Genomic DNA, 57,671 nt, shown 5'->3' with positions numbered 1-57,671 from the left:
AGGTTCACCATGGCGCTCGCGGCGAGATCGGTGGCGGTCTGGCGGGCGGCCTCGGCGCTGACCGTGGGCGAGCGCAGCACCCCGAGCAGGGATTCGAGAGTGGTCGAATGGGCATCCGTGAGATCGGCGATGAGCTTGGCACGCTCGGCCGACGCGGGCCGCGAGTCGAGCAGGTGGGCGGGACTGGGCGCGGCCACCTGTTGGCGGATGCTCGTGGCCACGAGCTGCCACAACCGGCCGACGAGCGCGAGGGTCGCCTCGGGGTCGGCCGCGCCGGCCGGCGTGAGTTCGGGGTCGGCGAGCACCAGCAGGGCGCCGGTGGAAGCAGTCCAGGCCGTGATCGGGCGATCGGTGCCACCGAGCACGGCACGTCGGCCCCACGGGTCGGACGGTTCGCTGGTGAGCGAGCGGCGCACGGCGTCGAGCTCGACGAGGGTGACGTCGTCGATGATCGACGCCTCGCCGGCCGTCTTCCGCGGTCGGCCGGTGCAGTCGTCTGTGCAGTCGTCGGTGAGAATCAGCAGCGCGCTGTGCCCGATGAACGGCTCGAGAAGGGCCGAGAAGCCGCCGGCGACGTCGGGCGGGGAGCTCTGCACGACGCCGTGCAGGGCGTCGAGCAGTTCCATTGAGCGGGGGTTGGCGAGCGACTTCACCGCGTCAGCCTACCCGGATCTGGCCGTCCGGCCTGACTGCCCCTACCCATCCGGGTGGGCTCGTCATCTCCGCCCGGCCACGGATGCCCCCGCCGCGACGTGCGCCGAATCGCCGCTTCGCCGCCCGCAGAGGGACCATTTGCGGCAAGTCAGCAACCCGCGCGGTCACGACGTGCCGAAAAGTGCCCCATCACCATGCGTGAAGGGGCACTGTGCGGCAACTCGGCGCCGCGGGAAGGCGACGGGTCAGCCGAGGAGGAGCTTGCCGAGCTGGTCGGTGGAGTGCACCACGGCGGTGGCCAGGGCGGCCTCCGCGGGGGAGCCGTAGCCCCACTCGACGAGGATGGTGGGAACGCCGTTCGCGTTGGCGCCCTCGGCGTCATAGATGCGGTCGCCGACCATGACGACGGCGGAGGTGTCGACACCGACGGCGGCGAAGCGCACCAGGGCCTCTTCGACGATGTCGGCCTTGTTGCTGCGGGTCTCGTTCTCGGTGGCGCCCACCATGACGGTGAAGTACTGGGCCAGCTCGAAGTGCGTAAGGATCGCGATCGCGGTGTGCTCGGGCTTGCTGGTGGCCAAGCCGAGCGGGATGCCGGACTCGTGGATGCGCTCGAGCAGGCCGGCGACGCCCGGGTACACGGCGGTGTCCAGCGACGCGGGGCCCTGGTAGTCGGCGCGGTACACGGCAAGGGCCTCCTGGGCCTCGTCGGGCGTCATGCCGGCGTACTCGCCGAACGCCGCCAGCAGCGGCGGGCCGACGTACTTCATCAGCTCGGTGTCGGAGGGAACCGGGCGGCCGAGCAGAGCGAAGGTGCGCGCCAACGAGTTCGTGATTGCCGGGGCGGAATCCGTGATGGTTCCGTCGAGGTCGAAGAGGATGGCGCTCCAGGTGCGCGTCAGAGTGGGGTTCACTCGCAATATCCTAGGGCCGGAGGGGGCAAACCCTTGCATGCGAGGTGGATACAAGGTATGCGCGCGACCCCGCGGTCGGCCGCATCGCTGCCGGCGAACGGATGCCGCCGGGTCGTGCCTCTCTCCGAGAACCCGGCCAACTGTGTCCGCAAGGGGAACAGTTGCGGCGGCGGGGCCGGTCAGGCCGAGGGGATGACCGTGGCGTCGAGGCCGGAGACCCGCAATGTGGCGCGCGGCGCTGACCGCTCGATGAGCACGGCGTTGGCTCCGTCGACGTTCTCGGCCCAGTCCCGGGCGGCCCCGGGGCTGCGTCCGTGCCGCTGGTGCCGCGCCACCAGGCGCTGCAGACGCTCGGCGCCCGGGGTCTCGCAGAACCACACCTCAGCGGCCAGACCGGGCACCAGGTTCCAGGGTTCCCGGTCCACGAGCAGGTAGTTGCCCTCGACGATCACGATGCGGGTGCCCGGCTCCACAACCAGGGCGCCCGCCACCCCCTCGTCGACCGCACGGTCGAAGCTCGGGGCGTAGACCGGGTGGTCGGTCTCGGCCCTGAGCCGTCGCAGCAGCGCCACGAAGCCCCAGCCGTCGAAGGTGTCGATGGCGCCCTTGCGGTCGTGCCGGCCGAGCCTGTCGAGGGTGGCATTGGCCAGGTGGAAGCCGTCCATCGGCAGGTGCACGGCCCAGGGAACGGCGGCAGTCGCCCCGGTCGCCGGGCCGGCCGCCGCAGCCGACCCGGCCGCATCCGCATCCACCCCGGCAAGCTCGGTGAGGCGCCGCGCCAGCCGCTCGGCCAGGGTGGTCTTGCCCGCGCCGGGGCTGCCGGCGATGCCCACAACGATGCGGCCATCGATGGGCAGTAGGCCGAGCACCCGCCGGGCGAGCAGGTCGAGCGGCGCGGTGTCGCCGGCCGCCTCGGAGGACAAGGCAGCGGACCGGTCAGGCACGGGAGCCTAGAAGAGCTTGGACGCGGTGTCGTCGAGCCCGCGCATGGCGTCGTAGTCGAGCACCAGGCAGCGGATGCCGCGGTCCTCGGCCAGCGTGCGCGCCTGCGGCTTGATCTGCTGCGCGGCGAACACGCCCACCACGGGCGCCAGGTGCGGGTCGCGGTTCATCAGCTCGAGGTAGCGGGTGAGCTGCTCGACGCCGTCGATGTCGCCGCGGCGCTTGAGTTCCACGGCCACAGAGGCGCCCTGGGCGTCCCTGGCCAGGATGTCGACGGGGCCGATCGCCGTCATGTACTCGCGGCGCACGAGGGTGTGGCCGTCGCCGAGCAGGTGGATGTGCTCGGCGAGGAGCTTCTGCAGGTGCGCTTCGACGCCGTCCTTGATGAGGCCCGGGTCGATGCCGAGTTCGTGGGCGGAGTCGTGCTCAACGTCGTAGAGGCTCACGATGAGCTGGTCGGCGGTCTTGGCGTGCGTCACGGTCCACAGCTCGGTGATCCCGGCCTCGGCCTGCAGCTCGTCGGGCGCCGAGACGGCCAGGCTGCACGGCGGGCTCATCCAGTTGAGCGGCTTGTACGAGCCGCCGTCCGAGTGCACGAGCAGGCTGCCGTCGGACTTGAGCATGAGCAGGCGGGTGGCCAGCGGCAAATGCGCGCTGAGCCGTCCGGCGTAGTCAACTGAACATCTTGCTATTACGAGGCGCACTGAACGAGCTTAACCGGCGGCGGCGGTCTGCGCGCGCTCGCGGGCCGCCGGGGCGGCCAGCCCGGCGAGGGCCATGAGCACGACGATCACGAACAGGGCGTTCAGGATGCCCCACTGCTCGCCGATCAGGCCCAACACCGGTGGCCCGACCAGAAATGCGAAATAGCCGATCATGGCTACGGCGCTCACCCGGGCGGCCGCGTTTGCGGTGTCATCCGCGGCGGCCGACATGCCCACCGGGAAGCCGAGCGAGGCGCCGAGGCCCCACAGCACGGTGCCGACGATGAGCAGCCAGATGGCCGGCGCCAGGATCACCAGCAACAGGCCGGCCACGCCGAGAACCGAGCAGGCCCGCAGCACCGGAACCCGGCCGAACCTGTCCAGCACCGGGCCGCCGAGCACCCGGCCCACCGTCATCGCCGAGACGAACACCCCGAAGACCAGCGCCCCGGTGGCGTCGCTCTGGCCGTGCCCGTCGACCACGGCCAGGGCCAGCCAGTCGCTGGCCGATCCCTCGGCGAAGGTCATGCCCAGCACGATCACCCCGATCAGCAGGATGTTCGGGTCGCGCCACACCGCGAGGCTGGTGCGCATCCGTTCGACCCAGTTCGGCCGCACGACGGTGTGCGCGGCGGACTGGTCTGCGGGGTCGCCGAGGGCCGGGCGGAGCGGCACGAACCGGACCGCGATCGCGGCGGCGGCCAGCGCGAGGGCGGCGACGAGGCTGAGGTGCCAGACCACCGACACGGCGAGGGCGGCGGCCCCGGCGCCGAGCAGCGCCCCGGCCACGGTGCCCAGGCTGAAGCAGGCGTGCAGCAACGGCATCAGGGTGATGCCGAGTTCGCGTTCGACCGCTGCCCCCTCGACGTTCATCATGACGTCGGTCGAACCCATGCCGAAGCCCACCAGGGCCAGGGCGGTGAACGCGATCGGCGACGACCCCCACACCGTGGCCGCGGTGCCCACCAGGACCAGACCTGCCGAGGAGGTGGCGATGCTGATCACCAGGGCCCGGCGGGCGCCGAACGCCGACAGCAGCCAGACGGCCGCGACGAGTCCGAGAATGGATCCGGCGGAGAGCCCGAAGATCAGCAGGCCCACCTGGTCGGTGCGGAGCGCCAGGTCGTCGCGCACGGTGGGGATCCGGGACACCCACGACGCCAGCCCGAGCCCGCTCACAAAAAACAGCATGAAGATGGCGTTCCGCCAGCGGGTGAGTTCGCGCCGTCCGCGAGTCTTCGTCATTCCACCCACGCTACCGCCCCCGCGAACTGTGAGCTGAGCCCCGGAAATCGAGAGATCCCGGGGCTTTTCTCACAGTTCGCGGACCGGTCAGGCGCCCAGGCGCACCCAGCGGGCGCCTCGGGCGCGCACGGACAGGGTCACCGCTCTGGCGCCGAGGAAACCGAAGACGAACGCGGCCATCAGCCAAGCCAGCCCCGCGGCACCGGCGGGAGCGAAGAGCAGCACCAGGCCGGCCAGCGGGACGAAGGCGGCCAGGTTGACCAGGCCGGTGATCGCGAGATAGCGGGCGTCGCCGGCACCGATCAGCACCCCGTCGAGCACAAAGACCAGGCCGCCCAGCGGCACGGACAGGCCGAGCACCACGAGGGTCGGCGGCAGCAGCGCGGTGACCTCAGCGGCGTTGGTGAATACCCCGCCGAGCACCCCGCTGGCGGCCACCACGACCAGGCCGAGCAGCATGCCGCCGCCGATGCCCCACTCCAGGCAGCGCCGCAGCACCTGGCGCACCTGCTGCAGGTCGCCGGCACCGAGACCCCGGCCCACCAGGGCCTGCGCGGCAATGGCGAGGGCGTCGAGGGCGAAGGCCAGCGTGGCGAACAGGGTCATCGCGATCTGGAATGCCGCGAGCTCGGGGGAGCCGAGGCTGGTGGCCACAAACACCGCCAACAGCATGGCGGCGCGGAGGCTCGCGGTGCGCAGGAACAACCAGCCGCCGCTGGTGGCCCCGCGGAGCAGCCCCGCACGGTGCGGTCGGAGCGGCGCACGCTCGCGGCGGGCGTGCCGCACGACGATGACCAGATACACGGCCACCATGCCCCACTGGGCGAGCACCGTGCCCAGCGCCGACCCGATCAGGCCCAAGCCCAGCCCGTAGATGAACCACAGATTGAGCAGGATGTTGGTCAGGAAGCCGAGCCCGGCGACCCAGAGCGGGGTGCGGGTGTCCTGCAGGCCGCGCAGCAGTCCGGTCGCGGCGAAGACCAGCAGCATCGCGGGCACACCCAGCATCGACAGGGCCAGATAGTCGGCGGCGGCGCGGGTCACCTCGGGGTCGGCACCGAACGCGGCCACCAGCGCGGGGGCCGCGAACCAGCCGGCCACGGCGAGCACGGCGCCGAGGCCGAGCGCAAGCCACAGGCCATCCAGCCCCACCGACACCGCACGGCGCCGGTCGCCGACACCGAGCCAGCGGGCCACGGCGGGGGTGGTGCTGTACGCGAGGAACACCATCAGCCCGATGATGGTCTGCAGCACCGCGCTGGCCAGGCCGAGACCGGCCAGTGGCACCGCGCCGAGGTGGCCGACCATGGCCGAGTCGGACAGCAGGAACAGGGGCTCGGCGATGAGGGCGCCGAGGGCAGGCAGGGCCAGCCGGCGGATCTCACGGTCGATGGGTTGCGGGCGTAGAAGTTCGATGCTTCGACTCTAGTTATCCGCACCGACGGGGGAGGACGCCGACCAAGGTTCGGGCGTAGTCTCACGGCTATGAGCCCCGTTGTTCAGACGCGTGACCTCACCAAGCGGTTCGGCCGGGTGCAGGCCCTCGCCGGCCTCGACCTGTCGGTGGCCGAGGGGGAGGTGCACGGTTTCGTCGGCCCGAACGGCGCGGGCAAATCCACCACCATCCGCATCCTGCTCGGCCTGATGCGCGCCGGCGGCGGCTCGGCCAGCGTGCTCGGCGGTGATCCCTGGGCGGATGCCTCCGCGCTGCATCGCCGCATCGCCTACGTCCCCGGCGACGTGAGCCTGTGGCCCAACCTCTCCGGCGGCGAGGCCATCGACCTGCTCGCCCGGCTGCGCGGGGCCCGCACCGCCGATCCGGCCTACCAGGCGCGGCGCCGGCAGTTGCTGGAGCGCTTCCAGCTCGACCCGACCAAAAAGGGCCGCACCTACTCGACGGGCAACCGGCAGAAGGTGGCCCTCGTCGCGGCGCTCGCCGTGCCCGCCGACCTGCTCATCCTCGACGAACCCACCTCGGGCCTTGACCCGCTGATGGATGCCGTTTTCAGGGCCGAGATCGTCGCCGCGGCCGCCGACGGTGCCACGGTGTTGCTCTCCAGCCACATCCTCAGCGAGGTCGAGCGCCTCTGCGACCGGGTGAGCATCATCCGCTCCGGCCGGATCATCGAGACCGGTACCCTGGCCGAGCTGCGCCACCTCACCCGCACCGAGGTGGCCTTCGCCGCCGCCGGGCTCACGGATGCCCAACTGGCCGGCCTCGCCGCACGGCTGCCGGGCGCGCGTGACCTCTCGGTCGGTGACGACAGGGTGAGCTTCACAGTCGACGCCCAGGCGCTGCCCGGGATGCTGCCGGTACTCGCCGAGCTGCGGGTGCAGGCGCTCACCGTTGCGCCGCCCACCCTGGAGAGCCTGTTCCTGCGCCACTACGATGACGCGTCGGCGGCCCCGAACGGGCCGGAGAACGTCGATTCAGACCCGGCCGGCGCTCACTCTCCGCAGCACCGGCACCGGCGATGACGGCCCCGGCAGCCCCGGCACGCCAGGCCGCCCCGACGTACGTGCGAGCAGCGGTGCCCACCCTGTGGCCGATGCTGCGGCTGCGGCTGCGACGGGACCGCGTGCAACTGCCGATCTGGCTCCTCTCGCTTGCGGCTGTCGCGTTGCTCGCCGGTATCGCCGTGCCCGCCAGTTTCGGCACCCTCGCCGACCGGGAAGCTCTCGTGCAGATCGCCGTGGGTACGCCGAGCATCCTGATGCTCCGCGGCGAACCGAGGGGCCCCACCACCGACGCGTTGCTGTTCTTCAGCATGTTCGCCAACCTCGCCGCCGCCGTGGCGTTCATGAGCACGTTCCTCGCGGTGCGGCACAGCCGCGCGGAGGAGGAGGCCGGCCGCAGCGAGCTGATCGGCGCCACCGTCGCCGGACGGGTGGTGCCGCTGTTGGCCACGGTGCTGTTCGGCGTCGTCGCGAGCCTGGCCGCGGGAGCCGCGGTGGCGCTGGCCCTGGTCATCGCCGGGCTCGACCCGCTCGGCTCGCTCGTCACGGGCGCCGCTCTGGCCGCTACCGGCGTCGCGTTTCTCGGTGTGGGGGTGGTGGCCGCGCAACTGATGCGCACCTCCCGGGGTGCGAACGGACTGGCGGCCGCCGTGGTCGGTCTGGCCTATGTGCTGCGCGCCGCCGGCGACGCGGGCGGCACCCCGTCCGCCGACGGGCTGAGCCTGACGAGCGCCTGGCCGAGCTGGCTGTCCCCGATCGGCTGGGGCCAGCGCGCTCGTGCGTTCACCGAGAACAACCCGGCACCGCTGCTGCTGTCGGTCGCCCTCGCCGGCCTGCTCGTGGCCGTTGCCGTACTGCTGCAGTCCCGCCGCGACACCGGCTCGAGCGTCTTCGCCGAGCGGGCCGGCCGACCGGCGGCCGGCTGGCTGCTGCACGGCTCGCTGGGACTGGCCTGGCGGCTGCACTGGCCCGCGATTCTCGGCTGGGCCATCACCGGGCTGCTGTTCGGGCTTCTGGCGGGCAGTCTCGGCGAGACCGTGGTCGAGCTGATGGAGGGGAACCCGGTCTTCCAGAATGTGCTGGTGGGCCTGGCCGGTGGCCGGGGCGCGATCATCGACCTGTTCACCGCGACCCTGTTCAGCCTGGTCGGGGTGCTGGCCACGGTCGCCGGGATCCAGGCGATGCTCCGGGCGCGTCAGGAGGAGGCCGCCGGGGTGGCCGAGGCCATGCTCAGCACGAGCCTTGGCCGCATCCGCTGGCTGTTCGACTACCTCATCGTCGGCCTGGCCGGGATCGTGCTGGTGCTCGCGGCCGCCGTGGCCGGTGCGGCGGCCGGGCTCCTCCGTTCCGCGAACGCCGGCGACCGCATCGACAGCGTGCTGGCGGCCGGTGCCGCCCAGCTACCGGCGGCGCTGCTGCTGCTCAGCGTCGCCGCGGTGCTCGTGGCGCTGCTGCCGCGCCTGAGTATCGGCCTGAGCTGGGGTCTGTTGCTCGCCGCGGTGGTCGTGGGTCAGTTCGGCGACCTGCTCGACCTGCCCCAGTGGCTGCGCGACCTCTCACCGTTCAGCCACACGCCGATCGTGGCGGCCGCGGAGGTGGACTGGAGCGGGGCCTGGTGGATGCCGGCGCTGGCCGTGCTGCTGGCGGCCGTGGCGGCCGTGGGCATCCGCCGCCGCGACCTCGCGCTCTAGCTGGCCCTCAGTGTTGCCCATGCGGACACCTGCGCCCGGCGTACCGGCCACAGTTGTCCGCACGGGCAACAGTTACGTCTTACGGCAGGATGACGAGCTTGCCGCGCGCGCCGGACTCGAAGTCGTCGAATGCCTCGGCAACGTCGGCGAGGGCGTAGCTGCCCTGAACGGTCACGGAGGTGCGGCCGGCGGCGAGGCTCTCGGCCAGGCGGGTCAGCACCTCGGGGGTGGGGTCGGCGAGGATCGGGACCACGGTGACGGTGTCGGTGCCGAGCTGGTCGGGCGAGCCGATCAGGGTGGAGACCAGGCGACCGCCGGCTCGCAGCGCCGGCAGCACGGTGGCCGCGTCGCCGGCGAAGTGCAGCACCACGTCGACACCGTCGGGGTGGGCGGCGAGCACGGCCTCGCTGAGGTTCTGGGTGTGGTCAACGACCTCGCTGGCGCCGAGCAGGCGCACCTGGGCGATGCCGAGGGCGGTGCGGGCGGTGGCGATCACGGTGGCGCCGGCCGCGGCGGCGAGCTGCAGCGCCTGGTTGCCGACACCGCCGGTGGCGCCGACGACCAGTACGGTGCTGCCGGCGCTGAGCTCGGCGGCATCCACGGCGGCCTGCGCTGCCGTACCGGCCAGCCCGAGGGCGGCGCCGCGGGCGAAGTCGACCTGCTCGGGCAGCTTCGCCAGGCCCGTCGCGACGGGGACAACCACGAACTCGCCGAACGAACCGTCACCCAGGTGGGCCTTGGTGACGACGCCGAAGACCCGGTCACCCACGGCGTATGCGGTGACGTCGTCGCCGACGGCATCCACGATCCCCGCGAAGTCCTTGCCCAGCACCACCGGGAACCGGTGCTCCATCAGGCCATTGAGGTAGCCGGCGGCCACGGCCAGGTCGAACCCGTTGACGGATGCCGCGTGCACGCGCACGCGGACCTCTCCCGCAGACGGCTGAGGGGTGTCGATCTCGGTCAGTTCGAGGGCGGAGCCGAACTCGGGCAGGGTGATGACGCGCATGGGGATCTCCTGGGTCGAGGGCGACCCGTGTGGAGCGCCGTTGTCCTTATGCTCCCATGCCGCCGCATCGCCCACCACGGCCCATGGTCCCACGCCCGCTACATCCCCCACCATTTCACGGTGAGGTTTAGGCTGGTGCGATGACTGATCAGGCGACGGCATCCGGAATCGACACCGACGAACTCGACCCGGGCGTGCGCCCGCAGGACGACCTCTTCCGCCACGTGAACGGCAAGTGGATCGCCCGCACCGAGATCCCGAACGACAAGGCCCGCTGGGGTTCGTTCTACCTGCTCGCCGAGGAGGCCGAGAAGGCCGTGCGGGCCATCATCCTCGAGGCGCAGACCGCCGCCGAGGGCACAGAGGAGCGCAAGTTCGGTGACCTCTATGCCAGCTTCATGGACGAGGAACGCATCGAGCAGCTCGGCGCCACCCCGCTCGCGGCCGACCTGGCCACCGTGGACGGCATCAGCAGCGTGCCGGTGTTCCTCGCCACCCTCGGCCGCCTCGAGCGGTCCGGCGTCGCGGGCACCTTCCAGCTCTTCGTCGACAACGACCCGGGCAACCCCGAGCGCTACCTGGTCTTCGTCGAGCAGGCCGGCCTGGGCCTGCCCGACGAGTCCTACTACCGTGACGAGAAGTTCGCCGGCGTGCGCGAGGCCTACCTTGCCTTCGTCGAACGGATGCTCACCCTCGCCGGCGTCGACGACGCCGCGGAGCGCGCCGGTCGCATCTTCGCCCTCGAAACCGAGCTCGCCAGCCACCACTGGGACAACGTGCGCACCCGCGACAGCGAGAAGACCTACAACCTCAAGACCTGGGACCAGCTGTCCGCGCTCGCCGCGGGCGCCGACCTCGACCTGTGGCTGGAGGGCCTGGACGCCCCGGCCGTGTCCTTCGCCGAGGTCGTCGTGCGCCAGCCGAGCTTCGTGGTCGGCCTGGCCGAGATGCTCACCGAAGACCGGCTCGACGCCTGGCGGGACTGGCTGCGCTGGCAGGTCATCCGCTCGAGCGCGTCGTACCTGTCGAACGACTTCGTCGAGGCGAACTTCGACTTCTACGGCCGCACCCTCACCGGCACCCCGCAGATCCGTGCCCGCTGGAAGCGCGGCGTCTCGCTCGTGGAGGGCGCCCTCGGCGAGGCCGTCGGCCGCATCTACGTTGACCGGCACTTCTCGCCCGACGCCAAGACGAGCATGGACGTTCTCGTCGGCTACCTCGTCGAGGCCTACCGGGCCAGCATCTCGGGTCTGGACTGGATGACTGAGGAGACCCGGGTTCGCGCCCTGGAGAAGCTGGACAAGTTCACCCCCAAGATCGGTTACCCGGTGAAATGGCGTGACTACTCCAGCCTGGCCATCGAGCCCGGCGACCTGATCAAGAACGTGCGCGCCACCGGCGAGTTCGAGTTCCACCGTGAGCTGGGCAAGATCGGCAACCCGCTGGACCGCGACGAGTGGTTCATGACCCCGCAGACCATCAACGCCTATTACAACCCGGGCTTCAACGAGATCGTCTTCCCCGCGGCCATCCTGCAGGTGCCGTTCTTCGACGTGAACCGGGATGCCGCAGCGAACTACGGTGCGATCGGCGCGGTCATCGGCCACGAGATCGGCCACGGCTTCGACGACCAGGGCTCCAAGTACGACGGCGACGGCCGGCTCACCGACTGGTGGACCGAGGCCGACAAGGCCGCGTTCGAGCAGCGCACGGCGTCGCTGATCGAGCAGTACGACGCGCTCCACCCGGCGCAGGTGCCCGACCACCACGTGAACGGTGCCCTCACCATCGGTGAGAACATCGGCGACCTCGGCGGCCTTTCCATCGCCTGGGAGGCGTACCTGCTGTCGCTCGAGGGCGCCGAGCCGCCCGTCATCGACGGGTTCACCGGGGCCCAGCGGTTCTTCCTCTCCTGGGCGCAGGCGTGGCAGATGAAGATGCGCGACGAGGAGGCCATCCGGCTGCTCGCGATCGACCCGCACTCGCCGAACGAGTTCCGGTGCAACCAGATTGTGCGCAACATCGACGAGTACTACACGGCGTTCGGCGTGACCGAGACGGATGCCGCGTGGCTCGCTCCCGAGAAGCGCGTCACGATCTGGTAGCGGTCTCCTCCGGCCCCGCGACCCGTGGGTTAGGGTGTTCGCGGGGATGTCGCAGTACCGATAGTCAGAGGACAACGCAGTAGTGGTCGCGCCAGCACAGGAATCCGAACGCCGGTCCAGGCACGCGATCGAACGCGGCGGCAGACACCGGGAATCCTCGGTGCCGTCCAGTTTCGAGCGTGGCTTCCACTCGCTCGGCGAGCTCGCCATGGGCGGTGCGCAGGTGTCGGCTCGGGCGACCGACCTGGCCACCGGCCGGGTGCTGTTCTCCGTCGATGACCACGTCGTCATGCCCACCGCCGGCGTCGGCACGGTGTTGCTGCTCATCGAGGTGGCCTCGCGGCTGCGCGACGCCGATTTCGGCGCGTACACGATCCTCGACCGCACGGTGCGCGACTCGGTCGACGGCTCCGGACTCTGGCAGCACCTGCAGGCGCCGTCGCTGCCCGTCGCCGACCTCGCCGCACTGGTGGGAGCCACCAACGACAACCTGGCCACCAACGTGCTGTTGCGCGCGGTGGGCCTGGAGGCCGTGCGCCGTCGCACCGAGGAACTCGGCCTGAGCGGCACCGGCCTGCTCGACCTCGTCCGCGACGCCCGTGGCCCCGACGACGCCCCCAACCTGTCGGTGGGCAGCGCCCGCGAACTCACCTGGCTGTTCACGGCCCTGGCGCGCGGGGAGATCCTCGACGACGAGGGCAGCGAACGGGTTCTCGGCTGGCTGTCGCTGAACTCCGACCTGTCCATGGTGGCCAGCGCGTTCGGCTTCGAGCCGCACGCCCACCGGTCGGCGTCGCACGGCGTGCTGCTGGTGAACTCCACAGGCTCCGACAACGGGGTGCGCAGCGAGGTGGGCGTGTTGCGCGGACCGCGCGCCGGCGTCGCCTACGCCGTGTCGATTTTCTTCGATGACCACAACCTGTCCTCACGCCTCTCGGTGCTGGACGGCATGCGCTCGGTCGGCCTCGACCTGCTCGAATACGTGCACTGACCCCCCCAAAGAACTGCGAGTTAAGCCCCGGAATCATCGGGTGTGGGGCCTTTTTCACAGTTCGCGGCGCTGGGCCGGGGGGACCCACTGGTGGGCGCGCTCGTTGCGCGCGGCCGCCTCGGCCGTCTCCCGGATGCGGGCGGCGCGGGTGGCCGGCCGCTTGGCCTGCACGATCCACTCCAGGATGCCGCGGCGGGGCGAGCGGGGAAAGGCATCCCAGTTCGCCCGGGCACCGTCGAGAGCGGCGAGGGCCACGGCCAGGTCGGGCGGCACGATCAGGTCCTCGACCTCGTCGAGCCGGGTCCAGGAGCCGTCGGCCTCGGCGGAGCGCACCGCAGCCTCCCCGGCGTCCCGCATCAGTCCCTCGGCGCGGAGCCGTTCGATGCGCTGCTTATTGGGCCTGGACCACGCGCTGCCGCGGCGGCGCGGCGCGAAGTAGAGCATGGTGCGCCGCTCGTCGACCTTGCCGCCCTTGCTGTCGACCCAGCCCACCGCGAGGGCCTCGAGCACGGCCTCCTCGTAGCCGAGCACCGGCATCCCGGAGCCTTGCCGCCAGGTGACCAGCCACACGCCGGTCTTCGTCGTGTGGTTCTTCGCCAGCCAGGCCCGCCACGCGGCCCGGTCGTCCGGGTGCACCCGTTCGGCGTCGTCACTCACGGCGCCACCATAGCCCGCGAACGGTGCGCTGAACCCCGCGCGCCGGGCGCACGCGGCTAGAGCGTCGCATCGTAGGCGTGCTTCAGCCAGGCGGCCACCTCGGAGTCGACCTGGCTGGCCGAGGTGAGCGGGATCCGGGCGGGGAAGTCGGCGCCGAGCTCGGTGGCCGGCCGCAGCCGGGTGCTCGGTGCCACGTCAGGCATCGGTATGCGCAGACCCAGGTCCACACGGTGCCGGGTGGTCGGCTGCACCACGGCGAAGGTGCGCTGCGGTCCGGACAACGCGACGTGCGTGGTGCGCGTCTGGATGCCCACCTCGTCGAGGTCGCCGGCGTACAGCAGCACGGCGTCCAGAATCGGCCGCAGCAACGGGCGGTCGGCATACTGGGCGTCGATCAGTTCGTCGGCGGCCCGCACCGTGGAGTCCGGGTAGCCGAACGTCTCGTGCACGAGAAGCGCGCGCGGGTAGCCGCTGAGCCCCTCGGTTCCCAACCACTCGCGCAGGGCGTGTTCGTCGGGTGGGTCCAACTCCTGGATGCGGGCCAGCCAGTGCTCGAGGCCGCTGCCGGTGGACTGCTGCAACATGCCGATCTCCCAGAGCCGGATCGCGGCCCAGGGCAGTGGCTGCTCGTCGGTCATGCAGGCAGGGTACGCCCGCGGCGCCGCCCGCGCACCGACTGTGCGCCGGCCGCGCCGTGGGTTTCGGCTCGTCGCCTAGATGACGCCCAGCGCGAGCATCGCGTCGGCGACCCGCGTGAAGCCGGCGATGTTCGCCCCGGCCACGTAACTTCCCGGTGTCCCGTACTCGTCAGCGGTCTCCAGGCACCGATCGTGGATGCCGCGCATGATCTCGGCGAGACGGTCCTCGGTGTGCTCGAAGGTCCACGAGTCGCGCGACGCGTTCTGCTGCATCTCCAGCGCGCTGGTGGCCACCCCGCCCGCGTTGACGGCCTTCGCGGGAGCGAACAACACGTTGGCCTCCGCCAACAACCGGGCGGCGTTCGGGGTGGTCGGCATGTTCGCGCCCTCGGCGACGATCTGGCAGCCGTTGCGGATCAGCGCCGCGGCGCCGTCGGCGTCGAGTTCGTTCTGGGTCGCGCACGGCAGCGCGATGTCGCACGGAACATCCCAAATCGACCCGCCGGCGACGTGCGTGACGCTTCCCGGGCGCAGGGTCGCGTACTCGGCGATCCGTCCCCGGCGCTCACCCTTGACCTCCTTGAGCAGGGCGAGGTCGATCCCGGACGGGTCGACGACGTAACCGCCGGAGTCCGAGCAGGCGATCACGGTGCCGCCGAGCTGGTGCACCTTCTCGATCGCGTAGATCGCGACGTTGCCCGAGCCGGACACGACGACGCGCTTGCCGTCGAAGCCCTGGCCGGCGGCTTTGAGCATCTCGTCGACGAAGAACACGGTGCCGTAGCCGGTCGCTTCGGTGCGCACCTGGGAGCCGCCCCAGCTCAGTCCCTTGCCGGTCATCGTGCCTGACTCGTAGCGGTTGGTGATGCGCTTGTACTGGCCGAACATGTAGCCGATCTCACGCCCGCCGACGCCGATGTCACCGGCCGGGACATCCGTGTACTCGCCCAGGTGCCGATACAGCTCGGTCATGAACGACTGGCAGAAACGCATCACTTCGGCGTCCGAGCGGCCCTTCGGATCAAAGTCTGACCCGCCTTTTCCGCCGCCGATGGGCAGCCCGGTGAGGGAGTTCTTGAAGATCTGCTCGAAGCCCAGGAATTTCACGATCCCGAGGTTGACGCTCGGGTGGAAGCGCAGGCCGCCCTTGTACGGCCCGAGGGCGGAGTTGAACTCCACCCGGAACCCGCGATTCACCTCGATCTTGCCCGAATCCGTCACCCACGGCACCCGGAAGATGATCTGTCGTTCGGGTTCGCACAGGCGTCGGATCACGGCCGAGTCGGCGTACTGCGGATGCTTGGTCACCACCGGTCCGAGACTCTCCAGAACCTCCCGCACCGCCTGGTGGAATTCGGCTTCGCCCGGGTTCCGGTCGAGGACCTCCTCGAAAATTGGAACCAACTGCCTGTCGAGCACCGACATAGATCTCCTTAGTGCGTGGGGGAGCCGAAGGCAGCTCGGCAGCTGCGTGATGGGTTCGGCCTTTCCACCGTACCGGCTCCACCTGGCAGGGGCATTCGGGGGTGCCCGCCGCCCGCGCAGCGCGACGCTCAGTCGATCAGGTCGGCGGCGTGCAGACGGCGCAGCACCTCGACACCGGCCGGCGGGCACCGCTGGTGGTCGGCCGAGGTGGCCCAGTGCACGGCGCTGACCTCGGCGCTGGCCGCGGGTTCATCGGTGGTCTGAGCCCCGAAGACGCTCATCCGCACCAGCCGGCCGTCGGGTTCGCCGTGTGCCTGGATCAGCACGGTGAACAGGGGTTCGAGTTCGGCGGGGTCCAGGCGCACGGTGACCTCTTCCCAGGCTTCCCTGGCGGCCGCATCCGCCTCGCCCTCGCCGGGGTCGATCTTGCCGCCGGGCATGAACCAGACGTCCCTCCCGCGGGCGGTGACCATGAGCACCCGGCGGTCACGGATGAGTGCGACGGCGGCGACCAGGATGTCGGGGTGCGCGCCGGCGGGCGCGGCCGGAGCGTCGCTCACGCGCGGGCGAAGGCCGAGGCGTCCCGCACCTGCTCGGGGGTCGGCCGCACGCCGGTGTAGCGCTCGAACTGTTCGGCGGCCTGCAGGGCGATGACCTCGGCGCCGGTGATGACGGTCTTGCCGGCCGCCCGCGCCGCGAGGATCAGCGGCGTCTCCGCGGGCAGCGCCACGACGTCGAAGACGGTGTCGGCTGCGGCGATGGCCGCGGCCGTGAAGGCGGACTCGGTGGCCTGCGCGCCGCCGGCCATGCCGATCGGGGTGACGTTCACCAGCAGCGGCGCTGTCGCGGTGCCGGGCTCGGCCAGCCAGCTGTAGCCGAGCTCGTCGGCCAGGGCCCGGCCGCGGCTCTCGTTGCGGGCCACGATGGTGCCCGCGGCGAAGCCGGTGTCGCGGAGGGCAGCACCGACGGCCTTGGCCATGCCGCCGGACCCGCGCAACAGGAACGGGGTGGCCGGGTCGAGGTTGTTGGCTCTGAGCAGGTCGGCCGCGGCGATGTAGTCGGTGTTGTACGCCCGCAGGTAGCCGTCGTCGTTGACGATGGTGTTCACCGACTGGATGGCCGTGGCCGAGGCGTCGAGTTCGTCCACGAGAGCGATGACATCCTCCTTGAACGGCATCGACACCGAGCAGCCGCGGATGCCGAGCGCCCGCACCCCGGCGATGGCGCCGGCCAGGTCGGTCGAGGTGAACGCCTTGTAGACGAAGTCCAGCCCGAACTGCTCGTAGAGGTAGTTGTGGAACCGGGTGCCGAAGTTGCTCGGCCGCGCGGCCAGCGAGATGCAGAGCCGGGTGTCTTTGTTGAGCGGGGGCTTGGTCGGAGTCGTCAGCGGGGGCTTCGTTGTGTCAGTCATCGCCTCCAATGCTACGGCCCGCCCGGATTTTCACCCGGGCGGGCCGCAGTACTGAAGAGGAAGGGACGCGCTCAGCAGCACCGGCCCTGGGGATTGGTGTCCTGACGGTCGGTCTGGTCGCGCCAGAACTCCCGTTCGGTCAGCACCGGTGCCGAGGCATCCGTGCCGTGCACCGACTCGTGGTGCGCGCGGTACTTGTCGTAGGCATCCTCACCCATGACCCCTTTGACGTACCAGGCGAGCCCGGCCGCGGCCGAGCGCACCGCGGTGGCGACGCGCATCAGTGCTGGCCTGACATCAGTGCTCGCGCGCCTTGCGCTTACCGGTCTTCGGGAGGGCGTCCCAGAGGGCCTGGTTGGCCTTCTCGGCCGGCGTGGCCATGATGCCCGCCGGCGCGAAGATCCGCGACGGCACGGCCGGGTCCTCGCTGGTCGCACTGGCGTGGGTCTTCCACGCGTTCCAGGTGGCCTGCAGCGCGGTGAAGATCACGACCACGGCGAGGGTGACGAAGACTATCGAGAGGATGCCCTGCACCATGGTGTTGCGCACCACGGCCTCCATCGCCTCAACCGAGGTGGCCGTGCCGAAGCTCGTCTCCCCGGCGGCCAGGGCATTGGAGAACGCGGCGTTCTGGGCGAAGTAGCCCACCGACGGCACGGTCGAGAAGATCTTCAGGATCGAGGCAGTGATGGTCACGACGGCCGCGAAGCCGAGCGGCAGCGCCACGATCCAGATGTACTTGAACAGTCCGCGCTTGGCCACGATGGCCATACACACGGCGAGGGCGATCGCAGCCAGCAGCTGGTTGGCGATACCGAACAGCGGGAACAGCGTGTTGATGCCGCCGAGCGGGTCGGTGACGCCCATCACGAGCACCGCGCCCCAGGCTGCGACCATGATGCCGGTGCAGATCCAGGCGCCGGTGCGCCAGCTGGTGTCCTTGAACTTCGGGAAGATGTTGCCCAGGCTGTCCTGCAGCATGAACCGCGCGACGCGGGTGCCGGCATCCACTGCCGTGAGGATGAACAGCGCCTCGAACATGATCGCGAAGTGATACCAGAACGCCATCATGCCGCTGCCGCCGGCGACCTGCTGCATGATGTTGGCCAGCCCCACCGACAGGGTCGGGGCGCCACCGGTGCGGGACACGATCGATTCCTCGCCGACGTTGATCGCGGTCTGGGTGAGGAGCTCAGGGGTGACGCTCACGCCGGTCAGGCCCAGGCCGTTCACGAACGCGGCCGCGCCCTGCACGGTGCCGCCGGTGAGGGCGGGTGACGCGTTCATGGCGTAGTAGATGCCCTGGTCGATCGACAGCGCGGCCACGAGGGCCATGATCGCCACGAAGGACTCCATCAGCATGCCGCCGTACCCGATGAACCGGCTCTGGCGTTCCTTCTCGATCAGCTTGGGCGTGGTGCCGGAGGCGATCAGCGCGTGGAATCCGCTCAACGCACCGCAGGCGATGGTGACGAAGAGGAACGGGAAGAGGGTGCCGCTGACGACAGGGCCGGCGCCGCTGGAGGCGAACTCGGTGACCGCGGGAACCAGGATCTCGGGCCGCACGATGATGATCGCGATGGCGAGCATGCCGATGGTGCCGATCTTCATGAAGGTGGAGAGGTAGTCGCGCGGGGCCAGCAGCAGCCAGACCGGCAGGATGGCGGCGATGAAACCGTAGACGATGATGCCGATCGCCAGCGGCACCTTGTCGATGGTGAAGAGGGCCGCGCCCCACGTGGTTTCGCTGATCGCGCCACCGCCGACGATCGCGGCGATGAGCAGCACGAAGCCGATGATCGAGATCTCGGTGACCTTGCCCGGGCGCAGGAAGCGCAGGTAGCAGCCCATGAACAGGGCGATCGGGATGGTCATGCCGACCGAGAAGACGCCCCAGGCGCTCTCGGCGAGGGCGTTGACCACGACGAGGGCGAGGATGGCCACGATGATGACCATGATCGTGAGCGTGGCGAGCAGGGCGGCGGTGCCACCGACCCGGCCGAGCTCGTCGCGGGCCATCTGGCCCAGCGACCGGCCGCCACGGCGCATCGAGAAGAACAGCACCAGGTAGTCCTGCACCGCACCGGCGAACACCACCCCGACGATGATCCAGATCGTGCCGGGCAGGTAACCCATCTGCGCGGCGAGAACCGGGCCCACCAGGGGGCCGGCGCCTGCGATGGCGGCGAAGTGGTGGCCGAAGAGCACCCGGCGGTCGGTGGCGGCGTAGTCCTTGCCGTCGGCCTTGTACTCGGCGGGGGTCGCCCGCCGGTCATCCGGGTGAAGCAGGTGCTTCTGGATGTAGTTGGAGTAGAACCGGTACCCGATCAGGTACGTGCAGATGGCGGCGAAGACGAACCAGATGGCGTTCACGGTCTCGCCGCGGACGACGGCCAGCATCACCCAGCTCAGCCCGCCGAGCAGCGCGATGGCCAGCCAGATCGCGATCTTCACCGGGGTCCAGTGGGCCTCCTCGGCCTCGTGGATTCTGGGATCCAGGGCCACCGGCGGAAGGGCCGGGTCCTGGGTCAGGTCTGGATCGTCGGTTGCGCCTTGCGGAATGCTGGACGTCGCGCCCATCGGTACTCCTCTTTGAGGTACACGGTCTATGAAAACACAGAGAAACTCACAGCATTTTGCCGGGTAACTCGGTAACGGTAACACTCGTCGCGCTCGGCAACGGTGCCATTGGTCCCCCTGGTGACGTGTCGTGAGGTGCGAATGTCACGGATGAGCCGCGCTGGTGAACACATCGTTGAGGGTGACGGTGGTCAGCCCGCGGTCGTGCAGCAGCGCGCGTAACTGCGGGAAAACGTTGGTGACCGGTTCGAAGTTGAGGTGCCCGATCACGATGTGTTGAGGCAGGAACCAGGTGGTCGCGAAATCCACCACCTGTTGTTCGGTGAGGAGCCCCGAGTCCGCCAGCGACCCGTACCAGGTGGTCGGGACCGTGTAACCCAGCGCGGCGGCCAGGGCATCCACCCGATCGTCGTGCACGCCGTACGGCGGCCGGAAGTAGGGCCGGGCGTCGACGCCGTAGGTGTCGCTGAGGAAGTCGTGGTTGCGCTGGAGTTCGGTGGTGACGTCGGCGTCACTGAGGGCGCTGAGGTCGGGGTGTGACCAGGTGTGGTTGCCCAGCTGGATCTGGCCGGTCTGCACGAGCGGCCGGAGCCGGTCGGCGTTGTCGGTCCAGGCGTCGTAACAGCCGGTGACGAAGAAGGTGAGCCTGGTGCCCGTCTCGGCGGCGAAGCGGATGTACCGGGCCAGCACCTCGCTGCTGGAGCCGTCGTCGACGGTCCAGGCCAGCAGGGTGCCCTCGCCGGGCAGGTCGGACAGGGTGCCGGGCGGCACCGGAACCCGCACCAGACCGGGCGCGGGCTGGGCGACGGGCACGGGCGGCGGTACCGCGCCGGGCAACGGCCGGGGGAGCGGGCTGGGAGTCGGTGGCGTCGTCGTTGCCGGGACGCTCGGGCGCGGGTCGGCTGCGAGGGTCGCGCAGCCGGCAAGGGTGAGGGAAAGGCCAAGCGAGGCCAGCACGGTGCGCCGGGTGAGGGCGGGGTCCTGCCGCACGGCGGTCCTCCCCCCGGAGCCGGTCGTTGGAGCCGATGGAAAGCCAGAACAAGCCGGGCGTGAGTCGAACGAGTCGAAGATATCGCCGCTGCCGGCCGCTGACAACGCCCGTAATCGGGGGCCGTGCCCGCATCGCTAAAATGGACGAATCCGTACCCGGGCCTCTGCCCGGTATTTTGACCATCCTTTTGGACCATTGGAGCCACCGTGGCCGCACTTTCCCGTCTTGATTCCGTCATCGCCCTCGCCCGCCACCGCGGCTTCGTCTTCCAGGCCGGTGAGATCTACGGCGGCAGCCGGTCGGCCTGGGACTACGGGCCCCTCGGTGTGGAGCTGAAGGAGAACATCAAGAAGCAGTGGTGGCGGTTCATGGTCACCAGCCGCGACGACGTCGTGGGCCTGGACTCCTCGGTCATCCTGCCGCGCAAGGTCTGGGAGGCCTCCGGCCATGTCGAGGTCTTCTCCGACCCGCTGGTGGAGTGCACCAGCTGCCACAAGCGCTTCCGCGAGGACCACCTGGTGGAGGAGTTCGAGGAGAAGAAGGGCCGCGCCCCCGAGGGCGGCATCGACGGCATCGCCTGCCCCAACTGCGGCAACCGGCACACCTGGACCGAGCCGCGCGCATTCTCGGGCCTGCTCAAGACCTTCCTCGGCCCGGTCGACGACGAGGCCGGCATGCACTATCTGCGCCCGGAGACCGCGCAGGGCATCTTCGTGAACTTCGCCAACGTGCTCCAGGCGGCGCGCATGAAGCCCCCGTTCGGCATCGGCCAGATCGGCAAGAGCTTCCGCAACGAGATCACCCCCGGAAACTTCATCTTCCGCACCCGCGAGTTCGAGCAGATGGAGATGGAGTTCTTCGTCGAGCCCGGCAGTGACGAGGAATGGCACCAGTACTGGATCGACCAGCGGATGAGCTGGTACACGGGTCTGGGCATCAACATCGAGAACCTCCGCCTGTTCGAGCACCCCGCGGAGAAGCTCTCGCACTACTCCAAGCGCACCGTCGACATCGAGTACCGCTTCGGCTTCTCCGGCAGCGAGTTCGGTGAACTCGAGGGTGTCGCCAACCGCACCGACTTCGACCTCAAGACGCACTCGGAGGCGTCGGGCAAGGACCTCTCCTACTTCGACCAGACCAAGAACGAACGCTGGGTCCCCTATGTGATCGAGCCCGCTGCCGGCCTGACCCGCTCGCTGATGGCGTTCCTGGTGGATGCGTACCACGAGGAAGAAGTGCCCAACGCGAAGGGCGGCGTCGACAAGCGCACCGTGCTCAAGCTCGACCCGCGCCTGGCCCCGATCAAGGCCGCCGTGCTGCCGTTGAGTCGCAACGAGGCCCTCTCACCGATGGCCCGCTCGCTGGCCGCGCGCCTGCGCGAATCGTGGAACGTGGACTTCGACGACGCCGGCGCCATCGGCCGTCGTTACCGCCGCCAGGACGAGATCGGCACGCCGTACTGCATCACGGTGGACTTCGACTCGCTCGAGGACCAGGCCGTCACCGTGCGTGACCGCGACACCATGGCGCAGGAGCGGGTGCCCCTGGCCGAGCTCGATGCCTACCTGGCCGTGCGCCTGCGCGGAGCGTAACCCGCCCCATCCGGCGCCTGACCCGCTTGAGCGTTTCGCGGGTCGGGCGCCGCTGTGCGCGTGGCACGCCACCCGCAGAGCGGCGCCGCACCCGCATAACTCCGGATGCTGCGCCTCCGGGCTACCGTGACGGCCGGGTCAGGACGCGGTGTCGGAGACGCCGGCCGCGCCGGGCAGCCCGACGGGCGCCGCCGCGGTCTCCGGCAGGGTCACCTCGATGCCGAACAGGGCGTCGAGCCCGCCGAGGAACGCTTCCTGATCGCCGGCGCGGGCCAGCTCGCGGGAACGCACCATGGGCGTGTGCAACAACACCCCGGCGAGGTGCCGCAGGGCGGATTCGGTCTGCTCGCTGGTGTCACCGCGCCGCCTGGCCCGCTCGATCTCCCCGTCGAGGATGTCGAAGACGTGCGAACGCAGCGCCACGACGGCGGGCGCCAGGCTCTGCTCCTCGGCCACGGCCGAGAACTTCCTGGCGGCGCGGCCCACCAGCTCTCGCGCCTCGCTGGTGGCGTTGAGCTGTTCGAGCGGGGCGTGGATGCGGATGGTCTCGAGGTCGAGCAGCTCCACCCCGGGCACGTCGCTGACGTCGGGGTCGACGTTTCGCGGCAGGCCGAGGTCGATGACCAGCTGGCGGGCCGCCTCGGCCTCGGAACCGACGGGACAGGAGCGCACGGGACCGGCCTCGGCAACCGGCGCACCGACACCGGCGTGCGTCGCGGCGAGGAGCGCCCGGCCGGCGGTGAGGATGCCCGCATCGATGACGTGGTGATCGACGGTGGTGCAGGTGAGGATCAGGTCGGCCAGGGCGGTCTCGGCGGCCAGGGAATCGGCATCCGTCGACACGGCCGAGATGTCGTGGGCCACGGCGAACTTCTCGGCCCGGCCCGACGACGAGTAGACCCGCACGTCGGTGACGCCGAGTTCACGGAGGGCCGCCAGCGAGGCGCCGGCGTACCGGCCGGTGCCCACGAGCAGCACCCGGGTGTGTGCCCAGTCGGTGACCCGGCTCTCGGCCAGTTCAAGCGCCAGACGCACCAGGGAGCGGCCGGCGGCGCCGATGCCGGTGTGGTTCTTCACGCCGCGGGAGGTCTGCGAGGCGCGCTGGAACAGGCGCTCCAGCTCGGGGCTGGTGGTGCCGGCGGCGCGGGCCTCCTCGAGGGAGCGCCGCACCTGGCCGGCGATCTCGCCCTCGCCGACGACCACGGACTCGAGTCCGCTGGTCACGGCGAAGAGATGCTCGGCCACGCCGTTGCCGTGCACAAGGTCAAGGGTGTCGCGCAGCAGCGCGGCGCTCACGCCGGTGCTCTCGCTCACGGCGTCGATCGCGGCGTAGACCGCGGGAAGCGGGGAGACCCCGAACGGTTCGTCGAGGTCGAGGTAGGCCTCGAAGCGGTTGCAGGTGGCCACGACCACGGCCCCGCTGAGGGCATCGTGCCCCGTGAGCATCCCGCCCGCTGCCGAGTCGGCGCCCACAGACAGCTTTTCGAGCACGTCAAAGCTAGAGTTCTTGTGGTTCGCGGACAAACAAATCAACACCGCTTGATTCTACGGTGTGTGCAACAACACCTCGAATCGTTCCCCCGGCCGATGTAGAGGACAATCGAGAGTGATGAACCTCGCGACGACACACCCACTTTCTTCCGGCCTCACCGCAGACTCCCGGCTCGTGCGGGCATACCAGGGCACCCGTCCGGACGTGACTCCGGTCTGGTTCATGCGCCAGGCCGGCCGCTCGCTGCCCGAGTACCGCGAGCTGCGGGTGGGCACCCGGATGCTCGACGCCTGCCTGGACCCCGCCATGGCCAGCGAGATCACCCTGCAGCCGATCCGCCGGCACGGTGTCGACGCGGGCATCCTGTTCAGCGACATCGTGGTGCCCCTCAAGCTCGTGGGCGTGGACGTGGAGATCGTGGCCGGCAAGGGCCCGGTGCTCGCCAAGGCCGTGCGCACCGCGGCGGATGTCGACAGTCTCACCGCGCTCGACCCCGCCGTGCTCGACACGGCATTGGCCCCGATCAGGGAGGCCGTCGCGCTCACCGTCGCTGCGCTGGGCTCGACCCCGCTGATCGGTTTCGCCGGGGCGCCGTTCACCCTCGCCGCGTACATCGTCGAGGGTGGACCGTCCAAGGACCACATCCACGCCCGCACGCTCATGCACTCGGATCCGGACGCGTGGGCCCGGCTGATGGCCTGGACCGCCGAGGTCACCGGCCGGTTCCTCCGCGCCCAGGTGCTCGCCGGCGCCAGCGCTGCGCAGCTGTTCGACTCCTGGGCCGGCGCCCTCTCGCTCAACGACTACACCCGCTTCGTCGCCCCGGCGTCCACCGCCGCGATCGCGCACGTGCGCGACCTCACCTACACGGAACCCGCCGCCGACGCGGCCGCCGATCCGGAGTCGATCCGGCGCAACGTACCCGTCGTGCACTTCGGCGTCGGCACCGGCGAATTGCTCAAGGCCATGCACGGCATCGGCGCCGACGTCGTCGGGGTGGACTACAGGGTGCCGCTGGATGAGGCCAGCCGGCGCCTCGGCGGTGTCGTGCCGGTGCAGGGCAACATCGACCCCGCCCTGCTGAACGCGCCCTGGCCGGTGCTGGAAGCACACGTTCTCGACGTGCTCGAGCGCGGCCGCACGGCGCCGTCCCACGTGCTCAACCTGGGCCACGGTGTGCCGCCGGAGACGAACCCCGACGTGCTCACCCGGCTCGTGGAGTTCGTGCACAGCACGACGTCGAGTACCTCCAGCGCGTCCTAGAACACCGCTCACTCGAGCACGTGCCGGCGGTAGCCGCCGGCGGAAAGCAAGGTCATGAAGGACGTTCTGGTCATCGGCGGAGGTGTCGCCGGTCTGGTGGCCGCCCGCGAGTGCGCCCACCTCGGGCTCAGCGTTGTCGTGCTGGAGACCGCAGACGCGCCGGGCGGAGCCGTGGCCGGCCACGAGGTCGCCGGCCTCCGGCTCGATGCCGGTGCGGAGAGCTTCGCCGTGCGCGGCAACACCGTGGCGGCCTTCATCGCCGACCTCGGCCTCACCGCCGAGATCATCGAACCGAACCCGGCCGGGGCCTGGCTGCACCTGCCGCCGCACCGGCCCGGCGGAGCCCCGATGTCGGTGCCGCTGCCCAAGGCCGGCGTGCTCGGCATTCCGGGCTCACCGCTGGCCGAGGACGTGCGCCGCGCGATCGGCTGGTCCGGCGCCCTGCGCGCCTACGCCGACAGGCTGATGCCGGTGCTCAAGATCGGCCGTGAGCAGAGCCTCGGTGAGCTCGTCGGCAAACGGATGGGCACCAAGGTGCTCGAACGCCTGGTCAACCCGGTCGCCGGCGGCGTCTACGCCACCGCGGCCGCCGACCTCGAGGTCGACGTCGTGGCCCCTGGCCTCAACCGCGCCCTCACCACGGCCGGGTCGCTCTCCGGCGCCGTCACGGCTCTCCGCACCGCCGCACCGGCCGGTTCCGCCGTCCGCGGGCTGAACGGCGGCATGCACCGCCTCGTCGCCGCCCTCGTCACCGATCTCGACACCTACGACGTCGAGATCCGCACGAGCACCGCCGCGACCGGCCTCACGCCCGTTGACACCGAAGAAACCGGCGCCGACGGCACCGTGACGACCACCCGCACGTGGGCCGTCCGGCTTGCCCCGACGGCGGATGCCGCGGCCGCGGCCGACGCCGAGCCGGGCACCCTCGAAGCCCGGCAGGTCATCCTCGCCGTGCCGGCGGCAGCCGCCCTGGCCCTGCTGGCCCCGCTTGGCGCCGAATTCGCTGCTCTCGCCGCCCTGGACTGGCCGGAACCGGCCGCCGTGGAGCTCGCCACACTGGTGCTCGACGCCCCGGTGCTGGACGCGCATCCGCGCGGCACCGGCGCGCTCGTGGCGGAGGGGACCCCTGGCGTCACCGCCAAGGCGATCACCCACGTCACCGCCAAGTGGGCCTGGGTGGATGCCCTCACGCCGCCCGGCCGGCACATTGTGCGGCTCTCCTACGGACGCGCCGGCGCCCCGGTGCCGACCCTCGGCCTCAGCGACGACCAGCTGCAGCAGCTCGCCGTGCAGGACGCCGCCGCGATCCTCGGGGTGGACCTCGCCAAAAGTCAGGTGGCCGGTTTCGCCCGCACGCTGTGGGCCGACGGCCTCTCGCCGGCCACGATCGGCGCGCCCGAACGCATCCGCCGGGTGCGGGAGGTCGTCGAGACCACGCCCGGCCTCGACGTGACCGGTGGCTGGCTCTCCGGCACCGGCCTGGCCTCGGTGATACCCGACGCCCTCGCGGCGGGTATCCGGGTCAGGCGGGCAGTGCTAGACCTCTGATCAGGAGTCTTTTAGGTGCCGTACACATGTGCCTCCCCGGGCTGGGGGGCTACGCTGGCAACTCATGAACGTATAGGAATGGAGTCACAATGCGGGGAAAGCTTCTTTTCATCACGGGTGGCCTCGTGGGCTATGTGCTGGGTGCACGCGCCGGACGTCAGCGCTACGACCAGATCGCGTCGGCCGCCTCGGACCTGTGGAACCGGCCGCCCGTGCAGAGGCGCGTGAACGAGGTCAAGGACTTCGCCCTCGAGCGTGTCGGCGACGTTCCCGGCGCACTCTACGAAGCGGGCAAGAAGGTCGCTTCTGCAGTGTCGAACAAGACCGACAAGACCAAGGGCGCCCCGGCCACCGGCACGTCCGGCGCCGCCACCGCGGCCACGAAGGCCGCCGCATCCGCCACGAAATCGGCCAAGGCGGCGGCGGATTCTGCCACCTCCGCGGCTGATTCCGCGAAGGCCGCCGACGACACCTCGGCCGCGCAGTAATCTCACAGACGACAGTCCAAGGAAGGATGCCAGTGAGCAACAGCGGGTACAACCCCAAGAGCAAGCAGTCACTGTTCACGCTCCTCAGCGAGCTTCCCGGTCAGATCGTTGATCTGGTCAAGGCCGAGATCGACGCCTTCAAGGCCGACATCTCCGGCAAGGCCAAGAACGTCGGCATCGGCCTGGGCCTGTTCATCGGTGCCGCGGTGTTCGGCTTCTTCGCGATCATCGTGTTCATCGCCCTGGCCGTGATCGCTCTCGACCTCGTGCTGCCGCTTTGGCTGGCCGCCCTCATCGTGGCCGTCGCGCTGCTCCTGATCGCGGTGATCCTGGCCCTGATCGGGCTCAACCGGGTCAAAAAGGGCACCCGCCACGACCCGGATGGCGTGACCGCGAGCATCCAGAAGGACGTCGACGCATTCAAGGGAGTTGGCGAGTATGAGCACTGACAAGAGCCCGGAGACCACGCCGGAACACCGAAGCACCGCCGAGTTGCGCTCCGAAGCCGACCGGGCGCGTGCCGCGCTCGCCGGCACGCTGGACGCCATCGAGTACAAGCTCAATGTGCCCAAGCAGATCAAGATCAATACCCGGCGCTTCACCCTAGGGTTGCACAGGCTCGGCGATGACAACCCTCTCGCCCTGGCCGGCGTCGCCCTGGGTGCTGCCGCGGCAGCCGGAACAATCGTGTGGTGGGGCGTGAAAACGGTCCTCGAGCGCCGCTGAGCGCGCGGGTGGGCGGGTCTACTTTTGGCTCTCCGGGCAAAGCGGTGGAGACTAGTACACATGACTCACCCGGCTGCCGGAGAGGCAGTAGACATGACCACGCCCACCCCCGCTACACACACCTCATCAGAGGCTGAACCCACCGAGGCCTCGCCCTCCGGATTCACCCTCTTCACGGTGCTGCGCAAGGACCCGGCCAACCCCGACGACCTCGACGGTCGCGACGTGCCGCGGTTCGTCGACGAACTCGACGACATCATCGCCCTGGTCGAGGCCGAGGGCGTGACCCTGCGCGGGATCTACGACGTCTCCGGCCTCCGCGCCGATGCCGACGCGATGCTCTGGACCCATGCTGATGAGGCTCAGACCTTGCAGTGGGCCAACCGGGAGCTGCGCCGCAGCCGCCTGCTCAAGAGCCTGCTGCCCACCTGGAACGCCATGGGTGTGCACCGCGACGCCGAGTTCAACAAGAGCCACGTGCCCGGCTTCCTGCGCGGCGTCGAGCCCAAGGCCTGGCTCACCGTCTACCCCTTCGTGCGCAGCTTCGAGTGGTATCTGCTGCCCGAGGCCGAGCGCAGCAAGATGCTCGCTGACCACGGCCGCAAGGGTGCCGCGTTCCGCGGCGCCATCGCCAACACAGTGTCGTCGTTCGCGCTGGGCGACTACGAGTGGCTGCTGCCGATCGAGTCCGACGAGCTCACCGAGCTTGTCGACCTGATGCGGGAGCTCCGCGCCACGGAGGCCCGTCGTCATGTGCGCGAGGAGGTGCCGTTCTACACCGGACGGCGCATCTCGACCGCCGAGCTTGTGGAGGTCCTGCAGTAATGACGAACTACGACGCCATCCTGCTCGCCGGCTTCGGCGGACCAGAGGGCCAGGACGACGTGATCCCGTTCCTGCGCAACGTCACCCGTGGCCGCGGCATCCCGGAGGAACGCCTCGAAGAGGTCGCGGTGCACTACCGCCACTTCGGCGGCATCAGCCCGATCAACCAGCAGAACCGCGTGCTGCGCGCCGCCCTGCAGGCCGAACTGGACCGTCGCGGCATCAACCTGCCGGTGATCTGGGGCAACCGCAACTGGGCGCCCTACCTGCCGGACACCATCGCCGAGGCGCACGCCAACGGCCAGGACCGCCTGCTCGCCATCGCCACCAGCGCGTACAGCTCCTACTCCGGCTGCCGCCAGTACCGGGAGGACTTCGCCCAGGCGCTGGACACCACCGGACTGACCGGCACCGTGCAGATCGACAAGATCCGCCAGTTCTTCGACCACCCCGGCTTCGTCACCCCGTTCATCACCGGTGTGCGCCAGGGCCTGGCCGACGTCGAAGCCGCGAACCCCGGCATCAACCTCAGCACCGAGGTCGAGGTGCTGTTCAGCACCCACTCGATCCCGTCCACGGATGCCGCCAAGAGCGGGCCCGCCGAGCGCGGCTTCGGGGAGGGTGGCGCATACGCCGCCCAGCACCTGGCCGTCGCCGACGTGGTCATGCAGGGCCTCGAGTCCCCGTGGCAGCTGGTCTACCAGTCCCGCAGCGGCCCGCCCAGCATGCCGTGGCTCGAGCCCGACATCAACGACGCCATCGCGCTGCTGCCGGCGCGCGGCATCCGCGCCGTCGTCATCGTGCCACTCGGCTTCGTCAGCGACCACATGGAGGTCATGTGGGACCTCGACAACGAGGCCACCGAAACGGCGAAGGAACACGGTCTGTTCTCGGTGCGGGTGCCCACCCCCGGCGCTGACCCGGTCTACGTGAGCGGCTTGATCGACCTCGTCGAGGAGCGTCTCAACGACGTGCCCGTTGAGGGCCGTCCAGCCCTGACCGACCTCGGCCCCTGGTACGACATCTGCCGGCCGGGCTGCTGCGAGAACGTGCGCCTCGGTTTCAAGCCGGCCGTCGCCGGTGTAGCGCCGTGAGCACCATCCGCGTCGGCACCCGGGGCAGCGCCCTGGCCATGGCCCAGACCACGGCCGTCGCCAACCGCATCCAGGCCGCGACCGGTGGCGAGGTGGAGATCATCCCGATCACCACGCACGGCGACGTGTCCCGTGAATCCCTCTCCAGCCTGGGCGGCACCGGCGTCTTCGCCAGTGCCCTGCGCGAGGCCCTGCTGAACGACGAGTGCGACGTTGTCGTGCATTCGTTCAAGGACCTGCCCACCGAGGAGTACCCGGGCCTCGTCATCGGCGCCACGCCCAAGCGCGCCGATGCCAGGGACGTACTCTGCGCCAGGGAGGGCTACACCCTGGCCACCCTGCCCGAGGGCGCCACGGTCGGTACCGGGTCTCCCCGCCGCGCGGCGCAGCTGCGCGCCCAGCGTCCCGACCTGGAGGTCGTCGACATCCGCGGCAACGTCGGCACCCGGCTCGCGCTCGTCGCCGACGAGAAGCTGCACGCCGTAGTGCTCGCCGCGGCGGGCTTGGGCCGCCTGGGCCTGCTGGAGAACATGGCCACCGACTACCTGGAACTCTCCGACTGGCCCACCGCGCCGGGGCAGGGCGCCCTGGCCATCGAGGTGCGCCAGGGTAAGCCGGACCGCCTGCTCACCAAGGCCCTCGCCGTGCTCAACCACGCCACCACCCAGGCCACAGTGACGGCCGAGCGCCACGTGCTCGCCCGGCTCGAGGCCGGCTGCGCGGCCCCGATCGGGGCCACCGCTGTGCTCGACGACGGCCTGCTGTTCCTCACCGCCACCGTGTACAGCCCGGATGGCACCCGCCGGATCACCGCATCGCACGCGGCGACCCCCGAGTCGCACTCCGCTGTCGACCTGCAGGATGCCGCCCTCGACGTCGCCGAGCGCGCCGCCCGAGAGCTTCTGGCCGGCGGGGCCGCCGAGATCGCCCCGCTGTCGGTGACCCTGTGAGCGCCGTGCGGCACAATCCGGACAAGCCGTTGGCCGGCTGGCGGGTCCTCGTTCCCCGCGGCGGGCCCTGGGGTGACCAGGTGGCCGCGAACCTGCGCTCGCGCGGCGCCATGCCGATCGTCGCTCCGATGATCAACTTCGCGCCCACCGACGACGCCGCGTCCCTCGACACGGCCCTGGCCAAACTCGCCGCCGGCGACTTCGACTGGATGACCGTCACCAGCGCCACCACCGTCGATGTGCTCTCCTCCCACCGGGCCGTCGTGGCGCCGGGCACCCGCATCGCCGCGGTCGGCGAGACCACCGCCGCCGCGCTCGTGGCCGCGGGCTATCACGTCGACATCGTCCCGTCCGAGGACAACTCGGCCAAGGGCCTGCTCGCCGACTGGGAAGCCGCCACCCACGGCGTCATCCCGCTTCGCATCCTCACCCTGCGGTCCGAGATCGCCAAACCGCTGCTCACCGAGGGCCTGCGCCGCATCGGTCACGACGTCGAGTCCGTCGTGGCCTACCGCACCGTCGGGGTGCCGGTCTCCGACCGGGTCGTCGCCGACATCAAGGCAGGACGGGTGCACGCGGTCCTGGTCACCAGCGGGAGCGTCGCGCAGCAGGTGCAGGATCAGCTCGGCCCGATTCCCCGGACCACCCTGGTCGCTTGTATCGGCCCGCGCACGGCGAAGGATGCGGCGGCCATCGGTCTGCGCGTGGACGTGATCGCCGACGAGCGCAGCGCCGAGTCCCTCATCGAGGCTCTCGTGGGTCTCGCTCCCCGGGACCTGTAGAACAGCTGGGAGTGCATTGCACTTTGTGCGTCGTTGCACTTAGTGTAAGTATGTGATTCCGCCCCTCATCGCCCCCGATCGGCGTGCCGACATCAAGGCACGGCATCGTCGGGCGATCCTGGATGCCGCCGACGCGCTGATCCGCGAACGGGGCAAGCCTCAATTCAGTGTCAACGAACTCGCCGACCGTGCCGACGTCTCCCGGCGCACGGTATTCAATCACTTCACCTCGCTCGACGACGTGATCATGACGACCTGCACCCGGTTGCTCGGCGTCACCGTCGACGACTTCCGGGCGGCAACGCGGGCGACGCCCGCGGGCGATGGCAGTCGAGTGGCTCTCTTCGACGAGATCACCACGGCCCTTCGTGCCGTCGACCTGCCCACCGTGGTCGCCTACCTCTGGGGCGTCCTCGCCGCGGATGGCGAGAACGGCCGCTCCCAGCACGCTCTCACCGACGTCTTCACCCGCGCCACCGAGCAGCTCTCCGCCGAGATCGCCGATCGCAGCACCGCCATCGACGCGTTCGAGGTGGCGATCCTGGTCAGCACGGTGATGAACGGCGTCGCGGTCGTGTCGGTGCACTGGATCGCCACGACGGGCGCCACGCTCGACGAGTCCTCCCGGACGGTGTGGGACGACCTGCTCAACCGCCTCATCGCCACCATCCGAATGGGCTACTCGGCGTCCAGCTGACCCACACCCTCCTCGAGCTTCTGTACCCACTCTCTTCCCGATGACGCGATGCGAGTTCCCCTCCCGTCACTAGGCAAACACGAAAGAACCTGAGGATTATGGCATCCCTTCTCTACCGACTCGGTCGGTTCTCCGCCCATCGGGCCTGGCTGGTCATCGTCGCGTGGGTGGTCATTCTCGGCCTCGCCGGCGGCGCCTTCGCCCTCTTCGGCGGCACTCTCACCTCGGCGGTGAGCATCCCCGGCACCGCCACCCAGAAGGTGAGCGACGAGCTCGCCGAGAAGTTCCCCGCCGCCAGCGGTGGTCGGGGCTCCGTCGTCTTCACCACCACCGACGACACGGCGTTCACGGCCGAGCAGAAAACGGCGATCGGCGAGCTGCTCGCCGACACCGTCGAGCTCGACAACGTGACGTCGAGTACCAACCCCTTCGACACGCAGGCGCAGATCGACGGCCAGGCGCAGCAGATCATCGACGGCCGCCAGCAGATCGTCGACGGAACGACCCAGATCGATGCCGGGCAGGCGCAGATCGACGCGGCCACCGCCCAGCTCGCTGCCGGTCAGGCACAGCTCGACGTCGCCCGCAGCCAGGCGGAGGCGGCCGGACAACTCGCCGCCGCCCAGCCGGCGCTGGATGAGCAGCAGGCCCAGCTTGACGCCGGCGCGGCGGCCATCGCCGAGCAGCAGGCCACTCTCGACGCGGGCCGCACCGCCCTGGAGACGCAGAGCACCACCCTGGAACAGGGCTCCGACCTGCTCGACCTGGCCGCGGGCATCCGCCAGGTATCGGACGATGAGACGACCGCGGTCGCGAGTCTGCAGTTCGACACGTCGCTCAACCAGGTTCCCGCCGAGTCGAAGGAGGCGGTTGTCGAGGAGATGGAGAACGCCCAGATCGCCGGCGTCGTCGCCGAGGTGTCCAACGAGATCGCCGCCAGCATTCCCGAGATCCTCGGCCCGGGCGAGATCGGCGGCGTGATCATCGCGGCCGTCGTGCTGTTCGTCATGCTCGGCACACTGATCGGTGCGGGTCTTCCGCTGGTGAACGCGCTCATCGGCGTCGGTGTCGGCGTGCTCGCGTCGCTCGCCCTGTCCGGCAGCGTCGAGATGCTCTCCGTCACCCCGGTCCTGGGCGTCATGCTCGGGCTCGCGGTCGGCATCGACTACTCGCTCTTCATCCTCAACCGGCATCGCACCCAGTTGCGCAGAGGGGTAGAGCTGCAGGAGTCGATCGGACTGGCGAACGGCACCTCCGGCAACGCCGTGGTGTTCGCCGGCGCCACCGTGCTCATCGCCCTGCTCGCCCTCAACCTCACCGGCATCCCGTTCCTGGGCCTGATGGGCACCGTCGGCGCCGTCTGTGTCTTCGTGGCGATCCTCGTCGCGATCACCCTGACGCCGGCGCTGCTGGGCCTGGTCGGCGAGAAGATCCTCACCAAGAAGGCACGCGCGCACATCGGCACCCCCTCCGCCAAGGTCTCGGCGCCGATCAAGCCGATGAACACCCTGCGCGCCGTCGTGACCGTGATCGCGGGCATCGCCGTGCTGCTGATCGTGGCAATCCCCGCGCTGTCCATGCGCCTGGGGCTCCCCGCCGGCTCGTCCGAGCCGCTGGACTCGAGTGCGTACCGGGCCTACAAGCTCGTCGACGACAAGTTCGGCGCCGGCGTCAACGGCCCGCTGCTCGTGGTCGCCGACCTCGAGACGGCCATCACCGACGACGAGCTCATCGCCGAACAGGTGCGCATCGGAACCGCGCTGAAGGCGGAGAACGACGTCGTCGCGGTCGCGCCGATCGGTGCGTCGGACGACGACCTGCTGCTCGCCTTCCAGGTCATCCCCGCGGATGGGCCGAACAGCGAGTCCACCGAGCAGCTGGTGCGCGACCTGCGAGGCCTCGACATCGACGGGGTCAGTTCCCTCGGCGTGGCCGGCAACGCATCCGGCAACATCGACGTCAGCGAGAAACTCGCCGACGCTCTGCCGCTGTACCTGCTCGTGGTCGTCGGACTCTCGTTGATCATCCTGATCTTCGTGTTCCGCTCGATCCTGGTGCCGATCACCGCGACCCTCGGCTTCGTATTGTCGTTGTTCGCCTCGTTCGGCGCGATCACGGCGGTCTTCCAGTGGGGCTGGCTCGGAGCGCTGTTCGGCATCCATGACCCGGGGCCCATCCTGAGCTTCCTGCCCATCCTGGTTGTCGGCGTGCTGTTCGGCCTGGCGATGGACTACCAGCTGTTCCTGGTCAGCGGCATGCGCGAAGCGTACGCCCACGGCGCACCGGCCCGGATGGCCGTGCAGCGCGGTTTCCACGCCGGCCGCACGGTGGTCATCGCCGCGGCGCTGATCATGGCCTCGGTCTTCTCCGGTTTCGTGTTCTCGAACTCGGTGATGATCCAGTCGATCGGCTTCGGGCTCGCCATCGGCGTGCTCCTGGACGCCTTCGTGGTGCGGTTGCTCATCATCCCGGCCGTGATGCACCTGCTGGGTGACGCGGCCTGGTGGCTGCCGAAGTGGCTGGACCGCATCCTGCCCAACGTCGACGTGGAAGGCGCATCGCTCGAGCGCACGCACCCGGTGCACCCGGCGGATGAGCCCGAGCTCGTCACCACCCCGCGCGTCTAAGCACGCACCCCGCTCGGCCCACGGCGCGGCTCGATCCCTCACGGATCGGGCCGCGCCGTTTCCGCACCCTGCTGGCCACGCCCCTTGGCCACACTCCCTGGCCCGCCCTCCCCAGGCCCGCGCACTCAGGCTGGAGGCCTAGGCTGGTCGGGTGATAAACCCCGTCATCCGCCCGCGACGACTGCGCAGCACCCCCGCACTCCGCCGCCTGGCCAGCGAAACCCGTGTCCACCCCGCCGAGCTCGTTCTGCCGCTCTTCGTGCGTGAGGGCAACGAGTCCACCCCGATCTCGTCGATGCCGGGCATCGTGCAGCACAGCGTCGACGGCGCCCGCCGCGCCGTGGCCGAGGCCGCCGCGGCCGGCATCGGGGGAGTGATGCTCTTCGGAGTCCCCGCCGTGCGCGATGCCACCGGCACCGGCGCCACCGATCCAGACGGCATCCTCAACGTCGCCACCCGCGCCGTGGTCGCCGAGGTGGGCGATGCCCTGGTGGTGCAGACCGACCTGTGCCTGGACGAATTCACCGACCACGGCCACTGCGGTGTGCTCGCCGCCGACGGTTCCGTCGACAACGACGCCACGCTGCTGCGCTACAACGACATGGCGCTGGCGCAGGCCGAGGCCGGCTCGGCGCTGCTGGGCCTGTCCGGCATGATGGACGGCCAGGTTGCCTCCGTGCGCGCCACCCTCGACGCCGCCGGCTACGCCGACACCGCCGTGCTGGCCTACTCGGCCAAGTACGCCTCCGCCTACTACGGCCCGTTCCGCGAGGCCGTGCAGTCCACCCTCGTCGGCGACCGCCGTACCTATCAGCTCGACCCCGCCAACCGCCGCGAGGGCGTGCGCGAGGCCCGCATCGACATCGATGAGGGTGCCGACGTCGTCATGGTCAAGCCAGCAGGCAGCTACCTCGACGTGCTCGCCGAGGTCGCCGCGATGAGCGAGGTCCCGGTCTGGGCGTACCAGGTCTCCGGCGAATACGCCATGATCGAGGCCGCCGCCGCGCAGGGTTGGATCGACCGCCGCCGTGCCATCGAGGAGTCGGTGCTCAGCATCCGCCGGGCCGGCGCCGACGCCATTCTCACCTACTGGGCAGTCGAACTCGCCGCCTGGCTCACCGAAACGGATGCCCGATGACGCACACCACCCACAACGACGAACTCTTCGCCCGCGCACAGCTCTCCATCCCGGGCGGTGTCAACTCGCCGGTGCGCGCCTTCCGCTCGGTCGGCGGCACCCCGCTGTTCCTGGTGAAGGCGGCCGGCGCCTACGTCACCGACTCCGACGGCCGGGAGTATGTCGACCTGGTCAGCTCCTGGGGTCCGGCGATCCTCGGCCACGCGCATCCCGCCGTCGTCGGCGCCGTGCAGGAGGCCGCCGCACTCGGGCTCTCCTTCGGGGCCTCCACCCCTGGCGAGACCGTGCTGGCCGAGCTGATCAAGAGCCGGGTCGGCGCGATCGAGAAGCTGCGCCTGGTCTCCACCGGAACCGAGGCCACCATGACGGCCATCCGCCTGGCCCGCGGCTTCACCCAGCGTGACCTGCTGATCAAGTTCGCCGGCCACTACCACGGCCACTCCGACGGTCTGCTGGCCGAGGCCGGCTCCGGCCTGGCCACCCTCGCGCTGCCCGGCTCGGCCGGCGTTACCGCGGCCACCGCGGCGCAGACCCTGGTGCTGCCGTACAACGACCTGGGCGCCGTGCGCGCCGCGTTCGAGGCGTACCCCGGTCAGATCGCCGCGGTGATCACCGAGGCCGCCGCCGCGAACATGGGCGTCGTCGCCCCGGATGCCGGCTTCAACGCGGCCCTCTGCGACCTCGCCCACGAATACGGCGCGCTGCTCATCGTCGACGAGGTCCTCACCGGCTTCAGGGTGCACCCGGGCGGCTACTGGGCGTTGCAGGCCGAGGACGGCGAGAGCTACACGCCGGACCTGTTCACCTACGGCAAGGTCATCGGCGGCGGCCTGCCGGTCGCCGCGCTCGGTGGCCGGGCCGACGTGATGGACTTCCTCGCCCCGGCCGGGCCGGTTTACCAGGCCGGAACGCTCTCGGGCAACCCGGTGGCCGTGGCCGCCGGCATCGCCACCCTCACCGCGGCCGACGGCCACGTGTACGAGCGACTGAACGAGACCGCCCAGCTGCTCTCCGAGGCCGTCTCCGGTGCGCTCTTCGCCGAGGGAGTCGCGCACAGCGTTCAGCACGCGGGTAACCTGTTCAGCTTCGTCTTCGGTCAGGAAGCCGCGATCACGCCGCCGCGCAGCTACGCCGAGGTGCAGCGCCAGGAAACCTACCGGTACGGGCCGTTCTTCCACTCCATGCTCGAAAGCGGCATCTCCCTGCCGCCGTCGGTGTTCGAGGCCTGGTTCGTCTCCGCCGCGCACGACGGCGACTCGATCGGCAAGATTCTCGAGGCACTGCCGGCCGCGGCCAAGGCGGTCGCCGAGGCGCGTCCGGCAGCCTGAATCGGGAGCCACCCGCTGACTGTTGCCGAATCGGACAATTGCGCCCGGCGCACCGGGCGCAATTGTCCGCACGGGCAACAGATGCGGCTCGTCTAGGGGCACTCCAGCGCGGCGGCGTTACGTCTTTGTGAGGTAGCGACAGGAGGTTTTCCAACCGGACCCGGCAGACTGGGGGAATGGCTTCCTTGCGCGTACATCCCGATCGGCTGGAGATTCACCTGACGGCCGCGGAAAAGACGCTGGCGTTCCGCCGAGAAGACGTGGTGATCCAGCGTGAGAACATCCGATCGGTGACGATCACGGATGATCCGTGGATTTGGGTGCGCGGCATCCGCGCCCCTGGCGCCCTCGTGCCGCTGGTCCTGGCCGTCGGTGTGTGGAAGTTCCACGGCGGCAAGGACTTCCTGGCCATCAAGCGCCGGCGCCAGGCCGTCGTGATCGACCTGATCGGCGACGACTTCGCCCGGGTGATCCTGTCGACCAACCACGCACCCGACCTCATCGCCTCGCTCAAGCTCGAGGCCACCGACGCGCGGGACGTGCCGGAGCTCGACGAGCCGGCCAAGCCGGTCAAGCCGGTCAAACGGGTGCGAACCCCCAAGGCCGTCAAGCCCGTCGAGACGAGTCATCCCGTGGACGCTGCTGCGCCGGTGAAGCCGGCCCGGCGGGCCAGGCCCGGCAAGGCCGTCGGAACCGTCGAACCGGCCGAGACCGCCGAGACGATTGAGCCGGCCGCTCCGGTCAAGCCCGCCCGACGGGTCGGGACAGCCAAGCCCGTCACGGTCGTCGAACCGGCCGAAGCGGTCGAGGCCGCCGAACCCGCCGTTGCGGTCAAGCCCAAGCGCACGTCTCGCGCCAAGGTGGCCCCTGTCGCCGAGAGCGACGTTGAGGTGACCGCTGAGCCGGCCGCCGAGCCGGTAGATGAGCCGGTCGAGTCGCCGGAGGCCACCGCCTAGGTCGCCCGGGTCGAGAGGGGTCAGCGAATGGTGCTGGCCCGCACGTGGATGCGCTCGCCCGTCTGGCCGAACAGGCTCAGGATCTCCGTAGGCTCCGGCCCCGCGCTGCCGAAGGCGTGCGGCACCCGAGTGTCGAACTCCGCGACCTCGCCCACGCCGAGGATCATGTCGTGGTCGCCCAGCATCAGGCGCAGGCGACCGCTCAGCACGTAGAACCAGTCGAATCCCTCGTGGCGGCGCTGCTCGAGTTGCTCGTCGCCGGTGCGCCCGGGGATGGTCACCTTGAACGCCTGCAGGCCGCCGGCGGTGCGGCTCAGCGGCACGAAGGTGCGGCCGTGGCGGGTGAACGGGCGTTGATCCAGCCGCGGGTCGTCGGTGGCGGGAGTGTGCACCAGGTCGTCGATGGTCACGTCATGGGCGCTCGAGAGAGCGAGCAGCAGTTCCAGGGTGGGCTTGCGCTGCCCTGACTCCAGGCGGGAGAGGGTGCTCTCGGAGATTCCGGTGGTCGCGGAGAGCTGGGCCTGGGTGCGGCCGCTCTGCAGGCGCAGCTCACGCAGCCGGGCACCCACGGTTTGGGCCACGGATGGCGGGTCAGAGGTCATCCCCCCATCGTGCCACTACTCGCGAAAGCGGTCTTGTGGCTGCCACAGCCGGCGGAAGCAACCGAGTGCCCGCTCTCGCGGCCATACTCAGGCGAGGCGGTCGAGGAACTCGAGCGTGCGCGCCAGGATGAGCTCGGCGATTTCCTCGTCATATTCGTTCAGGCTGGGGTCGGCGACCAGGTGGGCGGAGCCTGGGTAGATGTACAACTCGGCCGCACCGGCATCCTCGGCGAGTTCCTCGACTTCGAGCAACTCGACCCAGTCGTCCTCCGCGGTCACGTGCAGTTGCAGCGCTGCCGTGGCGGGCCAGTCCGAACCGAACATGGCGGCCGGAACCCCGCCGTGGTACAGGATCGCGCCGAGAGCACCTGGGCGGGTCTGGGCGAGCTTCTGGGCCGGCAGAGAGCCGAGCGAGAAGCCGGCGTAGACAGTGTCCGCGGGCATCGCATCCGCTGCCCGTTCGCCACGCTCGATGATGGTGTACACGCCGGTCTTCTCGGCGTGCGCGACACCGGCGTCGAGGGTGTCGAAGGTGAGCCCGTCGTAGAGGTCGGGCACGACCACGTCGTGGCCGGCGTCCCGCAGGCGCTGGGCGAAATCTGCCACCCCGTCGGTGAGGCCCTGCGCGTGGTGAAAGAGGATGACGTGGGTCACAACGGTCCTTTCGGCACGGTCCGGCCCGGTCGGGAACCTAGGCGGACAGGAAGAGGATGAATCCGATCAGCGGCAGCGTACCCTGCGTGAGGGCAGACCTGACCCTGCCCGGCCCCGAGGTGGTGAGAACGATGGCGGCGACGAACATCGACGCCGAGCTGAACAGGATCAGGGCCGCGCCGGCCTGCTCGGGGCCGCCGAAGTACAGGAACAGCCCGAGGACGGCGCCCACCGCCAGAAAGAGATTGTAGAAACCCTGGTTGTAGGCCAGGACTCGGGTGGTCTCCGCCTCGGTCTGGCTGGCCAGGCCGAAGCGCCGCCAGATCTTCGGCCGGGTCCACCAGGCACTCTCCATCAGAAAGATGTAGACGTGCAGCACCGCTGCGAGAGCGATGAAAACGGATGCGATGATGGCCATTCCGTCAGCCTAGCCGGGCGTTTACCGTCGCGGCAGGTGTCAGCAGGCGTCAGCGCAACACGTCGACGACGGTGCGGCCGTGCACCCGGCCGGCCAGGATGTCTTCGGCGGCCGCGAACGACTGCTCGAGGGTGATGACCGAGGTCAGGCTGTCAAGCAGCTCGAGGTCGAGGTCGGTCGAGAGGTGCGCCCAGGCCTCCTCGCGAAGGGGCAGGGGAGCCTCGACCGAATTGATGCCGGCCAGGGTGACGGCGCGCAGGATGAACGGCATCACGGTGGTCGGCAGGTCGGCACCCTGGGCCAGCCCGCAGGCGGCCACCACCCCGCCCTGGTTGGTCTGGGCGAGGATGTTGGCGAGGGTGAAGCTGCCGACGGAGTCGATCGCGCCGGCCCAGCGCTGGGTCTGCAGGGGCTTGCCGGCCTCGTCGAGGGTGTGCCGGTCGAGGATCTCGGCGGCGCCGAGACCGCGCAGGTGGTCCCCGAGCTCGTCCCCGCGGCCGGTGGAGGCGACCACGTGGTAGCCGCGCGCCGCGAGCAGCGCGATGGCGATCGACCCGACGCCGCCGGCGGCGCCGGTCACGAGGACATCTCCGGAGTCGGGGGTCACGCCACCGCGTTCGAGGGCGAGCACCGCGAGCATGGCCGTGAAGCCGGCCGTGCCGATGGCTGCGGCGCGCTGGGCACTCACGGCCTTCGGCAGGCGCACCAGGGAGCCGCCGGAGACGCGGGCGCGTTCGGCGAGGCCGCCGTGGTGGCTTTCGCCGATCCCGGCGCCGTTGAGGATGACGTGGTCGCCGGCCGCCCAGCGTGGGTCGTTACTGGACTCGACGGTGCCGACCAGGTCGATGCCCGCGATCAGCGGCCAGACCCTGGCCACGCCGGGCTTGCCCATCAGGGCCAGGCCGTCCTTGTAGTTGATGCTGGAGAATTCCACCGCCACGGTGACATCGCCGTCCATCAGCGCAGCGTCACCGAGCGTGGTCAGGGCCGAGGACTGGGTGCGGGTGCCCGACTCATCCTCGGTGCGGGTGACGACGATCGCGCGGAATTCGGTAGCAGGCATGCCTTCACCCTAGACCCGCCGGATGTGCCGGATCCGGTCCGGATCCGGTCCGGCACCGGGCCTTTCTGCCCGGAGCGCCCTCAGGTGACGTCGCGCTTCCAGCTGATGAAGTAGCCGCCTACGGTGGCGGCCAGCCCGTAGGCCAACAGCACCAGGCCGCCCTGCCAGCTGGTGAGCACGGCCATGCCCGGGCTGGTCAGGGCGTAGAAGCTCTCCCCCACCAGGGCGTCAGAGGCGGCGCCCGGCAGGAACTTGCCGATGTCGGCGGTCACCTCAGTGAACGTCGCGGCGAAGCGCAGCAGTGGCTCGACGAACTGGGTGAACGCGAGCACGATCACTATCGACGCGACCTGGCTCGGCACGAGCACGCCCAGGCCAACACCGATCACGGCCCAGAGCGCCATGGCGAGCACTGTACGGCCGATCAGGGCCCAGGTTTCGCCGTCGGCGAGCAGCGGGTCCACGCCGAAGCCACCGAGAACCAGCGCGCCGACACCGACGGATGCGGCCAGGCCGACCACGCCCAGCGCCGCACCCACCACGAACAGGGCGATGGTCTTGGCGCCAAGCACCCGGCCGCGCTTCGGGGTGGCGAGGAAGGTGGGGGTGAGGGTCTGGTGCCGGAACTCGCCCGTGGTGGCCAGGGCGCCCAGCAGCACCGGGAAGACGTACCCCACCGAGGAGGCGAAGCTGTAAATCAACAGGGGCACGCTGCCCAGGCTGGTCAGGTCGGCACCGCCGCCGCCGGCGTTCATGGCGTCGGGGGTGATGGCGCCGCTGTCCAGGCCGCCGAACAGGGCGGCGAGGCCGCCGGCCAGCAGGGTGATATAGCCGAAGAGCACCAGCGCAAGGATCCACCACATCCGGGTGGTCAGGATCTTGCTGAATTCGGCGGCCACGGGGCGCAGGATCAGGTTCACAGCGAGTCGCCTCCTTCGACGAGGGCGAGGAAGGATTCTTCCAGGCCCGCCTTCTGCCGGTGCAGTGCGTTCAATTCCACGCCCGCGGCGAAAGCTATGTGCCCCACCCGGCCGGGGTCCGGCACCGCGACGATCAGGCCGGTGCGGCCGGAGGTGAAGGGCAGGCCGGCCTCGGTGAGGGCCGCGATGAGGGCGTCCCGGTCCGGGGAGTCCACGATGACCTGCGGCGCGATGTTGGTGTCGAGGCTGGACAGCGGGCCCGAGTGCACCAGTTCACCCTTGGCGATGATGATCACGTCGTCGACACTCTGCTGCACCTCGCTGAGCAGGTGGGAGCTGACCAGCACGGTGCGTCCCTCTGCGGCCATGCTGCTGAGGAAGCCGCGGATCCATTTGATGCCTTCTGGATCGAGGCCGTTGATCGGTTCGTCGAGCACGAGCACGCCGGGGTCTCCCAGCAGCGAGTAAGCCAGGCCCAGTCGCTGGCGCATACCCAGCGAGTACCCGCCGACCCGCTGGCTGGCGTGTTCGGCCAGGCCCACCGTGTGCAGCACCTCGGCGACCCTGGTGCGGGGGATCCCGGCGGCGATGGTGTACACGCCCAGGTGATGGGCTGCGGTGCGACCCGGGTGGAAGCTGGCGGCTTCCAGCGCCGCCCCGACGGTGTGCAGCGGTCGGGGCAGGTCACGGTAGCGCAGGCCCCCGAAGGTGGCGTTGCCCGATGTGGGGGCGACGAGGCCCAGCAGCATCCGCAGCGTGGTGGTCTTACCGGCGCCATTCGGGCCGAGGAAACCGGTGACCCGGCCGGGCTCGACGGTGAAGGACAGGTCATTAACCGCCGTGACCTGGCCGAACTTCTTGGTGATGCTGGTGAATTCGATGACAGCGCCGATTGGCATCCGAGTCCCCTCTATCGCTCGATGCCCAGCCTATGGGGAAAACGAGCCGGTCCGCCGGGGTTTTTCGGGCGTGGGTGAGTCAACCTTGGCCGAATGCGGTCACCGGAGCACAAAATCCGTGATCGCCGCCAGCAGCACATCGATCTCGCCGGGGGTGCTGTACGGGGCCAGGCCGATGCGCAGGGCGCCGGCCTCCCCCAGGCCCAGGTGCCTGGAGGCCTCCAACGCGTAGAACGATCCGGAGGGCGCGAGGATCCCACGCTCGAACAGGAACTCGGTGGCGTCGGCGGCACTCCGGCCCGCGAAGCCCACCAACACCGTGGGGGTGCGCTCGACGGCCCGGGAATACACCGTCACGCCGGGCAGGGCGGCCAGCCCGGACTCCAGCCGGTCGCGGAGGGAATCCTCGTGGGCCTCGGCCAGTTTCAGCGAGGAGCGCAGCAGCGCCCGGCGGCTGATGCTCGGCCGCGCCGCCACCCCGGTGGTCAGCTCGCCGAGCCCCGCGAGGAAGTCGACGGCGGCCCTCACCCCGGCCAGGGTCTCGTACGGCAGGGTGCCGAGTTCGAAACGCTCCGGCACCACATCCGTCGATGGCAGCAGCTTGTCGGGGTGGATGCCGGCCAGCAGCGCCGGGTCCGCCGCGAGCACTCCGCAGTGCGGGCCGAAGAACTTGTATGGCGAGCAGACGAAGAAGTCCGCGCCGAGCACGGCGAGGTCCACGAAAGTGTGCGGCACGTAGTGCACGCCGTCGACGAAGAGCAGCGCCCCGGCCTCGTGCACCACCGCGGCGATCTCGGCGATCGGCGGCCGCGTGCCGATCAGGTTGGAGGCGGCTGTCACCGCCACGAGGCGGGTGCGGGCGGTGAGCACCGCGGCCACCGCGGACGCGGGCAGTTCACCGGTCTCCGGGTCGAAGTCCACCCAGACCACGGTGGCGCCGGCGCGGTCGGCGGCCTGCAACCAGGGGCGGATGTTGGCGTCGTGGTCGAGCCTGGACACCACGATCTCGTCGCCGGGCGCCCAGTCGCGCGCGAGGTGGCGGGAGAAGTCGTAGGTGAGCTGGGTGGCGCTGCGTCCGTAGACGATGCCGTGCGGGTCGGCGCCGAGCAGGTCGGCCATTGCCGAACGGAATTCGGTGACGGCATCGTCGGCGTTCCGCTCCGAGAGGCTGCGGCGGCCGCGGATCGACAGCGGGCCGGTGAGGGTGTCGAGGATGGCCTGTCCGACCCCGAGCGGGGTCTGCGTGCCGCCAGGGCTGTCGAAGTGCACGGTTCCGGCCGAGAGGGCGGGGAAATGGGCGCGGATCGATTCGACGTCGTAGGTCACCCTGCCATCCAAGCATTGATCCGGCGACCGCCGCCGCCGCTGACGCCGACACCGAACTACCATGGCGCCATGCCAGAGACCCCGGCGGTGCCCTCCGGACGCCGGCGCGTCTCGCCCGGGGCGGTTCTCGACGGGTTTTTCTTTGTGCTGGCCGGCCTCGCGTCGGTGTGGCTGGCGGTGCTGCTGGCCACCGAGAGCCTAGGCCTGGGCTGGGGGCTGCTCTGGTTCGCGGTGCTGTTCTGGGCGCTGCTGGCCTATCTGGTGCTGCCGCGCCTGCACCGCATCCTTACCCGGCTCTATGTGCCGGACTACTTCATCGGCCGCACCCGCACCAGCGACGGCCTGCTCGGCGACCCGGTCAACCTCGCCGTCATCGGAAGCGCCGAACAGCTGCACGCGGCGCTCGCCGCAGCCGGCTGGAACCGGGCCGACGACGTCACGCTCGCCTCGAGCTGGCGCATCGTGACCGCCACGGTACGCCGGCGTAGCTATCTGCGGGCGCCGGTGAGTCCGCTGCTGCTCTTCGACAGGGTGCAGGACTTCGCCTATCAGCAGGAGGTGGCGAACAACCCGGCCAAGCGCCACCACGTGCGCTTCTGGCGCTGCCCGGACGGCTGGATGCTGCCCGGCGGGCACCGGGTGGACTGGGTGGCGGCGGGCACCTTTGACAGGGCGGTGGGACTGTCGCTGTTCACCTTGCAGGTCACCCACAAGATCGACGAGCACACCGACATCGAACGTGACCACGTCGTGGCGAGCATCCGGCGGGCGGTGCCGCAGACCCGCCTGGTGCTGATCCGGGACTTCGCCACCGGCTACCACTCCCGGAACGGCGGCGGCGACAACATCCAGACGGATGGCGACCTGCCGGTGATCGACCTGCGCGGGATGCCTCTGATCGGGACGCCGCCCGGCACGGCGCTGCCCGATGGGGGAACCGTCATCGAATTGACCGGGCTGTCGTGACGGGCACGGTCGCCCCCGGCAGGGTCAAGCGTCCCCCGTCGGTGATCGGCGGGGTGCTGCTGATGGGGGTGCGGGCGCTGACGGGTGGATTCGCCATCCTCACTGTCGTCCTGTCGTGGGACAGCTTCGTGGGTACGATCGTGGTCAACGGCGAGAAGCTCGCTCGGAGCGACCCGCCGGCCGCCGGTGCCGTGCTTGGCTGGCTGCTCGCGGCCTACGGGCTTTACCTCGTGCTCTACCTGGGTCTGGCCGTGCTGGTGTTCACCGGCCACAACTGGGCCCGTGTGGTGGCGATGTCGTTCGCCTCGGTGAGCATCCTGCTCTCGTTCGCCGACTACGCGCTCAACGGCGCCCAGATCACCCTGCGCACATCGCTGGTGAGCGTCACGATCGACATCCTGATCCTGCTCGCGCTCTCGAGCACCCAGGCGCGCCACTACGCCCGGGCCGCAAGGGCGTCCCGGGCGTAGCGGTGAAACAACTCAGCCGTTGAACTCGACCGGGTCCGGGCCGATCCGGGAGTCGGTGTTCAGGCCGTCGATCAGCAGCAGGTCGGCGGGGCTGAGATCGAAGTCGAAGACGGCCAGGTTCTCAATGATGCGGCTGGGCGTGACCGACTTGGGGATCACGATGCGGCCCTGCTGCAGGTGCCAGCGCAGGATGACCTGCGCGGGGGAGCGGCCGGCGCGGGCGGCGACGTCCGCCACGACGGGGTCGGCCAGCAGGCCGCCCTGCGCGAGCGGGCTCCAAGCCTCGGTCGCGATGCCCTGCGCCGCGTTGGCGGCGCGCACCGCCGTCTGGGTGAGGCGCGGGTGCAGCTCCACCTGGTTCACGGCCGGCACGATCCTGGAGGTATGGGTAAGACGCTCGAGGTGCTCGGGGGCGAAGTTCGAGACGCCGATCGCTCGTACTCGCCCGTCGGTGAGCAGCTGCTCCATGGCGCGCCACGACTCGATGTAGTTGTCGTTGGCCGGTGCGGGCCAGTGGATCAGGTAAAGGTCAACGTAATCCAGGCCCAGCGCGGCCAGGCTGGCCTCGTAGGCGGCAATCGTGCTCGCAAAGCCCTGGTCGCTGTTCCACAGCTTGGTGGTGATGAACAGCTCGTCGCGCGGGATGCCCGACGCGGCCAGGGCACGGCCGACGCCGGCCTCGTTGCCGTAGATGGCGGCGGTGTCGATGCTGCGGTAACCGGCGTCGAGGGCGGCGGTCACGGCCGCGGCGGTCTCGTCGTCCGGCACCTGGAAGACGCCGAAGCCGAGCTGGGGAATCTCGACACCGTTGTTCAGGGTGATGGTGGGGATGCTCATGCGGTGGTCCTTTTGGTTCGGGGTGCGGGGGATCAGGAGGCGGTGGTGACGAGGGGGGTGGCGCTCGCCGCGGGGTCCGGCGCGGCGCTGGGCGGGGTCAGCACATTGCGGCGGGTGGCGGCCACGATCATCACGATCGCGGCGGCCGCGGTGATCGCGGCACCGGCCCAGAGCGGCGAGGTGTAGCCGAGGCCCACGCTGATGGTGATGCCGCCGATCCAGGCGCCGAGGGCGTTGCCCACGTTGAATGCGGCGATGTTGGCGCTGGAGGCCAGGGTCGGCGCGGTGTCGGCGTAGAGCATGATGCGGGTCTGCAGCCCGGGCACGGTCCCGAAGCCGAAGCCGCCCATCAGCACGAGCGCAATCACGGTGGCGACCGGGTTCGCCGCGGTGAGGGCGAAGAGCGCCATCACCACCGTGAGCCCGATCAACAGCACCACCAGGGTGGGATCGAGCCGCCGGTCGGCCGCCTTGCCGCCGAGGATGTTGCCCGCGAAGAGGCCGGCGCCGAAGACCACAAGCAGCCACGGCACGGCCCCGCTGGAGAAGCCGCTCACCTCGGTGAGCGTGTAGGCGATGTAGGTGAAGGCGCCGAACATGCCGCCGAAGCCGAGCACCGTCACCACCAGGGAGAGCCAGACCTGGCTGGAACGAAAGGCGCGCAGTTCGCCGCGCAGGTTGCTGACGTGCGCGGTGTCGTCGGTGGCGCGGGGCACGAGGACCACGATGCCGGCCAGGGCCACAACGCCGATCACGGTGATCGCCCAGAAGGTGGCCCGCCAGCCGAAGCTCTGGCCGATGAAGGTGCCGAACGGCACGCCGAGAACGTTGGCGAGGGTGAGGCCGGTGAACATGATGGCGATGGCGCCGGACTTCTTGCTCGGCGGCACGAGGCTGGCGGCGACGACGGCGCCGATGCCGAAGAAGGCGCCGTGACAGAGAGCGGCGATGATGCGGCCGAGCAGCATGATCGGGTAGCTCGGGGCGAGTGCCGAGATCAGGTTGCCGATGATGAAGAGCACCATCAGTCCCACCAGAACGTGTTTGCGGGGCAGCCGGGTCACCGCGGCGGTGAGCAGGATGGCGCCGACGGCGACGCTGAGGGCGTAGCCGGAGATGAGCCAGCCGGCGGCGGCCTCGGTCACGGCGAAGTCGGCGGCCACCTCGGGCAGCAGGCCGGCGATGACGAACTCGGTCAGGCCGATCCCGAAGCCGCCGAGGGCGAGTGCGATCAATCCAATGGGCATGCGGAAATTCCTTCAAGGGTGCGGCGGTGCGCGGGCCGTTGGTCGAGCCTGTCGAGGCCACGCGCTGGTAGTTGCAGGCGCGTCATAAATGATTGCACACGCTAGGTAACTGCGCAAGCAACTACTTTTTGCGAGCAAGCGGATGCGTGGTCGGGCTGATCTGCTCAGGCCGCGTGTGCCGCGCAGGCCGGGGCGGCGACGGCCACGCAGTCCGGGCAGGCAACCAGCTGCTCCCGGCAGGACAGGTCCCGGCAGTTGAGCATGTTCTTGGTGCCCGCGCCGCAGACCTGGCAGTGGCCGAGAACGGTGGCGTGGTCGCTGAAATCCACCGACATCCGCTGGTCGAACACGTAGAGCGAGCCGTCCCAGAGCCCGTCGTCGCCGTAGGCCTCGCCATAGCGCACGATGCCGCCCTCGAGTTGGTAGACCTCGCCGAAGCCACGGTCCTTCATCAGTGACGACAGCACCTCGCAGCGGATGCCACCGGTGCAATACGTCACCACGGGCTGGCCCTTGAGGTGGTCGTATTTGCCGCTGTCGAGCTCGGCCGCGAACTCGCGGGTGTTCGCCACATCCGGCACCACGGCACCCCGGAACCGGCCGATCTCGGCCTCGAAGGCGTTGCGGCCGTCGAAGAACACCACGTCGTCGCCGCGTTCGGCCACGAGGGCGTGCAGTTCGGCCGGGGCCAGGCGGGTGCCGCCGCCCACGACGCCGCCGGCATCCACGGTGAGGGCCTCTGGCGAGCCGAAGCTCACGATCTCGTCGCGCACCTTCACCACCAGCCGAGGGAAGTCCAGGCTCGCCCCGGACTCGTCGAGGCCGGTTCCCTCACTCCACTTGAAGTCGATCTCCGCGAACGGTGCGTACTGACGGGTCTTGCGTACGTAGCGCTTGAGGGCGGGCAGGTCGCCGCCCACGGTGCCGTTCAGGCCGTCCCTCGAGATCAGGATGCGGCCGCGCAGGCCCAACGACTCGCAGAGGTCGCGCTGCCACAGGCGGATGGCTTCGGGGTCGCTGAGCGGAGTGAAGACGTAGTAGAGCAGGATCTTCGGAATGGCCACCCCCACATTTTAGGCGGCGGCGAGGGGCGCGAGGCGGCCCACGTAGGCTGAGCCAACCAGACCGCCACCAGATCCTTGGAGTGTGCATGACCACGATCGATCCCTTCGCCCGTTTCGGCGAGGTGCCCCAGTTCAACCTGACCAGCTCGGTGATGACCGACGGTGGCCCGCTGGCCGCCGCCCAGTACGGCGTCGGCGCCGGCGGTCAGGATGTCTCGCCTGACCTGCACTGGAGCGGCTTCCCAGCCGAGACCCAGAGCTTCGCACTCACTGTGTTCGACCCGGATGCCCCGACCGGTTCCGGTTATTGGCACTGGGCGGTTTTCAACATTCCCGCCGACGTCGACAGCCTGCCCACCGGTGCCGGAGTCGCGAACTCGGTGCTGCTGCCCGCCGGTGCCGTCGTCATGCCCAACGAGATCCGCCAGCCCACCTTCATCGGTGCCGCGCCGCCACGCGGAACGGGCACGCACCGCTACCAGTTCGTGCTGCACGCCCTCGACGTCGCAGACCTCGGCGTCGACCCGCAGGCCACCCCGGCCGTGCTCGGCTTCAACGTGCACTTCCACACCCTGGCCCGCGCCGTGCTCGAGGCCACCGGAGTCGCCGGAGGCGCCGCCTAGCCGATCCCGACAACCCTCTATCTCCTCAGGCGGCAGGTCGCTCGTCCGTTAGCCATCCTCTACAACGCGCCCATCCCGTCGGTCGAGCTTGTCGAGACCCAGCAACCCGTTCTCGGCAACGCGCCCGTCCCGTCGGTCGAGCCTGTCGGGACCCCGCGAGTGATCCTCTGCAGTGCGGAAGTGTTTTCGATATCCGTTCCGGAATATGCTGACGTATCCTCGCATATAGGTGCGATTCGTGAGAGAATGGGGGTATGGACGACGAGCTGGATAGTGGCTCCACCGCACCGACGGGAACGACTCCCACCGGGTCGAACCTGCACGACTGGAACACCGGCCTGTCCGGTCCGGATCCTTTCACGGCACTGGATGCCCACAGTTTGAGCGGCACCTCCGACATGAAGGCCGCCGCTGCGGCTGGCCCTGCCACGGGCTCGTCCCGTCCCGACCAGACCGGTCGGGGCCGCTCTAAGCCACGGCCTGAGTGGAGAGACCCGGCCGAGCTGCCCGGGGTGCAGGGCGCGCATACCGGTGCGTTCGGTCAGAAGCTCCAGGCGTTGGATGATGCGGCGCGGACGGTGATGGCGGTGATGGACTCCATCGACGTGAACGCGTTGAGTGACCCGGAGGTGGTCGCGTTGACGCAGATGGTCGAGCGCACCGGTCGGCCGGTGGACGCCGCCCGGGTGGCCACCGCGACCGTGGTGGGTTACCGGGCTCGTACGGGGTTGGGTTCCGAGTCGTTGGCGTGGCGGTTGGGCACCTCGCACCCCACGGATTTGCTGATTCGGTTGACGGGCATGTCGGGTCCGGAGATGAAACGGCGGGTGAGCCTGGGTGAGAAGGTCGCACCGCGGATGTTGGGCGGCCTGGTGCTGGAGCCCGAGTTCCCGTTCGTGGCCGCAGCCTTAGCGGCCGGGGAGATCGGTCTTGATGCGGCGGAGAACATCGTGAAGGGTTTGGCCGACTACAAGGTGCACGGCCGCTTCGACGCCGACCAGTCGCTGGTGGACGGTGGTGAGGCCGAGCTGGTGGAGTCCGCGACCGGGTCCGTGTTCGCCCGCACCCCCGGCCCCGGCGACACCAACACCGATACCGATGGTGCCGGGCCTGCCTGCACGGGGCCGGTCCGGCGTTTGGGTGCGTCGGCGGGGTTCACTTTTCCGGCGGACCGGATTCGGGAGATGGCGGCGACGTGGCAGGCGGTGTTGAACCCGGACGGTGCCGCGCCCACCGCGGAGATCCTGGAGGCCAAATCCACGTTCTCGTTCGGCAAGCTCAGCCAAGGCCTGCACCCGCTGCGCGGTGGGGTGACCCCGGAGCTCAAGGGCATCATGCAGAACCTGTTCAACACGTTCCAGTCCGCGCGCAGCGCCCCCGCGTTCCCGTCCGCGGACGAGCAGCAGCGCATCGAGGCCGGCGAACTCGTGCCCGGCGAGATCCTCGACGAACGCGACGGCGGTCAGAAACGCGCCGATATTCTCCGCGGCATCCTCGTCCAGGTCGCCCAAGACCCCCGCACCCCGACCATGGGCGGAATCCCGCCGACGGTGATGGTGCACGTGAACGCAACCGACCTGATCAACGGGGTCGGCGTCGGTTGGATCGACGGCGTCGAGGGCCCCGTCTCGATGAAAACGATCAACCAGATGGTCGACAACGGCGGCTTCCGGCCGATCTTCTTCGGCGGCACCGGCGCCGTCCTCGCCCTCGGCGACAAAGTCCGCTGCTTCACCCCGCTGCAACGCACGGCGATCACCGCCCGAGACGGCGGCTGCATCATCCCCGGCTGCACCTGCCCACCGCAATGGACCGAAGTGCACCACNATGGACCGAAGTGCACCACGTGACACCGTGGCAAAACGGCGGCCCCACCAACGTCTCGAACGGGGTTTTGCTGTGTTGGTATCACCACCACAACATCGACACCTCCGGATGGCACATCCGCATGGTTCTGGGCATGCCCGAAGTCAAAGCCCCACACTGGATCGACCCCACCGCCACCTGGCGAAAACCACCGCAGCACCGGGCCCACGACCCCAAATACCGCCGGCAAGACGAGTAGCCGCGGCTGATGCAAGGGGACGGTCGATTCAAGCCAAGTGAGAGATTCTCAGGTCATCTCATGGTTGCGCGCCTATGTTCTACACGCGGCAAAAAACGATGCAAGCGCTACCAACGCCAGTCGGCACTTCGAAGCCGCTTCCGGTAGCGCCACGTCGGCAGTAAGGCACCATGTTTCACTCGTCCCCCCACTCCAGCACCAGCTTCGACCCCGCTGCCGGCCCCTCCGCGGACTCGCACCTCACGCACCGGGAAACCGGCCTGTCCAGGGTGCCGGTGTGGCTCTGGAAAGCGATCATGACGCGCATCGCGCCGGGCGAACTGCACAAGTTCAACGCCGACCCGATCGACGACGTCGACTACCACTTCGACCTTGACTACGTGGGCGACGGCATCCGTGATCACCGCCTCGACGTTCTCGTGCCGCACGAGCACCACGACGGTCATCCCGACAGCCACGACGTGACCACGCCACCGAGCCCGCTGCCCGTCTACATCTACTTCCACGGCGGCGGTTGGACGTCCGGCGACAAGGCGCCGCTCACCAAGTACGCTGCCAGCCAGGCGGTCGAGGGCATGGTTGTCGTCAACGCCAACTACCGCATGGCCACTCGATTCAAGATCGGCCACATGCTCGACGACGCCAACGCTGTGCTCACCTGGGTCCAGCGCAACATCGTCGAATACGGCGGCGACCCCACCCGCATCGTTCTCGGCGGCGACTCGGCGGGCGGGCACATCGCGGCCCTGCTCACCGCCGCGGCCAACGACGACACCCTCGCCGCGCACTACAACCTCGACCTGCCGATCGAGGCCGGCCACCTGCGCGGACTCGTGCAGCACTGCAGTATCGCCGACTTCTCGGTCATGTTCGAGCGCGGCTTCGTGCTCAGCCTCAACTTCCTGCGGATGCTGCTTCCCGAACGCAGCCCCGGAATGTCGCTGCGCGACGCCGCCCGATTCCTCTCGCCCATCGAGTGGCTCGACAAGGGCTTCCCGCCGGTCTTCATCACGACCTCCGAGCGCGACTACTTCTACCGGGCCAACCTCAACTTCATCGAGGCCCTGCGCCGACGGTCCATCCTGGCCGACACGGTGATCTACGGCCGGCACCGCACCAACACCCGGCACACCTGGCAGCAGGACGCCCGGCACCCCGAATCGCAGGAGGTCTACCGCCGTCTGGGTTCATTCGTGCGCAAGGTGGCGGCGCTGCCCACCCAGGCTCGGTCCACGCCTGCTCAGGCCGAGCCCGCCCTGGCCTAGCTCCCCGGCATGCGCGGTTCTGCCCGGGCATGGTAGACAAGTTCGACACTTGCCAGGCCATTCGGGCCGCGCCAGCCAAGAGGAGCACACATGAGCCAGGCCGACACGTTCCCGGTGACCGGGCTCCCCAAGACCGGGCTACCCACCCGCGCCCTCGTCGTCGGTGACCCGTTCCGGGCCGAGCAGATCTCCCACCTGCTCGACAACGTGCGCGAGGTCGCCCACCAGCGTGAGTATCGCTCGTTCGTCGGTGACTGGAACGGCAGCACCGTCGTCGTCTCCTCGCACGGTGTGGGCGCCCCCGGCGCCATCTGTCTGTTCCAGGAGCTGATGGATGCCGGCGTGGACACCATCATCAGGCTCGGCACCGCCGGAGCCCTGCTGCGTGGCATCGGCGACGGCGACCTGATCATCGCCGAGTCCTGCGTGCGCGACGACGGCGTCACCCACCAGCTGGTGCCGGAGAGCTACCCGGCCGCCGCGAATCCCGAGGTCGTGATCGCTTTGGCCGAGGCAGCCCGGCGGCACGACGCCCCCCACCACCGAGGAATCGTCTGGACCCGGGCGGCCTTCTACCCGGGAATCATCGATCTCAACCAGGCCGGTTACGTCAAGCTCGGCGTGCTCGCCATCGAAATGGAACTCTCGGCCCTGCTCGTGCTCGCCTCCACCCGCGGCGTGCGCGCGGGCGGCGGCCTCGTGATCGACGGCGCCACCGCCGACGACCTCGTCGACACCACCGGATACGACCCGCATCGCACCGTCGTGGCGGATGGCGTCAGTCGCGGCATCTCCGTCACCCTCGACGCCCTCGTCGCCCTGCCGGAGTTCGTCTGATGGCCACCGACCACGTCGACCTGATCCTCACCGCGGATGCCGTGCTCACCGTCGACGCCGCTGGCACGATCATCGAGGCCGGCGCCGTCGCCATCCGTGCCGGGATCATCGTCGGCGTCGGGCCGGCCGCCGACCTGCTCGCCCGGTACGACGCGGCGGAGGTACTCGAGAGCCCGGGCTGCGTGATCGCCCCCGGCTGGGTGAACACCCACAGCCACTTGGCCATGAACCTGTTCAGGGGCGCGGCCGACGACGTCACCCTCGAGGTGTTCCTCGAGCGGATGGTCGGCGCCGAACTCGCCACCCTCAGCGCCGAGACTGTCGCCGTCGGCACCAGGGCCGGGATCGCCGAGTGCCTCTTGGGCGGCACCACCACGGCGCTGGACATGTACTGGTTCCCGCGGGCCAGCCGCGCTGTCGCGGCGGAGGCCGGATTCCGGCTGCTGAACGGCCCCACCTTCCTCGGCAACGCGGACCCCGAGGGCCGCGACTTCGCGGGCATGCTCGAGGAAGCCAGATCGATCCTCACTGACAACCGCACCGAGTCGCCCGACGACGACCTCTGGGTGATGCCCCACTCGGCCTACACCCTCAGTAGCGACCAGCTGGAGAGCATTCGGGAGCTGGCCGCCTCGCGCGGCGCCCGCATCCACACGCACGCCTCTGAGAGCCTCGGCGAACTGGCGCTGACGGTGCAGGTCAACGGTGACCGGCCGGTCGCCGTGCTCGATGCGGCCGGGCTGCTGACCAACCACACCGTCCTGGCCCATGCCGTGCACCTCACCGACGACGAGGTCACCCGCATCGCCGCCAGCGGCGCCGCCGTGGCGCACTGCCCGATGTCGAACCTCAAGCTCGGCTGCGGCATCGCCCGGCTGCCCGAGCTGTTGCAGCACGGCGCCGCCGTGGGCTTGGGCACCGATGGGGCCGCCTCCGCCGGTTCCCTCGACATGTACGCCGCCGTGCGGATGGCCGCGCTGCTGCACAAGGGCACCAGCAACGACCCCACCATGATCAGCGCCGAACGCGCCGTGCGGCTCGGCACCGTCGACGGCGCCCGCGCCCTCGGTCTGGCCGACGTGGGCACGATCGAGCCCGGCATGCAGGCCGACCTCCAGGTCGTGCGCATCGACACACTGAACAGCAGCCCCGGCCGTGACCCGTGGTCTGCGCTGGCCTACACGGCCACGGCCACCGACGTGCGACACGCCGTGGCCCGGGGCCGGATTGTGCTGCGCGACAGGGTGCTGCAGACCATCGACGAGACGTCGGCCCTGCGCGAGCTGTCGGAGGCCGCCGCCCGCTAGCATCATCGGGTGCACCTGTTCTTTCGAACCCTGCTCCATAGCCTGCTGTCGCGCTTCGGCCCACGCCTCGGGCACTACGACGTCGCCCGCACGCGGTTCATCACCCTGCCCACCGACCAGGACATCCTGCGGCACATGAACAACGGCGTGTACCTGTCGATCATGGACATCGCCAGGTTCGACATGCTGCACCGCACCGGAATCTGGGCGATCTTCCAGGCCAAGGGCTGGTATCCGGTGGTGGTGGCCGAGACCATCAGTTTTCGCAAGTCACTGACACTCGGCCAGCGGTTCACCGTCGAGTCGCGCATCTTGGGTTTCGACGACAAGGCCGTTTACGTCGAGCAACGCTTCGTGCGGCCCGTTGAGGGCCCGGATGCGAGACCGGGCGACGTCGAGGTCTACGCCCGCGGCTTCATCCGCGGCCGGTTCCTCAAGCGCACGGGCGGCGTGGTCACCATCGACGAACTCACCGACGCCGTCGGTGCCGTGCCCGCCGAAGTGAGCGTGCCCGACTGGCTGCTCGAGTGGAGCGCCGACGTGGCCATGCCCGCTACCCGGGCGCCGGCCCCCAGCATCTGGGAGTAGTGGCTAGGCGCGGTCCTCGCTTGCTGGCGCAGGGGTGGGCTTGGGCACCAGGAGCTCTTGATAGTGACTCTGCAGCGCGGGGTAGTACTTGCTGAACGACGGCAGCGGGTGGTGGGTGCGGGAGGCGACGAGCCTATCGAGGTAGTAGTCCCAGACCGGCCCGAACGTGGCGGCCTCGGCGGGGGAGTGCAGCCGCAGCCCGAAGGTCAGCACGGTCTTGCCGGATCCGCCCGACAGATGCGCCATCACCCGCCAGGCATCCTCGCCCTCGCCGATGTCCAGCGCCAGCTTCTTGAATTCGACACATTCCAGAATGCTCACGTACTCCCACTGCGAGTCGTTCTTCGATTCCATCCGGAACCGCACGGCCCCGGTTCGAGGGGACCCTGTGTAGGTGCCGATCCAGCCGTGCAGGCCCTCGGGTTTGGTCACGGCCTCCCACACCGACTCCGGGGCCGCCGGGAAGATGCGGTCGAAGAGCAGGTAGAGCCCGTCCTCCCGGTGGGCGAACCGCCCTGTGGCGTGGGCGACGTCCGGCGGACCGGGCAGGGGCTGGGTGGGCATGGTGACCTCCACGTTGAGTGAAACACGAGCCTTCCCTCTGAGGCTATGCCTAGTTCGAGGCCGCCGCCAGAGTCCTCAGTCGCCCTCGAGCACGGCCATGGCGGCGTTGTGCCCGCCGAGTCCGCTCACCCCGCCGCCGCGCCGAGCGCCGGCTCCACAGAGCAGAATCCGCGGATGCCGGGTAGCCACGCCCCAGCGCTGGGCGGCGGTGTCCCTGGGCGCGTCATCTTCCAGGAACGGCCAGGACAGGAGCCCGTGGAAAATGTCCCCGCCGGGCAGGTTGAGCGCCGACTCGAGGTCCGCGGTGGTCTTGGTCTCGATGCACGGCCTGCCGTCGGCATCCCGGAGCAGCAGGTCCTCGATGGGTTCGGCCAGCACCGAGTTGAGGGAGGCCAGAACGGCGGCCTGCAACTGGGCCCTGACGGCGGTGTTGTCCAGGCGGGTAAGCCGGTCGGGGGTGTGCAGGCCGAACACCGTGAGGGTCTGCGCGCCGGCCGCCACCAGTTCCGGCGAGAGGATGCTCGGATCGGTGAGGGAGTGGCAATAGATCTCACAGGAGACCAGATCGGGGACCCGGCCCGCACTGGCCTGCCGATACGCGTCCTCGAGCTGGCTGAGCGTCTCATTGATGTGAAAGGTTCCGCCGAACGCGGCCTCGGCCGACACCGACGCATCAAGCAGGCGGGGAAGTCGGCTGAGCAGCAGATTCACCTTCACCTGGGCGCCCTCGGGCTTCACGGTGTCCGGTGTGCGCTCACCAAGCAGGCCGTCCAGCACCCACGGTGCCACGTTCGCCAGCACGTGGCTTCCCACGGTGCTCTCGTCCCGGAGTTCGTGCCGGTAGCGCACGGTGCCGTCCGGATCGATGCTGGTGACCTCTGCGCTCGTCAGGATGCGCGCACCGGCCTGGCGGGCAACTCGCTCCAGCTCCCCGGTCACCGCACCCATACCGCCGACGGGTACATCCCAGTCGCCGGTGCCGTTTCCGATCGAGTGGTAGAGAAAGCAGCGGTTCGCATCCAGTGACGCGTCATTCACCGAGGTGAACGTGCCGATCAGGCCGTCGGTGGCCACCACCCCGCGCACGAGGTCGGAGCCGAATCGCCGGTTGAGCATGTCGCCGAGGGGATGCTCGATGAGCTCGTCCCACAGGGCGTCGTCGCCGACCAGCCGGCGGGCCTCTGACCGGGTGGGAATCGGCTCGCACACCGTGGGGAACAGCGCACGGGCCAGATGCCCGAGGTCGCCACCGAGTTGCTGCCACCCCGCGATGTCCGCCCCGGCTCCAATCCGGTCGAAGGAGGCCCGCGTCGCCTCGGCATCGCCCGCATCCACCAGCAGGCCGGTCGCCGGGTTGGCCGGATCCGGGGTGTACGACGAGTACCGCCGCCGCGCCAGCTCGATCGACAGGCCGAGCTCGTCGATGATGCGGGCAGGCAGCAGGCTCACCAGGTACGAGTACCGGGACAGACGGGCATCCACCCCGGTGAAGGCGGCAGCCGATACCGCTGCTCCGCCCACGTGGTCGTCCCGTTCGAGAACCAGCACCCTCCGCCCGGCCTTGGCCAGATAGGCCGCGGCGGTGAGGCCATTATGGCCGCCTCCGACGATCACGATGTCGTGCGTGGAGTCCATGAAAGAGCCCTTCTCAAGCGCCGATGCTGGTCTGTCGACCCTATCCTCGCTAGGGCGACACGCCCGGGATGCGGATGGGATTTGCGACCCCCCCAGAATCCCCGTAATGTCATCTCTCGTCACCCCACAGGTTCGGAAAGCCGAAGAGCTACCGGCCTCAAGCGGGACCAAATCCAAGCAGAAAAGAAAGCGATTCTTCGCTTTGTACAGCTTGATGAAGTTTGCTTCGAATTCCCTAATCGGAAATCCACGCAGACAACAAGAACAAACATCGAAGTGCCCCGGAGCGACAGCCATTAGGCCTGAAGTCGGGTGCGTCCGATCCTTGAGAACTCAACAGCGTGCACAATGTCAAATGCCAAAAACCTCGGTCGTAGGGTCCCTTTCTAGGGGATACC

At 69.8% G+C, this 57,671-nt stretch carries 56 protein-coding genes (1 of these 56 running past the window's edge); 28 read left to right on the top strand and 28 right to left on the bottom strand.

Annotation, left to right across the window (positions count from 1 at the left end; translation table 11 throughout):
* From E3O57_RS11880 to E3O57_RS11855, 6 genes are all read right to left on the bottom strand, one after another.
* Positions 1–653, bottom strand: partial view of a LuxR C-terminal-related transcriptional regulator gene (locus E3O57_RS11880; RefSeq protein ID WP_241990392.1) — the 5' portion only. 631 nt of this gene lie to the left of the window's left edge; only the first 653 of its 1,284 coding nucleotides appear in the window; its start codon is at positions 651–653; its stop codon lies beyond the left edge, outside the window.
* A 246-nt stretch (positions 654–899) separates the two neighbouring features.
* The gene (locus E3O57_RS11875) at positions 900–1,568 is read right to left on the bottom strand and encodes an HAD hydrolase-like protein (protein ID WP_240632321.1); all 669 of its coding nucleotides are present in this window, start codon (positions 1,566–1,568) and stop codon (positions 900–902) included.
* Between the two features lie 179 nt (positions 1,569–1,747).
* Positions 1,748–2,512, bottom strand: coding sequence for a nucleoside/nucleotide kinase family protein (locus tag E3O57_RS11870; protein WP_241990391.1), 765 nt, complete (start codon positions 2,510–2,512; stop codon positions 1,748–1,750).
* 6 nt (positions 2,513–2,518) lie between these two features.
* Positions 2,519–3,214, bottom strand: coding sequence for an endonuclease NucS (gene nucS / locus E3O57_RS11865; RefSeq protein ID WP_103460102.1), 696 nt, complete (start codon positions 3,212–3,214; stop codon positions 2,519–2,521).
* Between the two features lie 9 nt (positions 3,215–3,223).
* The gene (locus E3O57_RS11860; protein ID WP_103479234.1) at positions 3,224–4,459 is read right to left on the bottom strand and encodes an MFS transporter; all 1,236 of its coding nucleotides are present in this window, start codon (positions 4,457–4,459) and stop codon (positions 3,224–3,226) included.
* 87 nt (positions 4,460–4,546) lie between these two features.
* Positions 4,547–5,875 (bottom strand): MATE family efflux transporter, encoded by a 1,329-nt coding sequence (locus tag E3O57_RS11855; RefSeq protein WP_255455749.1) that lies wholly within the window; start codon positions 5,873–5,875, stop codon positions 4,547–4,549.
* Positions 5,876–5,944: 69 nt separating this feature from the next.
* Here E3O57_RS11855 and E3O57_RS11850 point away from each other — a divergent pair, with 69 nt between their 5' ends.
* Positions 5,945–6,937: an ABC transporter ATP-binding protein gene (locus E3O57_RS11850; RefSeq protein ID WP_103479236.1), complete on the top strand. Its 993-nt coding sequence runs from the start codon at positions 5,945–5,947 to the stop codon at positions 6,935–6,937.
* A complete protein-coding gene (locus E3O57_RS11845) occupies positions 6,934–8,607 on the top strand; it encodes an ABC transporter permease (RefSeq protein WP_103479237.1) in 1,674 nt (557 codons plus the stop codon). The genes E3O57_RS11850 and E3O57_RS11845 overlap by 4 nt, the downstream gene beginning before the upstream one ends.
* A gap of 79 nt (positions 8,608–8,686) precedes the next feature.
* On the opposite strand, the gene E3O57_RS11840 is transcribed toward E3O57_RS11845, so the two are convergent.
* A complete protein-coding gene (locus tag E3O57_RS11840; RefSeq protein ID WP_103460107.1) occupies positions 8,687–9,616 on the bottom strand; it encodes an NADP-dependent oxidoreductase in 930 nt (309 codons plus the stop codon).
* A 140-nt stretch (positions 9,617–9,756) separates the two neighbouring features.
* Between E3O57_RS11840 and E3O57_RS11835 the strand changes: the two genes are divergently transcribed.
* Positions 9,757–11,721: a M13 family metallopeptidase gene (locus E3O57_RS11835; protein WP_103460108.1), complete on the top strand. Its 1,965-nt coding sequence runs from the start codon at positions 9,757–9,759 to the stop codon at positions 11,719–11,721.
* An 82-nt stretch (positions 11,722–11,803) separates the two neighbouring features.
* Positions 11,804–12,712, top strand: coding sequence for a serine hydrolase (locus E3O57_RS11830; RefSeq protein WP_103460109.1), 909 nt, complete (start codon positions 11,804–11,806; stop codon positions 12,710–12,712).
* Positions 12,713–12,766: 54 nt separating this feature from the next.
* Here the strand turns inward: E3O57_RS11830 and E3O57_RS11825 are convergent, their stop codons facing one another.
* The 8 genes from E3O57_RS11825 to E3O57_RS11790 form a co-directional block, all read right to left on the bottom strand.
* Positions 12,767–13,369 carry a YdeI family protein gene (locus E3O57_RS11825; protein ID WP_103479238.1) on the bottom strand — a complete coding sequence of 201 codons (603 nt, stop codon included), beginning with the start codon at positions 13,367–13,369 and terminating at the stop codon, positions 12,767–12,769.
* A 56-nt stretch (positions 13,370–13,425) separates the two neighbouring features.
* Complete coding sequence (locus E3O57_RS11820) at positions 13,426–14,007, bottom strand: DUF5655 domain-containing protein (RefSeq protein WP_088454849.1); 582 nt, start codon at positions 14,005–14,007, stop codon at positions 13,426–13,428.
* Positions 14,008–14,082: 75 nt separating this feature from the next.
* Entirely contained in the window at positions 14,083–15,432 is a 1,350-nt protein-coding gene (gene gdhA / locus E3O57_RS11815) for an NADP-specific glutamate dehydrogenase (protein ID WP_103460111.1), read from the bottom strand.
* A 128-nt stretch (positions 15,433–15,560) separates the two neighbouring features.
* The gene (locus E3O57_RS11810) at positions 15,561–15,992 is read right to left on the bottom strand and encodes an NUDIX domain-containing protein (RefSeq protein WP_241990389.1); all 432 of its coding nucleotides are present in this window, start codon (positions 15,990–15,992) and stop codon (positions 15,561–15,563) included.
* On the bottom strand, positions 15,989–16,843 hold the full coding sequence (locus E3O57_RS11805; protein ID WP_103429850.1) for a shikimate 5-dehydrogenase: 855 nt from the start codon (positions 16,841–16,843) through the stop codon (positions 15,989–15,991). Before E3O57_RS11805 ends, E3O57_RS11810 begins: the two co-directional genes overlap by 4 nt.
* A 71-nt stretch (positions 16,844–16,914) precedes the next feature.
* Positions 16,915–17,124: a YbdD/YjiX family protein gene (locus E3O57_RS11800; RefSeq protein WP_103460113.1), complete on the bottom strand. Its 210-nt coding sequence runs from the start codon at positions 17,122–17,124 to the stop codon at positions 16,915–16,917.
* Between the two features lie 16 nt (positions 17,125–17,140).
* Positions 17,141–19,423, bottom strand: a complete 2,283-nt coding sequence (locus E3O57_RS11795; RefSeq protein WP_103479239.1) for a carbon starvation CstA family protein — start codon at positions 19,421–19,423, stop codon at positions 17,141–17,143.
* A 144-nt stretch (positions 19,424–19,567) separates the two neighbouring features.
* Positions 19,568–20,413: a polysaccharide deacetylase family protein gene (locus tag E3O57_RS11790; RefSeq protein WP_103479240.1), complete on the bottom strand. Its 846-nt coding sequence runs from the start codon at positions 20,411–20,413 to the stop codon at positions 19,568–19,570.
* Positions 20,414–20,620: 207 nt separating this feature from the next.
* Between E3O57_RS11790 and E3O57_RS11785 the strand changes: the two genes are divergently transcribed.
* The gene (locus E3O57_RS11785; protein WP_088454855.1) at positions 20,621–22,006 is read left to right on the top strand and encodes a glycine--tRNA ligase; all 1,386 of its coding nucleotides are present in this window, start codon (positions 20,621–20,623) and stop codon (positions 22,004–22,006) included.
* A 138-nt stretch (positions 22,007–22,144) separates the two neighbouring features.
* On the opposite strand, the gene E3O57_RS11780 is transcribed toward E3O57_RS11785, so the two are convergent.
* Complete coding sequence (locus tag E3O57_RS11780; RefSeq protein WP_241990388.1) at positions 22,145–23,497, bottom strand: glutamyl-tRNA reductase; 1,353 nt, start codon at positions 23,495–23,497, stop codon at positions 22,145–22,147.
* 118 nt (positions 23,498–23,615) lie between these two features.
* On the opposite strand from E3O57_RS11780, the gene hemE reads away from it, so the two are divergent.
* The 14 genes from hemE to E3O57_RS18890 all read left to right on the top strand — a co-directional run bounded on the left by hemE (position 23,616) and on the right by E3O57_RS18890 (position 37,923).
* A complete protein-coding gene (hemE, locus tag E3O57_RS11775; protein ID WP_103479242.1) occupies positions 23,616–24,761 on the top strand; it encodes a uroporphyrinogen decarboxylase in 1,146 nt (381 codons plus the stop codon).
* A 54-nt stretch (positions 24,762–24,815) separates the two neighbouring features.
* The gene (gene hemG / locus E3O57_RS11770; RefSeq protein WP_103479243.1) at positions 24,816–26,312 is read left to right on the top strand and encodes a protoporphyrinogen oxidase; all 1,497 of its coding nucleotides are present in this window, start codon (positions 24,816–24,818) and stop codon (positions 26,310–26,312) included.
* 89 nt (positions 26,313–26,401) lie between these two features.
* A complete protein-coding gene (locus E3O57_RS11765; RefSeq protein WP_088454859.1) occupies positions 26,402–26,800 on the top strand; it encodes a hypothetical protein in 399 nt (132 codons plus the stop codon).
* Between the two features lie 32 nt (positions 26,801–26,832).
* Entirely contained in the window at positions 26,833–27,249 is a 417-nt protein-coding gene (locus tag E3O57_RS11760; RefSeq protein ID WP_165787928.1) for a phage holin family protein, read from the top strand.
* Positions 27,239–27,526 (top strand): DUF3618 domain-containing protein, encoded by a 288-nt coding sequence (locus E3O57_RS11755; protein WP_103479244.1) that lies wholly within the window; start codon positions 27,239–27,241, stop codon positions 27,524–27,526. The genes E3O57_RS11760 and E3O57_RS11755 overlap by 11 nt, the downstream gene beginning before the upstream one ends.
* Positions 27,527–27,619: 93 nt before the next feature.
* Complete coding sequence (gene hemQ, locus E3O57_RS11750; RefSeq protein ID WP_088454862.1) at positions 27,620–28,351, top strand: hydrogen peroxide-dependent heme synthase; 732 nt, start codon at positions 27,620–27,622, stop codon at positions 28,349–28,351.
* Positions 28,351–29,445, top strand: coding sequence for a ferrochelatase (locus tag E3O57_RS11745; RefSeq protein ID WP_088454863.1), 1,095 nt, complete (start codon positions 28,351–28,353; stop codon positions 29,443–29,445). The genes hemQ and E3O57_RS11745 overlap by 1 nt, the downstream gene beginning before the upstream one ends.
* Complete coding sequence (gene hemC, locus E3O57_RS11740; protein ID WP_103479245.1) at positions 29,442–30,395, top strand: hydroxymethylbilane synthase; 954 nt, start codon at positions 29,442–29,444, stop codon at positions 30,393–30,395. The genes E3O57_RS11745 and hemC overlap by 4 nt, the downstream gene beginning before the upstream one ends.
* A gap of 5 nt (positions 30,396–30,400) precedes the next feature.
* On the top strand, positions 30,401–31,177 hold the full coding sequence (locus E3O57_RS11735; protein WP_241980153.1) for a uroporphyrinogen-III synthase: 777 nt from the start codon (positions 30,401–30,403) through the stop codon (positions 31,175–31,177).
* A 52-nt stretch (positions 31,178–31,229) separates the two neighbouring features.
* Complete coding sequence (locus tag E3O57_RS11730) at positions 31,230–31,874, top strand: TetR/AcrR family transcriptional regulator (RefSeq protein ID WP_088454866.1); 645 nt, start codon at positions 31,230–31,232, stop codon at positions 31,872–31,874.
* Positions 31,875–31,972: 98 nt separating this feature from the next.
* Positions 31,973–34,501, top strand: coding sequence for an MMPL family transporter (locus E3O57_RS11725; RefSeq protein WP_103479247.1), 2,529 nt, complete (start codon positions 31,973–31,975; stop codon positions 34,499–34,501).
* Positions 34,502–34,655: 154 nt separating this feature from the next.
* The gene (gene hemB, locus E3O57_RS11720; RefSeq protein ID WP_370290062.1) at positions 34,656–35,639 is read left to right on the top strand and encodes a porphobilinogen synthase; all 984 of its coding nucleotides are present in this window, start codon (positions 34,656–34,658) and stop codon (positions 35,637–35,639) included.
* Positions 35,636–36,967, top strand: coding sequence for a glutamate-1-semialdehyde 2,1-aminomutase (gene hemL, locus E3O57_RS11715; RefSeq protein ID WP_103479249.1), 1,332 nt, complete (start codon positions 35,636–35,638; stop codon positions 36,965–36,967). The genes hemB and hemL overlap by 4 nt, the downstream gene beginning before the upstream one ends.
* A 176-nt stretch (positions 36,968–37,143) precedes the next feature.
* Positions 37,144–37,923, top strand: coding sequence for a hypothetical protein (locus E3O57_RS18890; protein WP_174776338.1), 780 nt, complete (start codon positions 37,144–37,146; stop codon positions 37,921–37,923).
* 20 nt (positions 37,924–37,943) lie between these two features.
* Here the strand turns inward: E3O57_RS18890 and E3O57_RS11705 are convergent, their stop codons facing one another.
* From E3O57_RS11705 to E3O57_RS11675, 7 genes are all read right to left on the bottom strand, one after another.
* Entirely contained in the window at positions 37,944–38,525 is a 582-nt protein-coding gene (locus E3O57_RS11705) for a helix-turn-helix domain-containing protein (protein ID WP_088454870.1), read from the bottom strand.
* Positions 38,526–38,612: 87 nt separating this feature from the next.
* Positions 38,613–39,179 (bottom strand): dienelactone hydrolase family protein, encoded by a 567-nt coding sequence (locus tag E3O57_RS11700; RefSeq protein WP_103479250.1) that lies wholly within the window; start codon positions 39,177–39,179, stop codon positions 38,613–38,615.
* 37 nt (positions 39,180–39,216) lie between these two features.
* Entirely contained in the window at positions 39,217–39,597 is a 381-nt protein-coding gene (locus E3O57_RS11695) for a DUF1304 domain-containing protein (RefSeq protein WP_088454872.1), read from the bottom strand.
* A 49-nt stretch (positions 39,598–39,646) separates the two neighbouring features.
* Positions 39,647–40,660 carry an MDR family oxidoreductase gene (locus E3O57_RS11690; protein ID WP_103479251.1) on the bottom strand — a complete coding sequence of 338 codons (1,014 nt, stop codon included), beginning with the start codon at positions 40,658–40,660 and terminating at the stop codon, positions 39,647–39,649.
* 80 nt (positions 40,661–40,740) lie between these two features.
* Entirely contained in the window at positions 40,741–41,580 is an 840-nt protein-coding gene (locus tag E3O57_RS11685; protein WP_240632326.1) for an ABC transporter permease, read from the bottom strand.
* On the bottom strand, positions 41,577–42,479 hold the full coding sequence (locus tag E3O57_RS11680; RefSeq protein ID WP_103479252.1) for an ATP-binding cassette domain-containing protein: 903 nt from the start codon (positions 42,477–42,479) through the stop codon (positions 41,577–41,579). Before E3O57_RS11680 ends, E3O57_RS11685 begins: the two co-directional genes overlap by 4 nt.
* Positions 42,480–42,578: 99 nt before the next feature.
* A complete protein-coding gene (locus tag E3O57_RS11675; protein WP_103479253.1) occupies positions 42,579–43,805 on the bottom strand; it encodes a cysteine desulfurase-like protein in 1,227 nt (408 codons plus the stop codon).
* A 69-nt stretch (positions 43,806–43,874) separates the two neighbouring features.
* Between E3O57_RS11675 and E3O57_RS11670 the strand changes: the two genes are divergently transcribed.
* Together E3O57_RS11670 and E3O57_RS11665 are read left to right on the top strand one after the other, a co-directional pair.
* Positions 43,875–44,771, top strand: coding sequence for an LssY C-terminal domain-containing protein (locus E3O57_RS11670; protein ID WP_103460129.1), 897 nt, complete (start codon positions 43,875–43,877; stop codon positions 44,769–44,771).
* A complete protein-coding gene (locus tag E3O57_RS11665) occupies positions 44,768–45,241 on the top strand; it encodes a hypothetical protein (protein ID WP_103479254.1) in 474 nt (157 codons plus the stop codon). The genes E3O57_RS11670 and E3O57_RS11665 overlap by 4 nt, the downstream gene beginning before the upstream one ends.
* Before the next feature lie 12 nt (positions 45,242–45,253).
* Here E3O57_RS11665 and E3O57_RS11660 read toward each other — a convergent pair whose 3' ends face one another.
* The 3 genes from E3O57_RS11660 to E3O57_RS11650 all read right to left on the bottom strand — a co-directional run bounded on the left by E3O57_RS11660 (position 45,254) and on the right by E3O57_RS11650 (position 48,389).
* A complete protein-coding gene (locus tag E3O57_RS11660; protein WP_103479255.1) occupies positions 45,254–46,078 on the bottom strand; it encodes an aldo/keto reductase in 825 nt (274 codons plus the stop codon).
* 32 nt (positions 46,079–46,110) lie between these two features.
* Positions 46,111–47,325, bottom strand: coding sequence for an MFS transporter (locus tag E3O57_RS11655; protein WP_103460132.1), 1,215 nt, complete (start codon positions 47,323–47,325; stop codon positions 46,111–46,113).
* Between the two features lie 164 nt (positions 47,326–47,489).
* Entirely contained in the window at positions 47,490–48,389 is a 900-nt protein-coding gene (locus E3O57_RS11650) for a rhodanese-related sulfurtransferase (RefSeq protein ID WP_103479269.1), read from the bottom strand.
* 86 nt (positions 48,390–48,475) lie between these two features.
* Here E3O57_RS11650 and E3O57_RS11645 point away from each other — a divergent pair, with 86 nt between their 5' ends.
* From E3O57_RS11645 to E3O57_RS11615, 7 genes are all read left to right on the top strand, one after another.
* Entirely contained in the window at positions 48,476–49,012 is a 537-nt protein-coding gene (locus E3O57_RS11645) for a YbhB/YbcL family Raf kinase inhibitor-like protein (RefSeq protein ID WP_088454879.1), read from the top strand.
* Positions 49,013–49,266: 254 nt separating this feature from the next.
* Positions 49,267–50,862 (top strand): HNH endonuclease signature motif containing protein, encoded by a 1,596-nt coding sequence (locus E3O57_RS11640; protein WP_134456599.1) that lies wholly within the window; start codon positions 49,267–49,269, stop codon positions 50,860–50,862.
* Positions 50,859–51,077, top strand: coding sequence for a hypothetical protein (locus E3O57_RS18920; RefSeq protein WP_194088221.1), 219 nt, complete (start codon positions 50,859–50,861; stop codon positions 51,075–51,077). The genes E3O57_RS11640 and E3O57_RS18920 overlap by 4 nt, the downstream gene beginning before the upstream one ends.
* A 170-nt stretch (positions 51,078–51,247) precedes the next feature.
* A complete protein-coding gene (locus E3O57_RS11630) occupies positions 51,248–52,342 on the top strand; it encodes an alpha/beta hydrolase (protein WP_241990387.1) in 1,095 nt (364 codons plus the stop codon).
* Between the two features lie 90 nt (positions 52,343–52,432).
* Complete coding sequence (locus tag E3O57_RS11625; protein ID WP_103479257.1) at positions 52,433–53,179, top strand: nucleoside phosphorylase; 747 nt, start codon at positions 52,433–52,435, stop codon at positions 53,177–53,179.
* Positions 53,179–54,486, top strand: coding sequence for an amidohydrolase family protein (locus E3O57_RS11620; protein ID WP_103460135.1), 1,308 nt, complete (start codon positions 53,179–53,181; stop codon positions 54,484–54,486). The genes E3O57_RS11625 and E3O57_RS11620 overlap by 1 nt, the downstream gene beginning before the upstream one ends.
* 9 nt (positions 54,487–54,495) lie before the next feature.
* Positions 54,496–55,074, top strand: coding sequence for a thioesterase family protein (locus E3O57_RS11615; protein WP_103479258.1), 579 nt, complete (start codon positions 54,496–54,498; stop codon positions 55,072–55,074).
* Positions 55,075–55,077: 3 nt separating this feature from the next.
* Here the strand turns inward: E3O57_RS11615 and E3O57_RS11610 are convergent, their stop codons facing one another.
* Both E3O57_RS11610 and E3O57_RS11605 read right to left on the bottom strand, forming a co-directional pair.
* Positions 55,078–55,638 carry an SRPBCC domain-containing protein gene (locus E3O57_RS11610; protein WP_088454885.1) on the bottom strand — a complete coding sequence of 187 codons (561 nt, stop codon included), beginning with the start codon at positions 55,636–55,638 and terminating at the stop codon, positions 55,078–55,080.
* A gap of 75 nt (positions 55,639–55,713) precedes the next feature.
* Positions 55,714–57,273, bottom strand: a complete 1,560-nt coding sequence (locus E3O57_RS11605; protein WP_103479259.1) for an NAD(P)/FAD-dependent oxidoreductase — start codon at positions 57,271–57,273, stop codon at positions 55,714–55,716.
* Between the last annotated feature and the right edge of the window lie 398 nt (positions 57,274–57,671).

Source organism: Cryobacterium sp. TMN-39-2 (assembly GCF_004402745.1).
Classification (GTDB): domain Bacteria; phylum Actinomycetota; class Actinomycetes; order Actinomycetales; family Microbacteriaceae; genus Cryobacterium; species Cryobacterium zongtaii.
This window is presented reverse-complemented; position numbering and strand designations above follow the sequence as displayed.

Bases quoted from the DNA above. Each gene is read 5' to 3' on its own strand.
- E3O57_RS11860 (WP_103479234.1), bottom strand. From the start codon at position 4,459: ATGACGAAGACTCGCGGACGGCGCGAACTCACCCGCTGGCGGAACGCC.
- E3O57_RS11850 (WP_103479236.1), top strand. From the start codon at position 5,945: ATGAGCCCCGTTGTTCAGACGCGTGACCTCACCAAGCGGTTCGGCCGG.
- E3O57_RS11845 (WP_103479237.1), top strand. From the start codon at position 6,934: ATGACGGCCCCGGCAGCCCCGGCACGCCAGGCCGCCCCGACGTACGTG.
- E3O57_RS11840 (WP_103460107.1), bottom strand. From the start codon at position 9,616: ATGCGCGTCATCACCCTGCCCGAGTTCGGCTCCGCCCTCGAACTGACC.
- E3O57_RS11835 (WP_103460108.1), top strand. From the start codon at position 9,757: ATGACTGATCAGGCGACGGCATCCGGAATCGACACCGACGAACTCGAC.
- E3O57_RS11820 (WP_088454849.1), bottom strand. From the start codon at position 14,007: ATGACCGACGAGCAGCCACTGCCCTGGGCCGCGATCCGGCTCTGGGAG.
- gdhA (WP_103460111.1), bottom strand. From the start codon at position 15,432: ATGTCGGTGCTCGACAGGCAGTTGGTTCCAATTTTCGAGGAGGTCCTC.
- E3O57_RS11805 (WP_103429850.1), bottom strand. From the start codon at position 16,843: ATGACTGACACAACGAAGCCCCCGCTGACGACTCCGACCAAGCCCCCG.
- E3O57_RS11800 (WP_103460113.1), bottom strand. From the start codon at position 17,124: ATGCGCGTCGCCACCGCGGTGCGCTCGGCCGCGGCCGGGCTCGCCTGG.
- E3O57_RS11795 (WP_103479239.1), bottom strand. From the start codon at position 19,423: ATGGGCGCGACGTCCAGCATTCCGCAAGGCGCAACCGACGATCCAGAC.
- hemE (WP_103479242.1), top strand. From the start codon at position 23,616: ATGAACCTCGCGACGACACACCCACTTTCTTCCGGCCTCACCGCAGAC.
- hemG (WP_103479243.1), top strand. From the start codon at position 24,816: ATGAAGGACGTTCTGGTCATCGGCGGAGGTGTCGCCGGTCTGGTGGCC.
- E3O57_RS11765 (WP_088454859.1), top strand. From the start codon at position 26,402: ATGCGGGGAAAGCTTCTTTTCATCACGGGTGGCCTCGTGGGCTATGTG.
- E3O57_RS11755 (WP_103479244.1), top strand. From the start codon at position 27,239: ATGAGCACTGACAAGAGCCCGGAGACCACGCCGGAACACCGAAGCACC.
- hemQ (WP_088454862.1), top strand. From the start codon at position 27,620: ATGACCACGCCCACCCCCGCTACACACACCTCATCAGAGGCTGAACCC.
- E3O57_RS11745 (WP_088454863.1), top strand. From the start codon at position 28,351: ATGACGAACTACGACGCCATCCTGCTCGCCGGCTTCGGCGGACCAGAG.
- E3O57_RS11725 (WP_103479247.1), top strand. From the start codon at position 31,973: ATGGCATCCCTTCTCTACCGACTCGGTCGGTTCTCCGCCCATCGGGCC.
- hemL (WP_103479249.1), top strand. From the start codon at position 35,636: ATGACGCACACCACCCACAACGACGAACTCTTCGCCCGCGCACAGCTC.
- E3O57_RS18890 (WP_174776338.1), top strand. From the start codon at position 37,144: ATGGCTTCCTTGCGCGTACATCCCGATCGGCTGGAGATTCACCTGACG.
- E3O57_RS11705 (WP_088454870.1), bottom strand. From the start codon at position 38,525: ATGACCTCTGACCCGCCATCCGTGGCCCAAACCGTGGGTGCCCGGCTG.
- E3O57_RS11695 (WP_088454872.1), bottom strand. From the start codon at position 39,597: ATGGCCATCATCGCATCCGTTTTCATCGCTCTCGCAGCGGTGCTGCAC.
- E3O57_RS11690 (WP_103479251.1), bottom strand. From the start codon at position 40,660: ATGCCTGCTACCGAATTCCGCGCGATCGTCGTCACCCGCACCGAGGAT.
- E3O57_RS11680 (WP_103479252.1), bottom strand. From the start codon at position 42,479: ATGCCAATCGGCGCTGTCATCGAATTCACCAGCATCACCAAGAAGTTC.
- E3O57_RS11670 (WP_103460129.1), top strand. From the start codon at position 43,875: ATGCCAGAGACCCCGGCGGTGCCCTCCGGACGCCGGCGCGTCTCGCCC.
- E3O57_RS11660 (WP_103479255.1), bottom strand. From the start codon at position 46,078: ATGAGCATCCCCACCATCACCCTGAACAACGGTGTCGAGATTCCCCAG.
- E3O57_RS11655 (WP_103460132.1), bottom strand. From the start codon at position 47,325: ATGCCCATTGGATTGATCGCACTCGCCCTCGGCGGCTTCGGGATCGGC.
- E3O57_RS11645 (WP_088454879.1), top strand. From the start codon at position 48,476: ATGACCACGATCGATCCCTTCGCCCGTTTCGGCGAGGTGCCCCAGTTC.
- E3O57_RS11630 (WP_241990387.1), top strand. From the start codon at position 51,248: ATGTTTCACTCGTCCCCCCACTCCAGCACCAGCTTCGACCCCGCTGCC.
- E3O57_RS11625 (WP_103479257.1), top strand. From the start codon at position 52,433: ATGAGCCAGGCCGACACGTTCCCGGTGACCGGGCTCCCCAAGACCGGG.
- E3O57_RS11620 (WP_103460135.1), top strand. From the start codon at position 53,179: ATGGCCACCGACCACGTCGACCTGATCCTCACCGCGGATGCCGTGCTC.
- E3O57_RS11610 (WP_088454885.1), bottom strand. From the start codon at position 55,638: ATGCCCACCCAGCCCCTGCCCGGTCCGCCGGACGTCGCCCACGCCACA.
- E3O57_RS11605 (WP_103479259.1), bottom strand. From the start codon at position 57,273: ATGGACTCCACGCACGACATCGTGATCGTCGGAGGCGGCCATAATGGC.